At 37.1% G+C, this 57,671-nt stretch carries 57 protein-coding genes (1 of these 57 cut by a window edge); 45 read left to right on the plus strand and 12 right to left on the minus strand.

The genetic code is table 11. From position 1 onward, the window contains the following. The first annotated feature begins 377 nt into the window (after positions 1-377). From CAO17_RS00180 to CAO17_RS00210, 7 genes are all read left to right on the plus strand, one after another. Positions 378-815, plus strand: coding sequence for a VOC family protein (locus tag CAO17_RS00180; protein ID WP_085994335.1), 438 nt, complete (start codon positions 378-380; stop codon positions 813-815). A 298-nt stretch (positions 816-1,113) separates the two neighbouring features. Continuing rightward, the gene (locus CAO17_RS00185; protein ID WP_085990865.1) at positions 1,114-1,893 is read left to right on the plus strand and encodes a PhzF family phenazine biosynthesis protein; all 780 of its coding nucleotides are present in this window, start codon (positions 1,114-1,116) and stop codon (positions 1,891-1,893) included. A gap of 401 nt (positions 1,894-2,294) precedes the next feature. Continuing rightward, positions 2,295-2,669, plus strand: a complete 375-nt coding sequence (locus CAO17_RS00190) for a VOC family protein (protein ID WP_085990866.1) — start codon at positions 2,295-2,297, stop codon at positions 2,667-2,669. A gap of 96 nt (positions 2,670-2,765) precedes the next feature. Continuing rightward, positions 2,766-3,260, plus strand: coding sequence for a GyrI-like domain-containing protein (locus tag CAO17_RS00195; RefSeq protein WP_085990867.1), 495 nt, complete (start codon positions 2,766-2,768; stop codon positions 3,258-3,260). Positions 3,261-3,388: 128 nt separating this feature from the next. Then, positions 3,389-3,658: a hypothetical protein gene (locus CAO17_RS00200; protein ID WP_085990868.1), complete on the plus strand. Its 270-nt coding sequence runs from the start codon at positions 3,389-3,391 to the stop codon at positions 3,656-3,658. 195 nt (positions 3,659-3,853) lie between these two features. Next, entirely contained in the window at positions 3,854-4,177 is a 324-nt protein-coding gene (locus CAO17_RS00205; RefSeq protein WP_143833683.1) for a hypothetical protein, read from the plus strand. 1,045 nt (positions 4,178-5,222) lie between these two features. Next, the gene (locus CAO17_RS00210) at positions 5,223-6,122 is read left to right on the plus strand and encodes an endonuclease/exonuclease/phosphatase family protein (protein ID WP_085990870.1); all 900 of its coding nucleotides are present in this window, start codon (positions 5,223-5,225) and stop codon (positions 6,120-6,122) included. A gap of 37 nt (positions 6,123-6,159) precedes the next feature. Here the strand turns inward: CAO17_RS00210 and CAO17_RS00215 are convergent, their stop codons facing one another. Then, entirely contained in the window at positions 6,160-6,501 is a 342-nt protein-coding gene (locus CAO17_RS00215) for a winged helix-turn-helix transcriptional regulator (protein ID WP_085990871.1), read from the minus strand. 120 nt (positions 6,502-6,621) lie between these two features. Between CAO17_RS00215 and CAO17_RS00220 the strand changes: the two genes are divergently transcribed. Together CAO17_RS00220 and CAO17_RS00225 are read left to right on the plus strand one after the other, a co-directional pair. Then, positions 6,622-7,677 (plus strand): LLM class flavin-dependent oxidoreductase, encoded by a 1,056-nt coding sequence (locus CAO17_RS00220; RefSeq protein ID WP_085990872.1) that lies wholly within the window; start codon positions 6,622-6,624, stop codon positions 7,675-7,677. 935 nt (positions 7,678-8,612) lie between these two features. Beyond that, positions 8,613-9,512 carry an endonuclease/exonuclease/phosphatase family protein gene (locus CAO17_RS00225; RefSeq protein ID WP_085990870.1) on the plus strand — a complete coding sequence of 300 codons (900 nt, stop codon included), beginning with the start codon at positions 8,613-8,615 and terminating at the stop codon, positions 9,510-9,512. Positions 9,513-9,549: 37 nt separating this feature from the next. Here the strand turns inward: CAO17_RS00225 and CAO17_RS00230 are convergent, their stop codons facing one another. Further along, entirely contained in the window at positions 9,550-9,891 is a 342-nt protein-coding gene (locus tag CAO17_RS00230; protein ID WP_085990871.1) for a winged helix-turn-helix transcriptional regulator, read from the minus strand. A 120-nt stretch (positions 9,892-10,011) separates the two neighbouring features. Between CAO17_RS00230 and CAO17_RS00235 the strand changes: the two genes are divergently transcribed. The 5 genes from CAO17_RS00235 (at position 10,012) to CAO17_RS00250 (ending at position 13,313) form a co-directional block, all read left to right on the plus strand. Continuing rightward, on the plus strand, positions 10,012-11,067 hold the full coding sequence (locus CAO17_RS00235) for an LLM class flavin-dependent oxidoreductase (protein WP_085990872.1): 1,056 nt from the start codon (positions 10,012-10,014) through the stop codon (positions 11,065-11,067). A 29-nt stretch (positions 11,068-11,096) separates the two neighbouring features. Further along, positions 11,097-12,164 carry an LLM class flavin-dependent oxidoreductase gene (locus CAO17_RS00240; RefSeq protein WP_085994336.1) on the plus strand — a complete coding sequence of 356 codons (1,068 nt, stop codon included), beginning with the start codon at positions 11,097-11,099 and terminating at the stop codon, positions 12,162-12,164. A 2-nt stretch (positions 12,165-12,166) separates the two neighbouring features. After that, positions 12,167-12,733, plus strand: a complete 567-nt coding sequence (locus CAO17_RS00245; protein WP_085990873.1) for an NADPH-dependent FMN reductase — start codon at positions 12,167-12,169, stop codon at positions 12,731-12,733. Further along, positions 12,733-12,858, plus strand: coding sequence for a hypothetical protein (locus CAO17_RS21785; protein ID WP_281252895.1), 126 nt, complete (start codon positions 12,733-12,735; stop codon positions 12,856-12,858). The genes CAO17_RS00245 and CAO17_RS21785 overlap by 1 nt, the downstream gene beginning before the upstream one ends. Positions 12,859-12,962: 104 nt before the next feature. Continuing rightward, positions 12,963-13,313, plus strand: a complete 351-nt coding sequence (locus tag CAO17_RS00250) for a DoxX family protein (RefSeq protein ID WP_085990874.1) — start codon at positions 12,963-12,965, stop codon at positions 13,311-13,313. Here the strand turns inward: CAO17_RS00250 and CAO17_RS20625 are convergent. From CAO17_RS20625 to CAO17_RS00265, 4 genes are all read right to left on the minus strand, one after another. After that, entirely contained in the window at positions 13,310-14,236 is a 927-nt protein-coding gene (locus CAO17_RS20625; protein WP_143833684.1) for a hypothetical protein, read from the minus strand. The genes CAO17_RS00250 and CAO17_RS20625 overlap by 4 nt on opposite strands. 466 nt (positions 14,237-14,702) lie before the next feature. After that, a complete protein-coding gene (locus CAO17_RS00255) occupies positions 14,703-15,692 on the minus strand; it encodes a WxLIP family cell surface protein (RefSeq protein WP_218775510.1) in 990 nt (329 codons plus the stop codon). A gap of 62 nt (positions 15,693-15,754) precedes the next feature. Further along, positions 15,755-16,378, minus strand: a complete 624-nt coding sequence (locus tag CAO17_RS00260) for a WxL domain-containing protein (protein ID WP_085990876.1) — start codon at positions 16,376-16,378, stop codon at positions 15,755-15,757. Between the two features lie 27 nt (positions 16,379-16,405). Beyond that, positions 16,406-17,647 (minus strand): Ig-like domain-containing protein, encoded by a 1,242-nt coding sequence (locus tag CAO17_RS00265; RefSeq protein WP_085990877.1) that lies wholly within the window; start codon positions 17,645-17,647, stop codon positions 16,406-16,408. A 436-nt stretch (positions 17,648-18,083) separates the two neighbouring features. Between CAO17_RS00265 and CAO17_RS00270 the strand changes: the two genes are divergently transcribed. From CAO17_RS00270 to CAO17_RS00340, 15 genes are all read left to right on the plus strand, one after another. Next, positions 18,084-18,815 carry a YveK family protein gene (locus CAO17_RS00270; RefSeq protein ID WP_085990878.1) on the plus strand — a complete coding sequence of 244 codons (732 nt, stop codon included), beginning with the start codon at positions 18,084-18,086 and terminating at the stop codon, positions 18,813-18,815. Next, positions 18,815-19,516 carry a CpsD/CapB family tyrosine-protein kinase gene (locus CAO17_RS00275; RefSeq protein ID WP_085990879.1) on the plus strand — a complete coding sequence of 234 codons (702 nt, stop codon included), beginning with the start codon at positions 18,815-18,817 and terminating at the stop codon, positions 19,514-19,516. Before CAO17_RS00270 ends, CAO17_RS00275 begins: the two co-directional genes overlap by 1 nt. Positions 19,517-19,940: 424 nt before the next feature. Then, positions 19,941-20,708, plus strand: a complete 768-nt coding sequence (locus CAO17_RS00280; protein ID WP_085990880.1) for a tyrosine-protein phosphatase — start codon at positions 19,941-19,943, stop codon at positions 20,706-20,708. 407 nt (positions 20,709-21,115) lie between these two features. Further along, positions 21,116-22,936 carry a polysaccharide biosynthesis protein gene (locus CAO17_RS00285; RefSeq protein WP_085990881.1) on the plus strand — a complete coding sequence of 607 codons (1,821 nt, stop codon included), beginning with the start codon at positions 21,116-21,118 and terminating at the stop codon, positions 22,934-22,936. A gap of 218 nt (positions 22,937-23,154) precedes the next feature. Then, positions 23,155-23,790 (plus strand): sugar transferase, encoded by a 636-nt coding sequence (locus CAO17_RS00290; RefSeq protein WP_085990882.1) that lies wholly within the window; start codon positions 23,155-23,157, stop codon positions 23,788-23,790. Next, complete coding sequence (locus CAO17_RS00295; RefSeq protein ID WP_085990883.1) at positions 23,787-24,632, plus strand: NAD-dependent epimerase/dehydratase family protein; 846 nt, start codon at positions 23,787-23,789, stop codon at positions 24,630-24,632. The genes CAO17_RS00290 and CAO17_RS00295 overlap by 4 nt, the downstream gene beginning before the upstream one ends. A gap of 2 nt (positions 24,633-24,634) precedes the next feature. Continuing rightward, positions 24,635-25,741, plus strand: a complete 1,107-nt coding sequence (locus CAO17_RS00300; RefSeq protein ID WP_085990884.1) for a glycosyltransferase family 4 protein — start codon at positions 24,635-24,637, stop codon at positions 25,739-25,741. A 7-nt stretch (positions 25,742-25,748) separates the two neighbouring features. Beyond that, positions 25,749-27,131 carry a nucleotide sugar dehydrogenase gene (locus CAO17_RS00305; protein ID WP_085990885.1) on the plus strand — a complete coding sequence of 461 codons (1,383 nt, stop codon included), beginning with the start codon at positions 25,749-25,751 and terminating at the stop codon, positions 27,129-27,131. 2 nt (positions 27,132-27,133) lie between these two features. Then, positions 27,134-28,108, plus strand: a complete 975-nt coding sequence (locus CAO17_RS00310) for an SDR family oxidoreductase (RefSeq protein ID WP_085990886.1) — start codon at positions 27,134-27,136, stop codon at positions 28,106-28,108. A 19-nt stretch (positions 28,109-28,127) separates the two neighbouring features. Beyond that, positions 28,128-29,018, plus strand: coding sequence for a glycosyltransferase family A protein (locus CAO17_RS00315; protein ID WP_085990887.1), 891 nt, complete (start codon positions 28,128-28,130; stop codon positions 29,016-29,018). Between the two features lie 217 nt (positions 29,019-29,235). Beyond that, positions 29,236-30,651, plus strand: a complete 1,416-nt coding sequence (locus tag CAO17_RS00320; RefSeq protein ID WP_085990888.1) for an oligosaccharide repeat unit polymerase — start codon at positions 29,236-29,238, stop codon at positions 30,649-30,651. Beyond that, on the plus strand, positions 30,617-31,819 hold the full coding sequence (locus tag CAO17_RS00325) for a glycosyltransferase (RefSeq protein ID WP_085990889.1): 1,203 nt from the start codon (positions 30,617-30,619) through the stop codon (positions 31,817-31,819). The genes CAO17_RS00320 and CAO17_RS00325 overlap by 35 nt, the downstream gene beginning before the upstream one ends. Positions 31,820-31,824: 5 nt before the next feature. Beyond that, positions 31,825-33,078, plus strand: coding sequence for an oligosaccharide flippase family protein (locus CAO17_RS00330; protein WP_085990890.1), 1,254 nt, complete (start codon positions 31,825-31,827; stop codon positions 33,076-33,078). Positions 33,079-33,082: 4 nt separating this feature from the next. Next, entirely contained in the window at positions 33,083-33,502 is a 420-nt protein-coding gene (locus tag CAO17_RS21790; protein ID WP_085990891.1) for a serine O-acetyltransferase, read from the plus strand. A gap of 31 nt (positions 33,503-33,533) precedes the next feature. After that, on the plus strand, positions 33,534-35,297 hold the full coding sequence (locus CAO17_RS00340; protein ID WP_085990892.1) for an asparagine synthase-related protein: 1,764 nt from the start codon (positions 33,534-33,536) through the stop codon (positions 35,295-35,297). Positions 35,298-36,047: 750 nt separating this feature from the next. On the opposite strand, the gene CAO17_RS00350 is transcribed toward CAO17_RS00340, so the two are convergent. The 3 genes from CAO17_RS00350 to CAO17_RS21250 form a co-directional block, all read right to left on the minus strand. After that, on the minus strand, positions 36,048-36,302 hold the full coding sequence (locus CAO17_RS00350; RefSeq protein WP_085990894.1) for a hypothetical protein: 255 nt from the start codon (positions 36,300-36,302) through the stop codon (positions 36,048-36,050). A 252-nt stretch (positions 36,303-36,554) separates the two neighbouring features. Further along, positions 36,555-36,977, minus strand: coding sequence for a helix-turn-helix domain-containing protein (locus CAO17_RS00355; protein WP_085990895.1), 423 nt, complete (start codon positions 36,975-36,977; stop codon positions 36,555-36,557). 178 nt (positions 36,978-37,155) lie between these two features. Then, the gene (locus tag CAO17_RS21250) at positions 37,156-37,380 is read right to left on the minus strand and encodes a hypothetical protein (RefSeq protein WP_085990896.1); all 225 of its coding nucleotides are present in this window, start codon (positions 37,378-37,380) and stop codon (positions 37,156-37,158) included. A 231-nt stretch (positions 37,381-37,611) separates the two neighbouring features. Between CAO17_RS21250 and CAO17_RS00365 the strand changes: the two genes are divergently transcribed. The 3 genes from CAO17_RS00365 (at position 37,612) to CAO17_RS00375 (ending at position 41,288) form a co-directional block, all read left to right on the plus strand. Continuing rightward, the gene (locus CAO17_RS00365; protein WP_085990897.1) at positions 37,612-38,799 is read left to right on the plus strand and encodes a hypothetical protein; all 1,188 of its coding nucleotides are present in this window, start codon (positions 37,612-37,614) and stop codon (positions 38,797-38,799) included. Between the two features lie 86 nt (positions 38,800-38,885). Beyond that, complete coding sequence (locus CAO17_RS00370; protein WP_085990898.1) at positions 38,886-40,112, plus strand: Zn-dependent hydrolase; 1,227 nt, start codon at positions 38,886-38,888, stop codon at positions 40,110-40,112. A 3-nt stretch (positions 40,113-40,115) separates the two neighbouring features. Then, entirely contained in the window at positions 40,116-41,288 is a 1,173-nt protein-coding gene (locus CAO17_RS00375; RefSeq protein ID WP_245831890.1) for an amidohydrolase, read from the plus strand. Positions 41,289-41,683: 395 nt separating this feature from the next. Here CAO17_RS00375 and CAO17_RS00380 read toward each other — a convergent pair whose 3' ends face one another. Together CAO17_RS00380 and CAO17_RS00385 are read right to left on the minus strand one after the other, a co-directional pair. Beyond that, entirely contained in the window at positions 41,684-42,937 is a 1,254-nt protein-coding gene (locus CAO17_RS00380) for a nickel pincer cofactor-dependent isomerase, group 22 (protein WP_179151841.1), read from the minus strand. A gap of 30 nt (positions 42,938-42,967) precedes the next feature. Next, positions 42,968-44,326 carry an Nramp family divalent metal transporter gene (locus tag CAO17_RS00385; protein ID WP_085990901.1) on the minus strand — a complete coding sequence of 453 codons (1,359 nt, stop codon included), beginning with the start codon at positions 44,324-44,326 and terminating at the stop codon, positions 42,968-42,970. Between the two features lie 864 nt (positions 44,327-45,190). Between CAO17_RS00385 and CAO17_RS00390 the strand changes: the two genes are divergently transcribed. From CAO17_RS00390 to CAO17_RS21525, 9 genes are all read left to right on the plus strand, one after another. Beyond that, complete coding sequence (locus tag CAO17_RS00390) at positions 45,191-45,544, plus strand: cupin domain-containing protein (RefSeq protein WP_085990902.1); 354 nt, start codon at positions 45,191-45,193, stop codon at positions 45,542-45,544. 40 nt (positions 45,545-45,584) lie between these two features. Beyond that, positions 45,585-46,637: a TRAP transporter substrate-binding protein gene (locus CAO17_RS00395; RefSeq protein WP_085990903.1), complete on the plus strand. Its 1,053-nt coding sequence runs from the start codon at positions 45,585-45,587 to the stop codon at positions 46,635-46,637. 67 nt (positions 46,638-46,704) lie between these two features. After that, positions 46,705-47,211 carry a TRAP transporter small permease gene (locus CAO17_RS00400; protein ID WP_179151842.1) on the plus strand — a complete coding sequence of 169 codons (507 nt, stop codon included), beginning with the start codon at positions 46,705-46,707 and terminating at the stop codon, positions 47,209-47,211. Continuing rightward, positions 47,211-48,503, plus strand: a complete 1,293-nt coding sequence (locus tag CAO17_RS00405) for a TRAP transporter large permease (protein WP_085990905.1) — start codon at positions 47,211-47,213, stop codon at positions 48,501-48,503. The genes CAO17_RS00400 and CAO17_RS00405 overlap by 1 nt, the downstream gene beginning before the upstream one ends. A gap of 39 nt (positions 48,504-48,542) precedes the next feature. After that, positions 48,543-49,289 carry an IclR family transcriptional regulator gene (locus tag CAO17_RS00410; RefSeq protein WP_085990906.1) on the plus strand — a complete coding sequence of 249 codons (747 nt, stop codon included), beginning with the start codon at positions 48,543-48,545 and terminating at the stop codon, positions 49,287-49,289. A 15-nt stretch (positions 49,290-49,304) separates the two neighbouring features. Continuing rightward, a complete protein-coding gene (locus CAO17_RS00415; protein WP_085990907.1) occupies positions 49,305-50,186 on the plus strand; it encodes an HpcH/HpaI aldolase/citrate lyase family protein in 882 nt (293 codons plus the stop codon). Positions 50,187-50,207: 21 nt separating this feature from the next. Beyond that, a complete protein-coding gene (locus tag CAO17_RS00420; protein ID WP_085990908.1) occupies positions 50,208-50,684 on the plus strand; it encodes a MaoC family dehydratase in 477 nt (158 codons plus the stop codon). A 37-nt stretch (positions 50,685-50,721) separates the two neighbouring features. After that, positions 50,722-51,882: a CaiB/BaiF CoA transferase family protein gene (locus tag CAO17_RS00425; protein ID WP_085990909.1), complete on the plus strand. Its 1,161-nt coding sequence runs from the start codon at positions 50,722-50,724 to the stop codon at positions 51,880-51,882. Positions 51,883-52,262: 380 nt separating this feature from the next. After that, positions 52,263-52,367, plus strand: coding sequence for a putative holin-like toxin (locus tag CAO17_RS21525; RefSeq protein WP_245831713.1), 105 nt, complete (start codon positions 52,263-52,265; stop codon positions 52,365-52,367). A gap of 464 nt (positions 52,368-52,831) precedes the next feature. Here the strand turns inward: CAO17_RS21525 and CAO17_RS00430 are convergent, their stop codons facing one another. Next, the gene (locus tag CAO17_RS00430) at positions 52,832-53,776 is read right to left on the minus strand and encodes a ParB/RepB/Spo0J family partition protein (RefSeq protein ID WP_085990910.1); all 945 of its coding nucleotides are present in this window, start codon (positions 53,774-53,776) and stop codon (positions 52,832-52,834) included. Between the two features lie 430 nt (positions 53,777-54,206). On the opposite strand from CAO17_RS00430, the gene CAO17_RS00435 reads away from it, so the two are divergent. From CAO17_RS00435 to CAO17_RS21530, 4 genes are all read left to right on the plus strand, one after another. Beyond that, positions 54,207-56,030 carry a T7SS effector LXG polymorphic toxin gene (locus CAO17_RS00435; protein ID WP_281252955.1) on the plus strand — a complete coding sequence of 608 codons (1,824 nt, stop codon included), beginning with the start codon at positions 54,207-54,209 and terminating at the stop codon, positions 56,028-56,030. A 4-nt stretch (positions 56,031-56,034) separates the two neighbouring features. Next, entirely contained in the window at positions 56,035-56,580 is a 546-nt protein-coding gene (locus CAO17_RS00440; protein WP_085990912.1) for an SUKH-4 family immunity protein, read from the plus strand. Positions 56,581-56,742: 162 nt separating this feature from the next. Beyond that, positions 56,743-57,213, plus strand: coding sequence for an SMI1/KNR4 family protein (locus tag CAO17_RS00445; protein WP_085990913.1), 471 nt, complete (start codon positions 56,743-56,745; stop codon positions 57,211-57,213). A 199-nt stretch (positions 57,214-57,412) separates the two neighbouring features. Further along, positions 57,413-57,671 carry the 5' portion of a hypothetical protein gene (locus CAO17_RS21530; protein ID WP_245831714.1) on the plus strand. The gene runs 578 nt beyond the window's last position, so only the first 259 of its 837 coding nucleotides appear in the window; its start codon is at positions 57,413-57,415; the stop codon falls past the right edge of the window.

Consider the following 57,671-nt stretch of genomic DNA (forward strand, 5'->3'; position numbering starts at 1 on the left):
GGAGAGCCGATAAATCAAGAGGAGCGCCGATAAATCAAGAGGAGCGCCGATAAATCAAGAGGAGAGCCGATAAATTAAGAGGAGAGCCGATAAATCAAGATGAGAGCTGATAAACCAAGAGGAGAGCCGATAAATTAAGAGGAGAGTCGATAAATTAAGAGGAGAGCCGATAAATCAAGAGGAAAGCCGATAAAACAAGAGGAGTACCGATAAATCAGAGCAAAGGCTTCTAATTAAAAAAGCTGATATAATGCGTCCCCACCATACCATCGTGATCGGCGCAAGGTCGCTCTATCTCGTGGTATACTTTAATTGATTTGTTGGAGAAAATGATAAGGTACGTATACATATAAACGTTGAGAAGGAGTGTGTTTATGATAGTCGGTGTAGAATTGGATATGGTTGTGAAAGATAGCTTGAAGGCATTGGAGTTATACGAGAATATATTTGATATCAAGCGAGTGGAGGTTTCCAATCTTCCTCGTGGGGAAAATGAGGTAGTTTTTACCTTATACGATGTTCGTTTTCACATGTTAGATGAAAATCCTGAATTTCATTTGGTTGCACCAAGTCCTGAGGATCCTAAAACGAGTTGGGTGAATGTTTCTGTCCCTGACATTAAGGAGACTTATCAAAAAGCGATGGATGCCGGTTGTACAGAGGTACAAGCAGTGACGGATTTAATGGATTACGGTGTATCGAATGCGATATTCATGGATCCGTTTGGTTATGTATGGATGCTGCATCAAGTCCATAAAGAGGTTAGTCATGAAGAACGTCTACAGCTTTGGGAGGAAGAAAAGAAGAAGAAATAGTTTCTGGAGATAACAGAAAAGGGGGTGTCGGTTTGGCACCCTTATTTTTCTAGCCCAATTTCCATGCCAAAAAAATTTACATAAATAGGGGAATCAAACTTGAAAGATAACGTTTTTGAAGAGCTGAAGGAAACATTATCACAAATTGGATTGCAATCTTGGTGAACAGATTTTTATGAACCAAAACGCCTCCCTGTTTCTATCCAGAAGTACCAAGTAAATAAAGTCACGCGCCCAAGCTAAGATGGTACCTTTAATTTATTTTTACAAAAACAAAATGCCCAAGGAGATGGAGAAAATGAGAATCCCTATTTATCAGATTGATGCGTTTACCAATGAACCATTTAAAGGAAATCCAGCGGCGGTTTGTCCATTAGAGGAATGGATCGAGGATGATGTCATGCAACAGATTGCGGCAGAAAATAATTTGTCTGAAACAGCCTTCTTTGTTAAAAAAGAGGAGGCTTATGAGTTGAGGTGGTTCACGCCAAAGGGGGAAGTTGACTTATGTGGACACGCGACTTTGGCATCTGCTTATGTCATATGCACGTATGTGGATGACAAGGCGAGTCATGTAACATTCCAAACCAAGAGTGGACGCTTAGAGGTAGCTAAGGATGGTAGCCTGTTTACCATGAGCTTGCCTTCTAGAGAAGGGGAGAAATGCGAGGTTCCAGAGGCTCTTGTGAAAGGGTTAGGGAAGGTGCCGAAAGCGGTCTATCAATCTAGAGATTATTTGGCGGTATTGGAGACCGAACAGGATATTTTAGATTTGGAATTAAATATGGAAGAACTTAAGAAGCTAGACGGTTTTGGTGTTATCGTGACAGCGAAAGGGAAGGAAGTAGATTTTGTATCCAGATTTTTTGCACCAAAGGCAGGGATTGATGAGGACCCTGTAACCGGTTCCGCTCACTGCACATTGATTCCGTACTGGAAGAAGGTTTGGAAGAAAAACGAATTCGTTGCGCTCCAATTATCCGAACGTGGCGGGAAGCTTTATTGTACGGACTTGGGTGATACGGTAAACATAGCTGGGGAGGCTGTAGCTTATTTAGAAGGCTATATCCAGCTTTAGTAAAGAGAGTGCTTTTCATATGATTGTTTTCTATCGTGGGGGGACTATTTTTGAAAAAAAGTTCCTCAACATGAGAAAAATGGCGAGCGAAATATGGTACCATCGTTAATGTACAATCATCAGCTGGGGAAATAACTGAATTCTTACCGTTATCTTAATCGCAGGTGTACTGAACTGTGGAACGATGGGATATTTAGATATAAAACGGGCGGCAATGGATAAGCGTAAAAAATAATTGCTTTAATTTTGAATGTCGTCTTTTTCAACGAGAGGGTTAATCCATCAAGATTAGCACTCTTTTTTTTGTAATTCGTTCCCAATTTTAAAGGAAAATGACTTTCGTTTATAGAAAGGTGTAGTGTAAAAAAAATGTACCAACCGACGACGGAGGAGGAGATTCCATGCGTAAAAGCCCAATAAAAAACAAAGTGAACCTAGTATTTATTCCTGTTCGCAATATAGAAAAATCAAAAGAATGGTATTCCAATATCTTAGGAATAAAAGATGGGGAAGTCCATTTTGAACATTTATTTGTAGCGGAAATGGAAGGGGCGGGTATGATTCTTGACACCATGCCCCAGTGGAGAGAGGAAAATGGGGAGCTTCCTCGATTGAATTTTCCTGCTATCCAATTCGCCACTGAAGATATTCATGCATCCTACCGTTTTATGAAAGAAAATGGGGTGGAGCTTGTAACCGATGTTCAGCATGACCAATTTTTTGTGTTTAAGGATCCGGATGGAAATATGCTGATGGTGTGTGAGGATAAGGAATGAACGGTATTTTTAAGCGCAGCCTGTATATGTCATAGGGCGCGTCGTAGAACCGATAAAGGACGTAACAAAGTGAAAAAAGGAAGGTGGGGAAGTAAAATGAGCTATGAGATTGTGAAACTACCAGCCTATCGGGCCATCGGATTAAAATGGGAGGGGACATTTACAGAAATTGTACCGCATTTAAAAAATGTCATCCAACAAATGCAAGCCCGTTCAGTGGAGTTGGAAAATAAGCGGAATCCTAGTATTCAATTGGGATTATCCTATCATGTGATTGAAAATGGTTTTCGGCACTATTCTATGTTTGAGGTAAGTGACGAACAGGATATTCCTGATGGGATGATCGAAATAAATGTACCGGAATGGACGTACGTGAAGACGACACATAACAAAGGAGAAGATATAGCAAAGACGTATTCGGATTTACATCAGTGGTTATTTAAGAGTGACTATACGGCTTATAGAGAGGTAGGGGTAGATTATTATGACCCTTATATGCCAATAAAACATGAATATTATCCAGTTGATTGTAATCCAAATGACCCACATTTTGAAATTTTTATTCCGATTATAAAAAAACAAGAAAGCTGATAGTGATAGAAACGAGCACAGCCATGGGCCAGAAGTCTTCCCCATAAGAAGCATTCATGGTGAAACTTTAAATTCTTCCATTCGTAAGTAAGGTATGAGACAAAGGGAGTTTGGAGGTTTAATAGGAAATGGAATACATATTCATCATCATAGCTTTTCTCCTTATCATAAATGTATCGATTAGGATGCGTGATTTAGAAGGTCGCATCAAAAGAATGCAGTATACCGTAGACCAATTAGCGCAGCAAACGGATCTGCCTGAAAACCCAATCCATGATGAACTACATGAGCTGATAAAAGAGGGGAAAGACGTAAAAGCAGTCAAAAAAGCGAGAGTAGCTTTCGGCTTTTCCCTATTAGAAGAATATATCGATAAGCTGAAATCCGATAGCAAATAATACCTAATTTATTTATAAAATACTACACTAGCGATATAAGAGTTAATCAAGGAGTTTGTTTATAGCAATTCCATTAATAAGTTTTTAATTGTTAGACAGGGGAGGAGAGAATTGACTTACAGTTACAAAATATCAAAAACACAAAGAGTTTATTTTTTTCTTTTATTTATATGGATGGTATGGGGAATGTTTACGATGACAGATAATCCCACAGTTCTCATACCATTTCTAATAGTTAACTTTGCAATAATCTTTATCCATTTCAAGTTTCAGATAGTAGAGGGTTCCCTGATTTTCCAAGTCCATTTATTTACATTGACCATTTATAAAAAGAAAGTTGATCATCAACAAATTGATAGGATGACGGTTAAACGTGTTGGCTGGGGAAAGAAACGTAGTGTTACGGTAAAAAGCAAAAAAGGTTTTAATTTGCGAATTTCTAATTTTTATCCAGAAAAAACCCATAATGATTTGATGGACTTTGCAAGTGAGTATGGAATACCTGTTTCTAAGGTGTAGGATAAAACCAAGAGGAGTGCCGATAAACCCAGAGGAAAGCCGATAAACCAGGAGGAGTGCTGATAAAGTAAGAGGAAAGCCGATAAACCAGGAGGAGCGCCGATAAACCAGGAGGAGCGCCGATAAACCAGGAGGAGCGCCGATAAACCAGGAGGAGCGCCGATAAACCCAGAGGAGCGCCGATAAACCCAGAGGAGCGCCGATAAACCCAGAGGAGCGCCGATAAACCCAGAGGAGTGCCGATAAACCCAGAGGACAGCCGATAAACCAGGAGGAGCGCCGATAAACCAAGAGGAAAGCCGATAAACCAGGAGGACTACCGATAAAATAAAAAAGTAGCCACCCACCACTCCAATCAACGTGTGGGCTAACTACTACCTCATAAACATCATATAAGCAGCCGTTCTTCATGCGGCATGCAATGGGAAAATTAGGGTGTTGATTTTTTGTTGGAAGGGTGCTGGAACGGTTCTTTCGGTGCGGGCCGATATGTAAGCAGAAACCTGATATATCTTGGTCGACCCCTAATAAACCATCCTCCCACGACACCATGGGCCGATGTACCTGACCCTCCGTCCCACGCTCAAGTGGACAAGGAACCTGACCCCACTTCCTTGTGACCCCTTGCCCCACCCCCCGACCTTTCCTTTACCTCCCGTTTACATTTTTTACTCCCACTTAAACATTTTTAAGAAAGTTAGCTGTGTGTGTTACTTAATGACTAGATTCTAAAAATATCCTCTATTATCGGATGATTTTAATAGTTTGACGGTGAACAAATGTATATCTAACGCTGATCTGTCCGTATAGTTAGGGGAAACTTCCACAAATAGAATTTCCTATTTTTTCCTACCTTTATCCCGCATTGAAAGTCGTAATCATGAGTGGATAATAGTCCTGTTTTCTCCATATCTTGTGAGACAAATGCATTATATTTATTCGTTTATGCTAAATTTACCTTAATAAAACAGTAATTACATATTCTTTCTTTAAGATAGAGTTATACCATATGTATTAAAACAAAACAAAGAGGAGGAAATGATGAATGAAGGTTTGGGTAAAGAAGGTCATGGTATTATGGAGTCTAGTCATGGTAGTAGGACTTTCTCTAGGTGGCCCGCTTGAGGCTTCTGCCAAAAAAGCAAAAGGGGAAGCAGTAGACTTAAATGTGATGACGTTCAATTTAAGGTATCTTAACGATCATGATGCATCCCCTCATTCGTGGGAAGAAAGACGTAATACTGTACGTCAAGTGATTCGTTCCAATCAGCCGGATATCATTGGAACCCAGGAAATCGTATACCAACAGGTCAAGGACATGGAGCAGGATTTACCTAATTACGATTGGATAGGGATGGGCCGTGAAGGGGGAAGTAAAGGAGAATTCATGGCTATCTTTTATAATCAGAACCAGTTTACACCATTAGAATATGATCATTTCTGGTTATCAGACACTCCTGATGTGATTGGTTCCACTTCTTGGGGAAACACCATTCCGCGTATGGCGACATGGGTTAAGTTCCAAGATAATCATTCTGGCAAAGAATTCTATTTTGTAAATACGCATTTCGACCATCGATCCGTTGAAGCGAGAGAGAAAAGTGCGGAATTAATTTCCGAGAAAGTGAAGGAGTTTGATCCGAATTTACCTGTCATCTTAACGGGTGATTTCAATACAAGACCTGGAAGCAAGCCTTATAACACACTAATAAACGAAGGAAACTTTGTTGATACGTGGGTCGCTGCTGAAACTAGAATTAATGAAGGCATAGGAACATTCAATGGATTCGATGACCCAACTGGTGGTGGGAAAGATAACCGAATCGATTGGGTGCTTTCCAAAGGAAATGTTACTACAACGAAAAGTGAAATCATAGATTATCAAAAGAATGGTCAATTTCCTAGTGATCATTACCCAGTTATGGCGGAGGTTGTACTTCACTAATTGAAGGTGGATGGTTAAAAGAGATGAACGTAAAAGTTCATCTCTTTTCTACTTTTTCCATCTTATGCAAGCGATGCCTCGTTCCCCATTCATGCATTTCCACTAAAATTTTTTCTAAGCTCCTACCATATTCCGTAATCGAATATTCTACTTTTGGAGGAACTTGTGGAAAAACAACTCGCTGAATGATATCCTCTTCCTCTAATTCCCTCAAATGTTTGGTTAACATCTTCTGTGTAATTTTAGGGATACTACGTTTTAGTTCATTGAATCTCATGGTACCGTTCTTCATTAAATGCAATAAAATAATTGGTTTCCATTTTCCCACAATAATATCTAAAGCATCGTCCACCTGACATAATTCTGGTTCGATATTCATGTTACCTACCTCCAATAGTATCCTTTTGTATACTATACCACTTTAAAGTGCGTACTTACCTAAATGTTCATTACTAATTATAATAGCATTGACAATAGGAAATGGGAAAGAGGGGTTTCTGTGGGGAAACGTGAGAATGATAAATGTTCTGGAATGGAACTTGGTATATATACGTTGGGGGATTATTTATTACCAAAAGAAAATGAAAAACCAATAACGGAATATCAGCGGATGAAAAATATGGTTGAGATGGCCAAAATTGCTGATGATATGGGGTTAGATGTTTTTGGAGTAGGTGAAAGTCATCAAGCGCTTTTTGTTGCTTCTTCTCCACAAACAATTATGGCAAAGATAGCTGGAGTAACGAACAACATAAAATTAATTAGTGCTTCTACCGTATTAAGTGCACTGGACCCTGTAAGAGTGTATGAAGACTTTTCCACGTTAGATTTACTATCAGACGGACGAACAGAGATTGTAGCTGGAAGGGGTTCACGGTATGGTGCTTATCAGTTATTCGGATATGATTTGAATGATTATGATGAATTATTTGAGGAAAAGTTTGAGCTCCTGCTGCAATTGAATCAGGGACAACCCATAACATGGAACGGAACATTCCGTCCAGCTTTAAAAAATGTAAAAATTTACCCGAAACCATTCAATGGAAAACTTCCTATTTGGAGAGCTGTTGGACAACATTTTGCAAGCGCCATGCAAGCAGGTAAAATGGGCGTTCCCATGAACGTAGCAGCATTATATGGTGCCTCAAGTATTTTTGAAAAAAGAGTGTCTGCATATAGAAAAGCTGCAAAAGAATCAGGGCATGACCCTGAAGAGCTTCCTATTGCAGTCGCAACCATGATGTATATGGATAAAGATTCACAATCAGCATTTAAAGATTATTATCCTTATCTGAATAATACATTTAATCAGGTAAGAGGTGTAAATTTTCCAAAAGAACATTATAAAGAAGCAAATAATATAAAGAATGCAATGATGGTGGGTAGCCCGCAACAAATCATTGAGAAAATCCTATATCAGTATGAACTGTTTGAACATCAACGGTTTATTGTTCAACTTGACCATGGAAATATACCTTATAAAAAAGTGGTTGAAATGATGGAGATGTTTGCGGTTGACGTGGCTCCTGCCATACGAAAGGCAACGAAAAAGTAATAAATGAAAGAAGGATGATTAAAATGGGAATGGAAAAATATCGATTGGATAAAAGGAAAGGGCTAGAGTTCGGAATATACACATTAGGGGATCATATACAAAACCCTGCAACAGGAGAACGTATATCAGCACAGCAGNCCAGAGGACAGCCGATAAACCAGGAGGAGCGCCGATAAACCAAGAGGAAAGCCGATAAACCAGGAGGACTACCGATAAAATAAAAAAGTAGCCACCCACCACTCCAATCAACGTGTGGGCTAACTACTACCTCATAAACATCATATAAGCAGCCGTTCTTCATGCGGCATGCAATGGGAAAATTAGGGTGTTGATTTTTTGTTGGAAGGGTGCTGGAACGGTTCTTTCGGTGCGGGCCGATATGTAAGCAGAAACCTGATATATCTTGGTCGACCCCTAATAAACCATCCTCCCACGACACCATGGGCCGATGTACCTGACCCTCCGTCCCACGCTCAAGTGGACAAGGAACCTGACCCCACTTCCTTGTGACCCCTTGCCCCACCCCCCGACCTTTCCTTTACCTCCCGTTTACATTTTTTACTCCCACTTAAACATTTTTAAGAAAGTTAGCTGTGTGTGTTACTTAATGACTAGATTCTAAAAATATCCTCTATTATCGGATGATTTTAATAGTTTGACGGTGAACAAATGTATATCTAACGCTGATCTGTCCGTATAGTTAGGGGAAACTTCCACAAATAGAATTTCCTATTTTTTCCTACCTTTATCCCGCATTGAAAGTCGTAATCATGAGTGGATAATAGTCCTGTTTTCTCCATATCTTGTGAGACAAATGCATTATATTTATTCGTTTATGCTAAATTTACCTTAATAAAACAGTAATTACATATTCTTTCTTTAAGATAGAGTTATACCATATGTATTAAAACAAAACAAAGAGGAGGAAATGATGAATGAAGGTTTGGGTAAAGAAGGTCATGGTATTATGGAGTCTAGTCATGGTAGTAGGACTTTCTCTAGGTGGCCCGCTTGAGGCTTCTGCCAAAAAAGCAAAAGGGGAAGCAGTAGACTTAAATGTGATGACGTTCAATTTAAGGTATCTTAACGATCATGATGCATCCCCTCATTCGTGGGAAGAAAGACGTAATACTGTACGTCAAGTGATTCGTTCCAATCAGCCGGATATCATTGGAACCCAGGAAATCGTATACCAACAGGTCAAGGACATGGAGCAGGATTTACCTAATTACGATTGGATAGGGATGGGCCGTGAAGGGGGAAGTAAAGGAGAATTCATGGCTATCTTTTATAATCAGAACCAGTTTACACCATTAGAATATGATCATTTCTGGTTATCAGACACTCCTGATGTGATTGGTTCCACTTCTTGGGGAAACACCATTCCGCGTATGGCGACATGGGTTAAGTTCCAAGATAATCATTCTGGCAAAGAATTCTATTTTGTAAATACGCATTTCGACCATCGATCCGTTGAAGCGAGAGAGAAAAGTGCGGAATTAATTTCCGAGAAAGTGAAGGAGTTTGATCCGAATTTACCTGTCATCTTAACGGGTGATTTCAATACAAGACCTGGAAGCAAGCCTTATAACACACTAATAAACGAAGGAAACTTTGTTGATACGTGGGTCGCTGCTGAAACTAGAATTAATGAAGGCATAGGAACATTCAATGGATTCGATGACCCAACTGGTGGTGGGAAAGATAACCGAATCGATTGGGTGCTTTCCAAAGGAAATGTTACTACAACGAAAAGTGAAATCATAGATTATCAAAAGAATGGTCAATTTCCTAGTGATCATTACCCAGTTATGGCGGAGGTTGTACTTCACTAATTGAAGGTGGATGGTTAAAAGAGATGAACGTAAAAGTTCATCTCTTTTCTACTTTTTCCATCTTATGCAAGCGATGCCTCGTTCCCCATTCATGCATTTCCACTAAAATTTTTTCTAAGCTCCTACCATATTCCGTAATCGAATATTCTACTTTTGGAGGAACTTGTGGAAAAACAACTCGCTGAATGATATCCTCTTCCTCTAATTCCCTCAAATGTTTGGTTAACATCTTCTGTGTAATTTTAGGGATACTACGTTTTAGTTCATTGAATCTCATGGTACCGTTCTTCATTAAATGCAATAAAATAATTGGTTTCCATTTTCCCACAATAATATCTAAAGCATCGTCCACCTGACATAATTCTGGTTCGATATTCATGTTACCTACCTCCAATAGTATCCTTTTGTATACTATACCACTTTAAAGTGCGTACTTACCTAAATGTTCATTACTAATTATAATAGCATTGACAATAGGAAATGGGAAAGAGGGGTTTCTGTGGGGAAACGTGAGAATGATAAATGTTCTGGAATGGAACTTGGTATATATACGTTGGGGGATTATTTATTACCAAAAGAAAATGAAAAACCAATAACGGAATATCAGCGGATGAAAAATATGGTTGAGATGGCCAAAATTGCTGATGATATGGGGTTAGATGTTTTTGGAGTAGGTGAAAGTCATCAAGCGCTTTTTGTTGCTTCTTCTCCACAAACAATTATGGCAAAGATAGCTGGAGTAACGAACAACATAAAATTAATTAGTGCTTCTACCGTATTAAGTGCACTGGACCCTGTAAGAGTGTATGAAGACTTTTCCACGTTAGATTTACTATCAGACGGACGAACAGAGATTGTAGCTGGAAGGGGTTCACGGTATGGTGCTTATCAGTTATTCGGATATGATTTGAATGATTATGATGAATTATTTGAGGAAAAGTTTGAGCTCCTGCTGCAATTGAATCAGGGACAACCCATAACATGGAACGGAACATTCCGTCCAGCTTTAAAAAATGTAAAAATTTACCCGAAACCATTCAATGGAAAACTTCCTATTTGGAGAGCTGTTGGACAACATTTTGCAAGCGCCATGCAAGCAGGTAAAATGGGCGTTCCCATGAACGTAGCAGCATTATATGGTGCCTCAAGTATTTTTGAAAAAAGAGTGTCTGCATATAGAAAAGCTGCAAAAGAATCAGGGCATGACCCTGAAGAGCTTCCTATTGCAGTCGCAACCATGATGTATATGGATAAAGATTCACAATCAGCATTTAAAGATTATTATCCTTATCTGAATAATACATTTAATCAGGTAAGAGGTGTAAATTTTCCAAAAGAACATTATAAAGAAGCAAATAATATAAAGAATGCAATGATGGTGGGTAGCCCGCAACAAATCATTGAGAAAATCCTATATCAGTATGAACTGTTTGAACATCAACGGTTTATTGTTCAACTTGACCATGGAAATATACCTTATAAAAAAGTGGTTGAAATGATGGAGATGTTTGCGGTTGACGTGGCTCCTGCCATACGAAAGGCAACGAAAAAGTAATAAATGAAAGAAGGATGATTAAAATGGGAATGGAAAAATATCGATTGGATAAAAGGAAAGGGCTAGAGTTCGGAATATACACATTAGGGGATCATATACAAAACCCTGCAACAGGAGAACGTATATCAGCACAGCAGCGAATTCAAGAAATCATCGAATTAGCGAAACTAGCCGAGCAAGCAGGTATTGATTTCTTCAGTGTTGGTGAGAGCCATCAGGAATATTTTACGACTCAGGCCCACTCTGTCGTTCTTGCAGCCATTGCACAGGCTACAGATAAGATAAAAATTGGAAGTTCCTCCACTATAATTAGTACATCGGATCCTGTCCGTGTATATGAGGATTTCGCTACCATTGATTTAATTTCAAAAGGTCGTACAGAAATTATTGCTGGTCGTGCATCGAGAGTAGGTTTATTTGATCTTTTAGGTTATGATCTCCGAGACTATGAAGAATTATTTGAAGAAAAATTTGAGTTATTATTGAAGATTAATAAAGAAGAAGTTGTAAATTGGGAAGGGAAATTCCGTAAGCCATTACGAGATGCTAAAGTGATTCCACGTCCATTAGAAGGATCTATGCCAATTTGGCGTGCAGTTGGAGGCCCTCCGGCTAGTGCCATAAAGGCAGGTTTCCAGGGGGTGCCGATGTTTTTAGCTATATTAGGAGGTCCGGCATCATCTTTTAAGATTTCAGTAGATGCCTATCGTGAAGCATTGCAACGTGCTGGGCATCACCCAAATGACTTTCCAGTTTCTACAGCAGGTTTCTTCTATGCAGCTGAAACGACACAACAGGCACAAAGAGAGGTATATCCACATATTGATCTTGGAATGAAGTTAATAAATGGACGAGGTTACCCCAAACAACAATTTGCCCAAGGTGCAGATACACGTGATGTGATGAATATTGGCAGTCCGCAACAAATTATTGAAAAACTACTTTATCAACATGAAATGTTTGGACATCAACGATATATTGCACAAATAGATTTTGGTGGTGTGCCATTTGACAAATTGATGAAAAATATGGAGTTGATTGGAAATGAAATTTTACCTGCAGTAAAGAAATATACAGCAAAAAATCAGGAGGACTAAAAATGAAAATCGTCGGTTTATCCGGTTCAAAAGTAGGATCAAAAACAAGAACAGCTATGGACTACACGGTAAAAGAACTGGAAGAACAATATCCAGATATGGAAGTGACGCTAATAGATTTAGCAGAATATGAAATGCAATTTAGTGATGGTCGCAACTACAGAGAATATGAAGGTGATACAAAATACGTAGCTGAGACGATTATGGAAGCAGATGCAATCATTATTGGAACACCGATCTTTCAAGCATCGATACCGGCTACATTAAAGAACATATTTGACTTGCTTCCTGAAAAGGCATTTCGTGACAAGGTTGTCAGTATGCTTGTGACAGCGGGATCACCAAAGCATTATTTAATCGTAGAACAACAACTAAAACCGATTTTATCCTATATGAAAGCACAAGTTGTTCAGACGTATGTATTTATTGAAGAAAAAGATTTTTATCGAAAAGAAATCGTTAATGATGATATCATCTTCCGCATTCAACGTTTAGTAGAGGATACCGTAGTTTTAACCGAGACCTACACCAATATACGGAAAGCAAAAGAAGAAGAATATGGTTTTTAATGAAGAATTATAAAAAAGGTATATTTAAGATTTCGGACAATCCAACAATTGAAATAGGAGAATCCTTAAAACCTACGTATAAAGAAATGGAAGAATGGTCATATGAATGGGTTAATTTTATATAGATAGGTAGTGTAATGAAATACGATGGAGGATTTCAAGAGAGAAAACGTGAAACACCTGCTAAAAAAGAATTAACAAAATTTTTTATGCAAAGGAGGAATTACCTATGTTATTAATTATTATTCAAATACTATTGGCTCTCATGTTTCTTATCGCTGGGTTACCGAAATTCACATCAGATCAGCACAAGGAGTCTTTTAAAAATTATGGCTACCCACAATGGTTCCGTATTTTTACAGCGATTGTAGAAGTAGGAATAGCAGCCTTACTAATAATTGGTATATGGAATCAACAGTTAGCTGCGATTGGAGGATTTCTTGTCATTGCAACCATGATAGGAGCTATTTTTACACATATAAAATGTAAGGATAGTTTTAAAAATATTGTATTGCCAATTGTACTGCTTGTGTTAGGAGTAAGTGTATTTTTGCAAAAATCAAGTGCTTTTCTTGGTTAACTGCTATGAATAAGGAATGATTTTAATAAAACCAGATGGAATGGAACCATCTGGTTTATTTGTATGGTTTGTAATTGACTGGAAAGCTGATATCTTGACCGGAGAGCTGATATCTTGACCGGAAAGCTGATATCTTGAGCGGAAAGCTGATATATGAAAAGGAAAGCCGATATCTTGAGCAAAAAGCCGATATCTTGATCGGAAAGCCGATATCTTGATCGGAAAGCTGATATATGGAAAGGAAAGCTGATATCTTGATCGGAAAGCTGATATCTTGATCGGAAAGCTGATATCTTGATCGGAAAGCTGATATCTTGATCGGAAAGCTGATATCTTGATCGGAAAGCCGATATCTTGATCGGACAGCCGATATCTTGATCGGAAAGCTGATATATTGACTGGAAAGCCGATATATTGACTGGAAAGCTGATATCTTGAACGGACAGCCGATATCTTGATCGGAAAGCTGATATATTGGAAGGAAAGCCGATATATGGAACGGAAAGCTGATATCTTGACTGGAAAGCTGATATCTTGACTGTAAAGCCGATATCTTGATTGGAAAGCTGATATCTTGACTGTAAAGCCGATATCTTGAGCGGAAAGCTGATATCTTGACCGGAAAGCTGATATCTTGACCGGAAAGCTGATATATTGACTGGAAAGCTGATATCTTGAACGGAAAGCTGATATATTGACTGGAAAGCTGATATCTTGACCGGAAAGCTGATATCTTGACCGGAAAGCTGATATCTTGACCGGAAAGCTGATATCTTGACCGGAAAGCTGATATCTTGGAAGGAAAGCCGATATATTGAGCGGAAAGCTGATATATCTAGAGAAACACCGATAAACCTGTCACGAGCGCCGATAACCTGCCACGAATACTGATAACCCCTGAGAAAAGCCGATAACCAAAACAAGCTTATCACCCTACACCCTACCAAATTTCATGCTAACCAGCCCTCCACCACAAGGCCCGCTAACAAACCATAAAAAAAGCTGTTAAATGATACAAAAAAAAGTAGCTACCCACGTCTCCAATCAACGTGTGTGGTAACTACTTCTTCTATATAATAAAACATCATATAAGCAGCCGTCTTCATGCGGCATGTAATGAGAAAATGAGGGAGCTGATGTTGGAAGGGAGCTGGAACGAATCTGTCGGAGTGGGCGGATGCGTAGGCAGAAACCCGCTATTCCTTGGCTGAAGCCTAAAGATCATCCCCCCACCATACCATGGGCCGATGTACCTGACCCTCCGTCCCATTCCGTATATGCGCGATACACGCCAGAAATGCGCGATGCCCTCCGTATATGCGCGATACACGTCGGAAATGCGCGACGCCCTCCGTATATGCGCGATTCCTTCTCCACATACGCCCCACACTACCTCAACCTAGATCGTACTAAATAAACAATCACGCCAATTAAGATGAAAATAACACCTATCAGTCCTATGATAATATAGGTGGTTACATTGGAATCATCTTGGTCTATTTCTGTCTCCTTAATGGCTTTTTTGTTTATATCTTGTATTTCATCTTTCTCAATCTCGAAGGCTTCTTCCCAATTCCAGCTATGTTCACCAGTTTTTGCGTGGAGCTTTAGGGTGTATGTTCCAGGATCGAAGTCTTGATAATTCCAATCGATAGTAAAGTCCATCGTTGAGTTAGGTGCCATTCGGTAGTCCTCTACTTTCGTCTGGTTGACCTCTTTACCAGAAGCATCTAAAACCGTTGCTTCCAACATAAGATTATCAACAATAACGGGTTTACTGTTCTGTATGGTTGCAATGATGGCTGTCCGGTAGTTGACGAGACCAGGTTCAACCTTTTTTACATGAAGTTCGGGTTCTACTTCCACATCGGTTTCTGTTAGTTTCAAGCCAATGACATACGAATATTTATTTTTTATTTGGACCGCTTGCTTTTCCGCTGTTTCCTCATTTGTTACTTTTTCAAGATAAATCCCACCGAGAATCATACCGTCAAACGCTTCCTCTGGCATTTGTAGCGTGATAGGGATAACGTTGGATTCTCCAGCAGGGATACGAAATCGTTGTTCATCGATCGAAGCTATTTCGGTCATGGGATAGATTAAGGTTTCATCCCATTCCGTTTGGGTAGTATTCGTATAATCAATAATCCCATTCCGGTTTGTCTTGGCATTCGTAATGTGAATCATAAATTGGGCTTCTTCTTTGGAGCGGTTATAAACTTCCACGTGAATTTCCTGCTCTTGACCGGGTTTCATACGTAAATCAAAGTAGGTCTGATTTTTGTCCAACTGATTTTCTGGGATAATCGCCCGAACTGAATACCCAACTTCCCCTGATGCTGCGGAAACTTCTGATACAACAAATAAAAGACCAATCATAAGCAAGAGACAATATTTCCATGCTTTCAACTTTCCCACTACCCATCTCATTTAGAATCTATTTATGGTGCATCTTTAAGCGTCCACGTTAATGTGGAAGTGTATGTGCCTTGATTGGCACTCCCACCCGGAACGGATAATATCACGTTGTTATTGGTTGCAGGTGGTGTTGTTGGGTCATAACTTGCTGGGAGCCATTTTGTTTTCCAAGTCCCTTGCCCGGCACCCGCCTCCGCAGAAATGACCTCTGTCGCTACTTCATCGGTTGTTAATCTAACAGGTGTTACAGGAGTTGGTTCGGCAAAATCTTTATAGCTTGAATCAGGAATGACCCTTGCATTCTGGAATCGAAGTTCTGCACCTTCTATGATATCCTCACTCGTTGAAGTAAAAGGAGATGCTTTCACCTCCACCTTCCAACCCACTGCATTCAAACGATTATCGGTAACTTGAACGAAAGGCTCGATGGTAGTAGATTCATAGACTTCATCTTTCAACGATAGTACATTTTCCCCAAATTTGATGGAAGGTACAGCATCAAGACTCAATTGATGAACAGTCGGATCTTCTATAAATGAAACGGTTACATCTGACGTTTTGGTTGAACTTGCAAACACATGGGTTGCTAGTGCAAAAATGAGGCCTACACTAGCGACTCCGATAAGAATACTACGCATACACTTCATTTTAAACTCCCCCTCCTATTTATTTGATTATGGCGCATCTTCTAACGTCCATTCGATGGTTGTAGAATATTCCTTATTGGCTTGCGCTTCGAAAGGATTTAATTTTAATTGAATCCCTTCATTTTCCTCCCATTGGATGACTGTTTGTTCCTCTATCCCTGTCTCACCTTCGTGGATGATTACTCCGTTTATCATAGGAAAAACCTTGTTATTCTTTGAAAATAGTAATGCTTCCCGACTTAGAGTATCCCCATCTATGGTAGATAAAGGTGCAGTGGCTCTTGCTTTAATCTGCCACGTAGAGCCCTGGCCACGGGTATCCCGAACGGTAATCGCCCAGTTAGGGTCCTCGGTTGGGATGGTCACCTCGTACGGCGGTATGATGGTTTCCGGGAATTGGATGTGACTTGGGACGATGAACTCTAGGATGGTTCCAATTACAGATGTTGTTGTTGGCTCGCTCTCATTTCCTTCCTTATCTGTTAGGGTCACGATTATTTCCATTCCTGCCCGATGGAGCGGTATATCCACCCGAAAATTCCCTTCTTGGTCAAGCCTTCCGTTGTACACCCCGATTGGCGTCTGAATCCTTACAGATGTATTGGCCTCTCCTGTCCCTGTTATAACGGTGTCCTGATCGGTTACCTGATGGACGATAGGGGCTTCAGGTGGCGTTGTATCTGGCAAACTCGTTTCGATAGTAGCTTTGTAATCTTTACGTTCGAGTAGTTTCAGATTAATAAGCCCTTCTTTTGCGGCAAATCCATAGAATTCTAATACACCGTCATCCGATGGGGGTAACGAGTGGACATCTAACCTTTTTAAATCAATGATGAGCTTTGCACGTAAAGAAGAAATCCCTGTAATAAGATCGGTCATATCGAAAGCATCCTTCCCGATGATCACTCTATTAGGCTTATCGATGGTTATGCTATCCACCGGTTTCGGTGACCCTATCAATCCCAGAAGCTTTTTTTCAATCGTCATAGCTATGGCATCCGGATGGTCTACGATAAATGCTAATTCGGGTGGAAGCAGATAGATATATTGGGTTGTCCCTAAACTGACATCTAAGACGACATCCCCATATATATCCAATACGAGCTTCCCTTCCTCTGCATCATAGCGAACATCTACATGTTGCTCCTTTAATAAACTAAGATCCAAAAGGTTTGCATTCGTCATTGTTGGCATAGAGAAAAGACTAAGGACAGTAATGACTACAACCATAAACCATCTGCCCTTTTTTATGATAAAAACACACGTCATATTGCCCTCCCTTCCGTTCCTACTATTTTTTGATAGGTAATATATCCTATCTATATAATCTAATTATACTAGGTAAATGACAGAAAATATAGGAAAATTATAATAAATATGGTAATTTTTGGTGAAAGATGTAGATAATTATCTTTTATTGCATCTGGTTTATGTTCTATTTTTCAAATTTGGTACTCCTTTTATCAAAAAATCGATAAGGGGGATATTGACATCCCCCAATGCAGCTCTACCCACATCAAATGAAAAAAATAAACCTTCCCATCAACCACTAAATTTCCATTAATTCCCAAATTTTCTACAACATGACACAAAAAAAACTAAAACCTGTCTGTAATATGTGTTATAATTTCCTTTGTGTTGTTTCGTGAAATTACAATAGGTCAAAAGTATGAATACATGAATGAAAATACATGGAGGTATAAGGATGGAAGAAGAAACAATTTCCCTGAGGGAGATATTTGAAGTCATTAGAAAGCGATTAGCACTTATTATTTTATTAACGGTAGGCGCTGCGGTGATTGCCGGAGTTCTAAGCTTCTTTGTTCTAACACCCCAATATGAAAATAGCTCCCAGATTCTGGTGAACCAAAGTAACCCAGACCCACAGCAGCAATTTACCCAACAGGATGTACGGACGAATGTGGAACTTATTAATACGTATAATGTCATTATCAAAAGTCCGCGAATCCTTGATTTGGTGATTGAACGCATGAATTTGAACATGACGGCTGGACAGCTTGCTGATAAAATTGCCGTATCCAGTGCCGAGAATTCGCAGGTCGTAACAGTGACGGTGACTGATCCCGATCCGAAGCTTGCGACAGACTTAGCGAATACGATTGTGCGTGTGTTTCAGGCGGAGATTCCTCAGCTGATGAATGTCAATAATGTCAACATACTGACGGAAGCGGAATTGGCTGTGAATCCATCTCCGGTTGAACCGAATCCGATGCTAAACATTGCGATTGCGATTGTGCTTGGTATCATGGCTGGTGTCGGAATTGCTTTCTTACTAGAGTATTTAGATAACACGATAAAGAATGAAGCGGATATTGAAAATCACTTACAGGTACCTGTACTGGGTGTCATTTCCTTTGTGGGGGATGATGAACTGAAAGAAGGCGCGAATAAAAGAAGTAGAAGGGGGACGACGTAATGGCACGCCGCAAGAAACAAACGAAAAATATGAGTAAAATGCGTCAGCTGATTGCAAAATTAAGTCCGAAATCGACGGTTGCTGAGCAATATCGTACGGTGAGAACGAATCTTCAGTTTGCAGCAGTGGATGAAACCCTGCAGGCTGTCTTAGTTACGTCAGCGAGTCCGGAAGAGGGGAAATCGATGACGGCAGCGAACCTTGCCATTGTCTATGCACAGCAGGGGAAAAAGGTTCTTCTTGTCGATGCCGACATGCGAAAACCAACGATGCACTATACCTTTCAGCTGGAAAATCTCCAAGGCCTTAGCAATGTTTTGGTTGGTGATACGATGGTGGCCCAAGCGATTCAAGCCTCTGGTGAAGAAAATCTTGATGTCATTACCTGTGGACCGGTTCCCCCGAATCCATCCGAGCTATTAGCTTCGAAACGGATGCAGGAGCTTATGAATGATTTACGTCAGTCCTATGATGTTATTATCGTCGATTCCCCTCCTGTATTAGCCGTGACCGATGCACAGATCCTATCCAATGTCTGTGATGGAACTGTTCTGGTTGTCCGTAGTAAACAAACGGAAATTGAAGCAGGGCAAAAGGCGATAGAAGCATTGCGTTCGGTTAATGCGCGTGTATTAGGTACGATTCTGAATGGCCGAGATAAAAAGGATAAAAACTATTATTACTATTACTATCATAAATGATTCAAGGAAAAGCCCTTTACTGTTCGATAAGTGTAGGGCTTTTTTGCTTTGGTATAGGAAGAGGAGGCATATTTCCTTAGTAAGAAAGGCAATGATAGTTACATTTACACGAAAAAGTGACAATAATTCTGAAAATACCCTATGAATATACTAATTTTTCTGCTAAAATACCAATGTACTATCCGATTACCAAAAGTAACCCTTTTTCATAGATTGAGGATAATAGGGTAACGGAAAGCGATATACGCATTTTGACAAGGGAAGAACGTCCCTGTGATGCACGATTGATAACGGTTGCGATTGAACCGAGCTCCCAAATGTGGCAACAATTGACAGTGTTTTTGGGGCTCTTTTCTGTTACACTATTATTCGGTTACAGGTCGTAGGTAAAAAGAACGAGATAACGTTTAGGAAGTGAATTCTAATGATAGATATTCATTCGCATATTTTGCCAGGAATCGATGATGGCTCGAAGTCCTTCGAGGATAGTCTTCAATTAGCAAAAGCTGCCATTGACGAAGGAATTCAAACGATTATTGCCACGCCGCATCATCAAAATGGCAAGTATCGTAATGAGAAGCGGGATATTATCCAGCTGACGAAGGAATTAAATGAAGCATTCCAACAGCATGACATTCCCCTTAACGTCCTTCCTGGTCAAGAGACAAGGTTACATGGGGAGATGGTAGAGGAATGGAGAAGTGGAAAGCTACTTACTTTGGCAGAGCATACGAAATACATCTTTGTTGAGCTGCCACATGATCATGTACCACGTTATGCAAAGCGATTATTATTTGAGATTCAATTAGAAGGATTGATACCGATTGTGGTTCATCCCGAACGAAATGTAGAAATGATGGAGCACCCGTCAATTCTATACGATATGGTAGAGAAGGGAATACTAACCCAGATTACAGCCGCAAGTGTCGTAGGAAGGTTTGGCAAGAAAACAAAAAAACGTACCCATCAACTTATCGAGAATAACCTAACCCATTTCATAGCTTCGGATGCCCATAATACAACATCACGAGGTTTTTTTATGGAAAAAGCCTATAGCGAAGTGGAAAAAGTACATGGCATTCAAACACGATTCTTTCTGATGGAAAATGCTGCATTGCTTGTAGACGGTGATACCGTACAGCGAATGGAGCCTACTCGCATGAAAAAGAAAAAGTTTCTTGGGTTGTTTTAAATGCGGCGTAATACACTACGCTTTCCGTGGGCGCTGCTGAGCCTACTGCGAGCTAACGCTCTCCGTAGTCTCACCTAGGCTTTTCATCCCACTGGAGTCTTCGTGTATTTCCTTCGCTGGTTTTGTGGTTTTCAACATTGAATCAATTAATAATTAAATTGATTCAATGGCAAAATAAGTTTTCACTATTATGCTAGCTGGTTAGAGCGGAAATAAACTTACGCACAGATAGAGTAATAAACATTCTTTCTATTTTGTGCATCGTACAACCATTCTTAAGAAAAACAGCTGAAATATGCATGTTTCAAACATAGTTCAAAGGGTTCGTTTCTACATACTTACTGTTACTATCTTCTATGTGAAATGAACGTTTTTATAAAATAATGAGGTAAAAAGGGGTGAGGGGTTTGTCCTATTTCAAGCGATTAGCGTTGCTTGTCTTGCTAGATTCCGTGATTGTTAGTACAGCAGTATTTATTGCTTTTTGGATTGTTTATCCATTTTATGATTTTTCGATTACAGGCATTATGCTTGTTTCTGCAATTGCACTTTTAATCTTTCATCATATATTCGCGTTTGTTTATAAGCTGTACAACAAGGTATGGGCCTATGCAAGTGTTGGGGAATTAGTTGCCATTATCAAAGCAATTACGCTATCCATTATTGCGACAGCCATTGTTCAGTTTTTATTTAATGATTTTACCGTATACCAGCGTGCATTGTTGGTCACCTGGTTCCTGCATATTATTCTGATTGGTGGTTCGCGATTTGCTTGGCGTATTTACCGAGATCGGTACTTAACCCATGCAGATAACCAGAAACGAACACTTATTGTGGGAGCGGGTGCTGCAGGGGCGATGATTGCGAGACAATTAAAAAATGAGCATGATCATGCGGAATTATGTCCGATTGCGTTTGTGGATGATAGTCTACGAAAGCAAAAAATGCAATTATATGATCTACCGGTTTTAGGAACGGTGAAGGATATTCCACGGATAGTGGAGGAAAAGAATATTGAACATATTGTGATTGCCATCCCTTCGTTAAAAAGCGGAGAATTGAATAAGATTATGGCAGCCTGTCATGAGACAACGGTACAGGTGAAGATGATTCCGAAGCTCGAGGACTTGATGACAGGGAAAGTATCGGTCCAGCATTTGAAAAATGTCGAAGTCGAGGATTTACTTGGCCGGGATCCGGTGAAATTGGATATTCAATCGATATCGGAATATGTTAGTGGATCAACCGTCATGGTTACTGGTGCCGGTGGTTCGATTGGTTCCGAGATTTGCCGCCAGCTGATGAAATTTAATCCGGGAAAAATCCTTCTTGTCGGTCATGGAGAATTTAGCATTTATAGTATTGATATGGAATTAAGAGAGACTTACAAGGATACGGATATAGAAATTATCCCGGTTATCGGAGATGTCCAAGACCGTGATCGCATATTTGAGATTGTTGGACATCATCATCCACGGGTCATCTATCATGCCGCAGCACATAAGCATGTCCCATTGATGGAATACAATCCACATGAAGCGGTGAAGAACAATGTCATCGGTACGAAAAATGTAGCAGAAGCTGCCGATACCTTTGGGGTAGAAAAATTTGTGATGGTATCAACCGATAAAGCCGTGAACCCAACGAATGTAATGGGGGCAACGAAGAGGGTGGCAGAAATGGTTGTCCAAAGCATGGCGAAGAAAAGCCATACCAAATTTGTTGCCGTACGATTTGGGAATGTGCTTGGAAGCCGTGGTAGTGTGATTCCACTCTTTAAGAAACAAATTGAAAAAGGCGGACCTGTTACAGTGACCCATCCCGATATGACACGTTATTTCATGACCATCCCAGAAGCATCTAGACTTGTGATTCAGGCGGGTACACTTGCCAAGGGTGGAGAAATCTTTGTGCTTGATATGGGTGAACCGGTGAAAATTGTTGATTTAGCTCGAAACCTTATTAAATTATCCGGTTATACCGAAGAAGAAATTCCGATAGCCTTTACTGGGATTCGTCCTGGAGAGAAGATGTATGAGGAAATCTTGAATGAGAATGAGATTCTGCCTGGTGAGGTTTATGAGAAGATTTATGTTGGGCGGACCGTGGAGTTTGACTTTGGAGTGATTGAGGAATTGATTGAGCGGTTTGAGCAGATTGATTCGGTAGAGTTGAAGGAAGAATTGATGAGGATTGTTTATCGGGAGCGGGAGTTGATGAGTGGGTGAGTAAATGGTTGTAAATCAATAATAAATACTTAATATATAGGTGTTTATAGAATAAGGCTGGGTTGGGTTTAGTCTTCCACCTAGCTCAGCAATAAAAAAAGTGGCAAAAGCAGTATAACAATTTACTATCAATGGGCTTAGTTTATTAGTATTTGGTTGGAAAAGTTTCCAATTTGGTTCTAGTTTACTAAAACTATTATTCAAGGGGTGTTCTAAGCTTGTATTTAAGATTCAAAAGGTTGATAGATATTTTCCTTTCTTCACTTGGATTAATAGTACTATCACCTATTTTTTTAATTCTTATTATTACTATTAAATTAGATTCAAGAGGCCCGGTTCTTTTCAAACAAAAACGTGTAGGATTGAATAAAACACATTTTTATATATTAAAATTTCGCACTATGCTAATAGATACACCTAAGGACACTCCAACTCATTTATTAGGAGATCCAGAACAATATATTACTAGAGTTGGGAAGCTTTTAAGAAAGACATCTTTAGATGAATTGCCTCAAATTTGGAATATATTTATTGGGCAAATGAGTATAATTGGACCTCGTCCAGCTTTATGGAATCAATTTGATTTGATTGAAGAACGTGATAAATATGGTGCTAATGATGTTCCACCTGGACTGACTGGTTGGGCTCAGATTAATGGTAGGGACGAGCTTCCTGTTGAGGTTAAGGCAAAGTTGGATGGGGAGTATGTAGAGGAAATTAGTTTTTGGATGGATGTTAGGTGTTTCTTTGGGACCATTGTAAGTGTTGTGAAAAGTGATGGGGTAGTTGAAGGTGGGAGTGGGACAACTGAAGAGAAAGAAGTAGCAAGTACCGAGGAGAGCGTATCTAAATGAAAAAAATACTGATAACAGGAAAAAACAGCTATGTTGGTACTAGCTTAAAAAAATGGCTCGATAAATATCCAGATAGATTTTTAATAGATTCTATTAGTATAAGAAATGATTCATGGAAAAAAAGGAATTTTTCGGAGTATGATGTTGTGTTTCATGCAGCTGGGATTGCTCATATAAAAGAAACAAATTCTAATGCATATCTCTATTATAAGGTTAACCGAGACTTGGCTTACGAAGTTGCTCAAAAAGCAAAAAAAGAAGGAGTTAAACATTTTATATTTTTAAGTTCCATGAGTGTTTATGGAAGAGAAAACGGTGTTATTACAAAAGATTCCTCCCTTACACCCAAGAGTAATTACGGGAAGTCTAAGCTTGAGGCGGAGAAGTTAATCACCCCCTTAGGAGATGATAACTTTAAAATTGTGATAGTCCGACCGCCGATGATTTATGGTAAAGGTTGCAAAGGGAATTATAACAGGCTATCTAAGCTAGCTAACAATATCCCATTATTTCCGGATATTAAGAATAAGCGGAGTATGATTTATATAGATAACATGTGTGAATTTGTTAGGAAATTGATTGAAGGTAATTGTAGCGGAACTTACTATCCTCAGAATGAAGAATATGTGTGTACGTCGGAGTTAGTTAACTTAATTGCTAAAAGTCAAGGAAAAAAGGTGTTATTGACGAAATTATTTAATCCAATACTAAAGATATTAAAGACAGGTACTTTTAATAAGGTATTTGGTGATTTAGTTTATGAGAAATCAATGTCTGGTCATCTTGAATTAAAATATACAGTAGTAAATTTTAAGGACTCAGTTGAGGCAACGGAGGGTTAAGAGTGAAAACAGTACTGATACTGAGTAATCACCATTTATATACTTATAATCTTAGAAAAGAAGTTATTCAAAGTTTAATAGAAGAAAATTACAGAGTGGTAATAGCACTTCCATATGGTGAAAAAGTAGAATTGTTAAAAGAAATGGGGTGCGAGTTCATTGATGTTCCACTAGACCGGCGTGGAACTAATCCCATAACAGATTTGAGACTATTTTTAGAATATAACAAGATTCTAAAAGAAGTAAAACCTGATGTAGTATTAACATACACATTAAAACCCAATATGTATGGGGGATTAGCGTGTAGGGTTAATAAAACAAATGTAATTCATACAGTAACGGGTTTAGGATCAGTATTTGTTAGAAATGTAAGTTACAAAAAAATAATTGTTTTCTTAAATAGAATCGCATTTAGAGCTGCAAATATGATTGCTTTTATGAATTCTGATAATGAATATTTGTACAGAGATTTGAAAATCATCTCAGGAGACCAAAAAACCATGGTAGTTGCTGGTTCGGGAGTAAATTTAGACCTTTTTAGGTATAGTACTCCTCATAAAACTAGTAAAATTAAATTTACTTTTATAGCGCGTGTATTAAAGGATAAAGGGATTGAAGAGTATCTATACGCTGCAAAAGAAATAAAAAAAATATATAACAATGTGGAGTTTGAAGTAGTAGGTTTTGTTGATGAGGAAAAATATAAAAAAATGCTCGACGAATATGAGAAGATGAGATTAATTACTTATCTTGGGAAACGGGATGATATTCCAAGTATAATGGCAAATTCGAGTTGTATTGTCTTGCCATCCTACGGCGAAGGTAGAGGTACTGTTCTACAAGAAGGAGCTGCTATTGGAAGGCCATTAATCACCTGCAACACATATGGATGTAAAGATAATGTAGATGATGGTTATAATGGTTTTCTGTGTGAAGTAGCTGATCCTAAATCGCTTGTAGATGTTATGGAGAAATTTATCAACTTATCAACAGAAGAAAAAAATTTAATGGGTAAAAGAAGTCGAGAAAAGGCTGAAAAAGAATTTGATAGGAATATTGTAGTGAATTCGTACTTGAATGAAATTAATAAGATAGTTGAAAGTGGGTAATTTATAAATGGGATTATATGAAAACATTATAAATAAAATGGAAAAAATATCATTAATTGGATTAGGTTACGTCGGTATGCCAATCGCGGTTGCTTTTGCTAAGAAAGTTGATGTAATTGGTTTTGATGTTAATAAAGAAAAAATTAATTTATATAAAGGCGGATTAGATCCCACAAAGGAAGTGGGAAACGATGTAATTAAAAATACGACGGTTGATTTTACGTCAGATGAAGCTAGACTGAGAGAAGCAAAGTTTCATATTGTCGCGGTACCAACTCCTGTAAGGGAAGACCATACGCCGGATTTAACACCAATAGAATCTGCAAGTAGAACATTAGGTAGGAACTTAACAAAAGGTTCAATAGTTGTTTTCGAATCCACTGTATTTCCAGGAGTAACGGAAGATGTTTGTGTCCCAATATTAGAAAAGGAATCTGGACTAACATGTGGAGTAGATTTTAAAGTTGGATATTCACCAGAAAGAATTAACCCTGGTGATAAGGTGCATAGATTAGAAACGATAATAAAAGTTGTAGCTGGCCAAGATAAGGAAACTTTAGATACTGTTGCAAAAGTATATGAATTAGTTGTTGAAGCGGGAGTTCATAAAGCAGAAAGTATTAAAGTGGCTGAGGCTGCAAAGGTCATAGAAAACTCACAACGTGATATTAATATTGCTTTTATGAACGAGTTATCTATTATATTTAATAAAATGGGAATTGATACGAAAGCAGTACTTGAAGCAGCCGGAACAAAGTGGAACTTCCTTAACTTCTCTCCCGGGCTAGTCGGTGGTCACTGTATAGGTGTTGATCCATATTACCTGACATATAAAGCAGAGCAAATGGGTTACCATTCTCAAATTATTCTTTCAGGTAGAAAAATTAATGATGATATGGGCAAGTATATAGCTGAAAGTACAGTTAAGAAAATGATTAAGGCAAATAAACAAATAAACGGTTCCAAGGTGGCTATCTTTGGTGTTACTTTCAAGGAGAATACACCTGATGTACGAAATACAAAAGTAGTGGATGTAGTAAAAGAATTAGAGGAATACGGAGTAGATGTTAAAGTTGTGGATCCTGTTGCGGATAAAGAAGATCTGTGGCGTGAATATAGAATTAATCTATGTGAAGTAGAAGATATAAAAGAAATGGATGCAGTAATATTTGCAGTTCCACACGAAGAATTTAAAACCATTAAATTGGAAGAGATAAAAATGATGTTTGGTCCAACCGGTTATGTTAATTCGGAAGTTATGAACGAAGTAGCTGCAACATCTGAATTTGATTTAGTTAATGATAATAAAGAATATGTATTAATGGATCTTAAGGGAATGTTTAATAGAAAAGAAGCAGAGGATACAGGATTTGTATATTGGAGGCTATAAACATGGGATATGAAGATATAAAATTTCCAAAGGGCAGTATATTCTTAGTTACTGGCTCAGCGGGTTTTATTGGTTCTAATTTAGTAGAAGCAATACTTGAATTAGGTTATCAAGTAAGAGGTCTTGATAATTTTTCCACTGGTAAAAAGGAGAATGTAGAGGAGCTTTTAGATAATCCCAACTACGAATTTATTGAAGGGGATATTCGTGATTTTGAAACGTGTATGAAGGCTTGTAAAGGAATAGATTATGTTTTAAATCAAGCTGCATGGGGGAGTGTACCGAGAAGTATTGAGATGCCTTTGTTTTATGAAGAGGTTAATATAAAGGGAACATTAAATATGATGGAAGCTGCTAGACAAAATGAGGTCAAAAAGTTTGTTTATGCTTCGAGTTCATCTGTTTACGGAGACGAGCCTAACCTTCCAAAAAAAGAAGGAAGAGAAGGAAATATACTGTCACCGTATGCTCTTACTAAAAAGGTAAATGAGGAATATGGAAAGCTTTATACTAAATTATATGGGCTTGATACCTATGGTATGCGCTATTTTAATGTGTTTGGTAGAAGACAGGATCCTAATGGTTCCTATGCGGCAGTAATTCCCAAATTCATTAAACAGTTACTTAATGATGAGCAACCAACTATTAATGGTGATGGAAAGCAGAGTAGAGATTTTACTTATATTGAGAATGTAATTGAGGCTAATTTAAAGGCCTGTAATGCTTCTCATGAAGCGGCAGGACAAGCATTTAATATTGCTTATGGTGGAAGAGAGTTTTTAATTGATATCTATAATCATTTATTAAATGCGTTAGGAAAAGATATTCAGCCTATTTTTGGACCTGATCGAAAAGGTGATATTAAGCATAGTAATGCTGATATAACTAAAGCAAAACAAATGTTGAGATATGAACCTGAGTGGAGTTTTGATAGAGGAATTTTTGAAGCTGTTGAATGGTATAGGGAGACACTATAGTTAATTAAGGAGCGCTAAAATGAATGATATAGTAATATTAACCCCAACATATAATAGGGCTAATACGCTTCCTAGACTTTATGAAAGTTTAAAAGTCCAAATAGATAACAATTTTAAATGGTTGATTATTGATGATGGAAGTACTGATAAAACAAGTACAATAGTTGCAGGGATGCTAAAAGAAAAAAAGATTAATATAGATTATATTTATCAGGAGAATGGGGGGAAGGCTCGAGCATTAAACAAGGGTTTTTCACTATGTGAAAGTGCTTTGGTCTTTGCGATAGTTGATAGTGATGATTATTTAAACCCAAGTGCGGTCAGTACAATTAAAAAATATTTGACCAGATATGCTGGGAATAAAAAAATAGGAGCTTTCTTCTTTCATTATAATACAACTGATGGTAATGTACTAAAACCTAAGGGTCAGCCGATTAAAGTTGATCATGAAATGACACCATATGAATATTATCGAAATTTCGGAAAACATGATGGATGTATATGTTATCTTAACAAGGTAACAAATAAGTATAAGTATCCAGAATTTGAAGGGGAAAAGTATGTCGGACCGACAGTATTGCAACTTAAAATGTCAGACGAATATAAAATTGTTTATTCTCCTGAAGTAATAGGAGTTGCTGAGTATCAAGAAGGTGGTTTAACACAAAATGGGCGGCAACTTAGATTAAGAAACCCTATGGGTATGATGTATTATGCAAAATTAATGATGAGCCCAAAGGCAAATATATCAACGCAATTTAAATATGCAATTTCTATTTGGCCTTATGCAAAAATAGCTAACAAGTCATTTTTTGATGTTATAAGGTTGGCAAAAAGACCATTTTTACTTGGAATATCCTATTTTCCAGGACAATTATTATACTTAAAGTGGAGGAAAATACTAGAATAATTTCTTTTTTATCAAACCAATTTATACATTATAATAAATCTAACTTTTTCACCTGAATTCAAAGGTAGTATATTTTAGTTGAACTGTTTTCAGTGTAGTGCTTAATAGAATTGAAATGTTATAACAATGGAATAATTTCGAATGATTATGGTTTTATATAGTGTATTTCTTTATAGAGTTAAAATGTTAAATAGCGGGAATGTATGGTGGTGGAAAGTTGAAAAAAGAAATGTTAGGCCAAGCTTCATTTATTTCTTTTGCATTTATATTATTATCATTATCATTAGTTTTATTTAGTAATGGTGAAGAGAAGGTATTGTTAATTTTTTTACCTCTTATTTATGGTGTTTTTTTTATTTCATTGGCGAGAATTCATAAGTATTTCAATTACCCAGGGATGTTTGTACTGAATGTAATTTCAGCAATTCGTTATGTTTTAATCCCAACTTTAATTATTATCTATCCAGATTATAACGATCAATATGGATCACTAACTGCGGGGATTTTATTTATGATTTTCGAGGCAATGTGCTTAGGGATATTTTTGATATTCATCACAAAGAAATACTACAGTGGTAGAAAAATTGAAAAGCATGTAGAAGTTAATTCAGAAAAGAATATCCTGTTAAAATTGGTTGTAATATTATCAATATTTATCGTTATGCTGAATCCATCCATTCTTTTACAGTACAACTTTGTTTTCATGGATTCCCATAACATTGAACTAATTAAAAGCGGTGCACTTGTTTCGGGTTTGAGTGGAATTTTCGTGGATTGGGGAAAGCTCTTTTTACCTATTCTAATCACAATTCCATTAATAAGGAAATATAGAAAAAACAATAACGATATATACTATTATTTGGTAATCATAATAATAATGGTTTTCAATGTGTTGGTATTTAGTGGTACAAGCCGTAATTCTGTAATTATGCCTGCGGTAGCTAGTATGTTCTTTTTATTAAAGGCCTTTCCTAAGAAAAGAAGAAAAATATTTTTGTTTATGTCAGTGTCAATAGTTATAGTAGCGTTACAGTTGACAATACTCAAAACAGAGTATTTAGGAACTCGAATTCAAGCCTCATTAGGTGATGTTATTGATTACTTAGAATTATATTTTGGTGGGCCGAAGAACATGAGTATTGCAATCATTGCCAAGGAAACATATTCAAATATGTTTACGATAAATACAGTGATTAATGATATTTTAGGGAATTTTCCAGGGTTAAGTCATTTATTTAATATGGAAAATAGGACAACTACTTTCTTTAATTTATCATTCTATGGTGGTGGTGCTGCAAGGGATCAAATTATCCCATCGATGGGTCAGGGATTATTTTATTTTGGTTATTTATTTTCCTTTATTCCGCAAGCGATAATTGTATATGGTATGGCTAAGTTTGACTCAATATATAGAAATACGAAAGATTTATCAGGAATTTATTTTATTTCTTATTTCGCAGTTCGATTTGGATTTACCTACAGTCAAAATGTATCTATAATATTGAATTTTATATATGTTATGACTATACCAATTATGATTATATTGTTAATAGATCGAATGATTAACAAAAGATTTAAGTTTAGGAGGTCCTATTTTTATGAAAAAAATAAAACTGCTATTTATAATAAGTAATATTAATATTGGGGGACCTCAGAAAAGTTTATTAGCACTTCTAGATAAATTAGATTATAACTTGTTTGATGTTTCTATATACGTGTTAAAACCGGGAGGTCGTCTAAAAAAATATTATAATAAAAAAGTAAAATTTTTGGAAACTGATGAATTAGTGACTGCTGCTACACTCCCAAGTGAAAATACAATTAGCTATCTGAAAACCTTCATAAAAAAACGAAAGTTTAAAATGTTCATTGGTGCCTTGAGGGCGTTATTAAATCATATATTATTAAGAAAAAATATGAATCAGGAACGACAGAAATTTTGGGAAAAGAATGCGGATGCCATACCTAGATTAAATGACTACTATGATTTAGCATTTGGAATATTAGGATTGTCTACTTATTTTATGCTTGATGCAGTCGAAGCGAATCAAAAGTTTCACTGGATTAGAAGTGATACAAGAATTCTTAATAGAGATACTAAAATTGATGCTAGTTATTATAAAAAGTTAGATGGTGCTTTGTCTGTTTCGAAGGAGTGTGCAGAGATATTTATAGAAATGTATCCTTTTATGAAGGAAAGGATAGAGGTGTTCTATAATTACATTCCTGAATCATTTTATAAAAGATTAGATTATGATGAGACTCTTATGAAGACGGAGGATAATTATATTAAACTTGTCACAGTTACAAGATTAGACCCATTAAAAGGAATAGAAATGGCAATTGAATCATGTAAATACTTGGTCGATAGAGGTTTTAAGATAAAATGGTTTATTCTTGGGGATGGGAAATTCAGAGCGGAGATTGAGAAAATGATCGTAGAGAAGGGAATAAAGGATTCTTTTATTCTTCTTGGATTTCAGTTAAATACACTTTCATTCATTAAGGATGCAGATATTTTTGTTCATCCTTCAAGAACTGAGGGTAAATCAAATGCTGTTGATGAAGCTAAATTTGTTGGAAAACCAATTGTTGTTACAAATTACGATACCGTTGCTGAACAAATTGAGCATGGAGTAACTGGGTTAATATGCAGTATGAGCGGAGAAGAAATCGCTAATTCTATCGAAAAAATAATTAATAACAATGATTTAAGGGAAAATCTAATGAAGAACTGTAAATATCATAGGGATGGTACTACGGATGCTTCAAAATTTTTAGTTGATTTGAGGAGAACTTAACCAATATGATTTCTAAATTATTGAGTAATGATTACTCATTAAGTTTAATAAACAAAATATACTCAATGCTATTAGGATTGTTGTCATCGATTTTCCTAACACGGTATCTAGGTGTTGTATATAAAGGTGACTATGCATATATAACACAGCTTGTTGCAGTGTTAACAATTGTATTTGGCTTAGGGTTGAATCAATCTTATTCTTTTTTTAGAAGAAAAAAACCAAATGGAACTTTTGAGAAATATGTAAATTTTTATTTTTCCCAATTAATAATTCATACATTACTTGCTATTATCTTAGGTTTTTTGTTGAGCAATTCTCTATTATTCATTTATGTATGTATATTACTACCTTTTAGTGTATTAAAGCAGCAAATGGCTAGCACTGTTACTATAGAGAATATACGACTTGGAATTAAACTTCAAATGTTTAATGCGTCAGTAAGAATGTTTTCGTTTTTAATCTTATTTTTGTTTGCAGAAAGTAGTTTACTTTTACCTGTTTTGATAACAGTTGGGATTAATATAATTTCAGTATTTATTTATATTTATTTCTTAAGAGTAATTCCAAGACCATTAAATACTAACTTTACTTTTATGAAGGAAGTTATTAAGTTTAGTTGGCTACCAATGTTAACCTCTCTACTTATAACATTCAATTATAGTATTGATATCTTTTTTCTTAAGAGTATGGGTACGCAGATTGAGCTTGGTTTATATGCAACAGCTGCTGGTATAATAAATTATTTTTGGTTAATACCCGATTCATTTAAAGAGGTTTTGGCATCTAGAGTTGCTCGTAAATATTCAACTAAATCTACGATATTGACAATAAAGATTTCCGTATTTTCTGTATTCATGGTGATTCTTGCGTTTATATTTTTTGGAAAGTTTGCTATAGAATTAATGTATGGATCAGAGTTTGTTAATTCCTATAAAGTTACAATAATCTTGTCGTTTGGAGCTATTAGTATGGTTTTTTATAAAATGATAGGTGTTGTTCTTTTAGCAGAAGGGAAACGCTGGATTTATTTCATAGTACTCTTAATTAGTGTAATATTAAATATCATCGCAAATATCCTCACTATTCCAACATTAGGTATGTATGGTGCTGCAATATCATCCGTTGCTTCTTATTCAATTTGTGGGATTTCTTTTTTAGCTTACTATATGTGGGATAAAAAAATTAAAATTAAAGAGTTAATTAGTATAACAGTATCTGATATTAAACTTATAGGTAATGCTTTAAAGAGGAGGTAAACGGATGTCTAATATAATTACGCATAATATTGCAAGATTGTTTTATTTAAAAAAAATACCATTTATCCCGAAAGTTTTTAATAGATTAACAAGAATAATCTATTCGTGTGAAATACCATACACTGCAAATATTCATCCAAGTGTAACGTTTGGACATAAAGGTCTTGGTGTAGTTATTGGTCATGATACAGTTATTGAAGAAAACACAAAGGTATTACAAAATGTGACAATTGGGGGAAAAAGTGGTATTAGAGCAAATCCGGTAATTGGAAAAAATGTTCTTATAGGTACAGGTGCTTGTATTCTTGGAGGTGTAACAATTGGTGATAATGCTTCAATAGGTGCCAATGCAGTAGTATTAACAGATATACCTTCTAATAGTGTTGCTGTTGGTATACCAGCAAGGGTAATTAAAACAAAATAGTTCTGAGTCTCGAAGGGAGAAATAAATAATAATGAGAAACAAGGGAATAATCGGAACTGTTACATTCGGGACCGCTTATGAATATTTAGCTGATTGGTTAAAAAAACTTAATTACAATAATATTGTAAGATTAGAAGCTATGGATTCTGAAAATGCTAATTTCTTAATTTCATCTGGTCAATGTAACTATGAAAACTTTGCAGATGATATACACATTTTTTTCACAGGATATCTTTGTGACGATTTAACGGAAGGATACAGTTCGTACACTAAAGCATTATACTCACTATATAAAAATAATGATATTCAAAAAATGCTCAATTTAATCGATGGAAGTTATTCATTATTAATTTTTGATAAAAGTAAGCAAGTAGCATATATAGCTTGTGACCGTTTTGCATCTCAACCGATATATTATAATATTTTTGATCGAACGATTACATTTTCATCTCATTTAAAAGATTTCTTTAAATTACAGACATTAGATAAAAGAGTTAATTTAGCTGCAGTTGCATCTATGATAGGTAGTGGATGGGTGCATAATAACCATACTTATTATGAAGATGTTAAATTCTTAATGAGTGGTCACTATATAAAGGTATCTGACGGAGGGGTCCAAGTATTAAAATATTGGGATTATAAAATAGAAAATAACCATAGTCCGATTGATAAAATAGAGTATAAGAAAAAGTTGAAGGATCTACTAATTAATGCTGTTGAAAAAAGGACTCGTAACAATAATCCATCACTACTGTTAAGTGGCGGTACAGATTCTAGATTACTTTTAGGAGTAATGCTTGAACTAGGTAGACCTGTAGATACATATTCTTATGCTTATAAGGAAATGAATGGTGATGATTGTTATGTGGCTGAGCAAACAGCTAAAAAGGCTGGAGTAAGCTTTAATAAGCTTATAATTGATGAAATTAATCCTTATAAAGGTATTCTTATGAGTGCAAGCAATTGGGCTGGCATGAGAAATTGGGTTTATGAGTATGACCCTTTATCGGATTTATCGAATTACTCTGATAATTGGATGGGTGGTGACGAGAGTTTTGGTTGGAATAAAGGGAGTTATATAAATGAATATGATGCATTTAATCATATTGGTATTAGTTTTATGTCACAACAAAAAGAGTTGAGGGATATTATTAATAACAATGATTTATATAATGATCTATTACAAAGAGATAGCTTAATTCATAGTGAATTATTAAAAAGAAAGAGTGATTACGATTTACCTAATGCTGTCGACTATTTATATACAACCGAAAGGTTACCTAGAAATATACTCCCTTGTAGATATATTGTTACGCAGCAGGGTTGTAACTTTATTAATCCTTGGTTAGACAAAGATATATTAGAGTTTATGAGACAATTACCTTATCAATATAGAACGGACAAAAATTTACTCAAGGAACTAGCAATGGAAATGTATCCTAAGCTATTTTCTATTTCCCCAGCAAAATATGGAGGGGCATCCAGATTTATAAAGGATAAATATGGAAAAAAAGAAAATGTGAGAAAGCTCTTCGAATACAGTTCTGAATTCTATAGCAGCAAAATTGACTTTGAACAATTTACTAATAAGATATTGAATATGGAAAATGATTTCAAATCAAAAGTTTCAAAGGCAAAGTACAAACTAATAAGACAAGTTAATAATAAACTAGGTTGGTTACCCAACAAGATTCGTGATGGGGAGTTGCCAATTACCATTTCAAATCAACAGTTTGTTGATAGGATTATTGTTATGGGAATCATTTGTAATAAAGATTTAGGGTTAAGACTATAGGAAGAACGCAGCCGATGGGTCAGCGTATAATGGTGAATAATTCAAGTACGGTTTTAAGATAAAAAAGGCAAACCTTAACTAAAACTTACATTGTGATATATTAGAGGTTTATGATATACGAGCAGTTAAAGGAACTTTTATGCTATTTATTTCACAAATATCAAGTATCTTCTGTGATGATGGTACTATCGACTTTTCAAAAATTAAGTCAATATACTTTAAAATAGAAATTATTGAATGGTTAATGAGAATGTGAACTTTAAATTTCAGCCCTAAAATAATTGTTGCAAAAGATACTAGAGCATAAAAGGTGGATTTTGGGTTCACACCAGGTTGAGGGGATTGAGCTTCGAAATACCAAAATCAGAAGGGCTGATGCGTTGGTCTTTGCAGAAATCAATATTATTATTCTCGTAAAATGGCATGAGGATACTAACTTTCACAGAGTCGATGACCTTAGGCTCTCAGGGTCAGCCTCCCACTGCGTTAATGTGCCAAGAGTCCACAAACTAACCAAACAACAAATAGTCTAGAAGAATTGGCACATTAAAATGGAGTATTGCGGACAGATTGAGTCAGTAATTGCGGATAAGAGAGCCACTAGAACAGAAGTCAGTTCTAATGGCTGTTTTATCTTATCTGAATCTTTTATTCTCTAGTTGTCTACCAATAATCTCAGGTTGCCCAGCTAACAAGCTCATCATAATCTAAATCCTTCTCAGCGGGTCCGTATGCAGAAAGTGATATATATCAAGATTTGATAACGTTATCAATTGCTGCTATAGCATCCGTAATAGTCTGGCATCCTTTCATACATATAAGGGTACTCTTCATTTGCTCTTGCAGGATATACCGCGTAACCCCCATCCGAAGCTGCGTTCGATTTTTGAAAATAGTATTTTGATTAGATACCGTACTAGTACGACCCTTTTTACTGTATAAAATATGCTCGGCAGGGAGTAGAGCCATCGTCTTTTGATTGTAACGATTTAAAATCTCAGTCATGTGCATGCTCTCCTTATATATAATTTAATTAAAATAAAAACAAACAATTGACTACATGTAATGGGTACAGATTCAAATAGAACAGCCTAATTATTGTTTCTTTATTAAAATGATTATCTGAAGTTGGTCTATCTGAGATGATTTATGTAATAAAAGACTAGGCTTATCTAAGGAGTATGGAAGTTCGAATAAATGTCAATCAGCATTTATTCGAACCTGTCTATAGTGTTTCCCTACTCTTAAAGCAGTACATCAATCACTTGGAAACATTTGTACTGTTTCAATCATTTGATTTCGTTTCATAACGACATAATTAAAGTAATTTGTCAGGTCCATTAAATCCTCATTTGTCAGCGCTTTCCACTTTTCTGATTCCAAGATACAAGGAGTGGCGATCCCTGCTTTTTTGAATTGCTCTAGGAGTTCATTAAATGTATTTAGCTTTGCAGTATAGGATTCATCATGTTGGAATTCCTTCCCACGAATGAGATAGTCTAAGGAAACATTACATAGATCCGCAAACTTTGAAATGGTTGTTACACTAGGCGTTCTGTGTCCGTTTACATAATTACTAAAGGTACTATCCGAAAAATTGAGTATTCTACTTACTTCGTTTTTAAATAGGTTATTTTTCTCACAAAGTTTTTCTAAGCGTAAATAGAATTCTTTTTCCATATGATCACATCCTGTTGTTTAGGTATATATAACTATATGTACATCTGTATTATAGGCAAAAAAAATCATAATGGAAATATAAAGTTAAGAAAATACACAAAACGTTTGCAACTTTGGTAGATAGGTATGTCGATACACGATTTGTGTGTCGAAGTTTTAGTGTCAGACCCCCATCCCGTTAAATTGCTAAAGTACACATTAAGTAGGCGGAGAATAAGGATTTCGGGTACAGACCTCCACCACCGGATAAAAGTGGAAATGGACCGGTGAAACTGTCTCCTCCTTTCGTAACGCTAACAACTTTTTTTACATAAGCGTTCTCCGCCTCTAAAAAAGCAATACGTTCTTGGGCATCTTTTGGATGATCTAGAAGTACTTCTGTATTTTTTTTTCCTTCTACCATTTGGCTTTGATTGATTTATCCTGGGCAAAAAGGCTTGATCCCCTCTGCCTCTTTCGTTTTAACCCAGCGTCGAACTGATTCATCTCTATAAGGGGGGAATATTACCCCAAACCAGTCCCATATATTACCGTTTATATATTAAATTGTCATTGAATTCTGTGATAAACCTGTTATAATAATTTTATAAATTTGTAGAAAAATGTTATAATTTGTCGAAAGAAGGTGTGTTAGATGTCGCAAATGTTAGCTTTGGTAATATTGATTACCATTTTATTTATAGGGGAAGCAATATCCATTCGTACAAGAGCTTGGATTCCGTCGGTTTTTATTTATGCAATCCTTTTTATCATTGGGTACTGGACATTTTTCCCAAAAGATATTGTTGAAATGGCTGGTGTTCCGTCTGTCGTAGTGACGATGATGATTTATTTGCTCATTACCAATATGGGTACATTGCTTTCATTAAAAGAATTAAAGAACCAATGGAAAACGATTTTAATTGCACTTGCAGGTATTTCTGGTGCGGCTATGTTGTTACTTACGATTGGAACGGTGATTTTTGGTAGGGAAGCAATGATTGTAGGTGTTCCTCCTTTGGTTGGTGGTGTCGTATCGTCACTTATTATGTCCGAGGGAGCACAGGCAGCGGGACTTACTAGTTTATCTGTTTTTGCTATCGTTATTTATGTGGTTCAAGGGTTTGTTGGTTACCCGTTAACCTCCATTATGTTAAAAAGAGAGGGAAGAAACTATCTACAAAAATATCGTAATGGCAGCGTGAAAGTGGAAGCCCCTAGTGGGGTGGAAGCAACGGTTGAGGAACCTAAACTGAAATTATTTAAGAAATTACCCGAAAAATATAACACGAATTTCTTTAAATTTTTTAGACTAGCTATCGTTTCCTATTTGGCTTATCTCACTTCCGTATTAGTGGAACCCATTGTCACGATTCACCCATACGTGCTTTGTTTACTATTTGGTGTCATTGCTACAAGTATTGGATTTTTGGAACCGCACGTTCTTGAAAAAGCAAATGGATTTGGCTTTGCGATGTTAGTTTTATTATTGTTTATCTTTGATGGGTTAAAAAATGCTACCCCAACAATGTTGCTGGACATTCTAGGTTTATTGATTGGTACGATTGTGATAGGTATGGTAGGTATGTATATTTTCTCTTGGGTGATGGGGAAAGTGTTAAAAGTTAGTAAAGAAATGGCATTTGCGGTATCTTTAACGGCATTATATGGATTCCCAGCAGATTATGTTATAACGAATGAAGTGGTACAATCGATGACAACGGATGAAAAAGAGAAAGAGGCACTCTTAAGTCATATGTTACCGCCAATGTTAGTGGGTGGATTTATTACTGTAACCATTGTATCTGTTGTCCTTGCCGGTGTCTTTGTTACATGGTTATAGATGTTTTAAAAATACAATGAACAATCAGGTAAGTTCACTTACTCGATTTTTTCCATTTTAATATTATTTTTGGAGGAGTGCTTAAGTTGGCAAATGAAGAAAGAATCAACCATCATATAGAAACATTTAGTCAGTTCACCGCAACACCGAACGAAGGAATGACGAGATATTCCTATAGTCCTGAAGACGTAAAAACACGTACGTATATTAAAGAAAAAATGGAAGAATACGGTTTAACCGTTAGAGAAGATGGCCTTGGTACTATTTATGGAAAGTTGGAAGGCACATTGGAAAATGCTCCTAGCGTACTCGTTGGTTCCCATTTTGATAGCGTCCCTCATGGTGGTAATTTTGACGGGACTGCAGGTGTGATTGCTGGACTTGAAGTGGCAGCTTTATTTCAGGAACGAAAAATCCAACCAACCTATCCACTAGAAGTGATTGCAATGGTTGAGGAGGAAGGTTCCCGTTTTGGTGGAGGTTTGATGGGTTCCCGTGGAATCAATGGATTAATCGATGAGGAAGATTTCCATCTGATTCGTGATAAAGACGGCATTTCTGTTGTAGAAGCAATGCAAGAGGCAGGACTCGATTCAACACTTCCTAAACATCGTAACGCCAAAACGATGAAAGCATTTTTAGAATTGCACATTGAACAGGGACCCATTTTAGAAGAAGAAAATATTTCTATTGGGGTTGTTGACGCTATTGTTGGCTTGACACAATTGGAAGTGACTGTGGAAGGGAAAGCAGGACATGCGGGTACAACACCGATGGATCGCCGGTCAGATGCGTTGATTACAGCAGCAACGATTGTTACCGAATTGCCAAAAATCGTACAAGATGAAAAGAATGGCACCGTCATTACAACGGGTCAGTTTCATGTATATCCAAATGGTGCGAATGTCATTCCGGATAAAGTCACCTTTACGATTGATCTTCGTTCGGGGGAAGAAGCATCGATTCAGCGTGTGATGGAAAAAGTAGAAGCTCTTATTGCGTCCCATCAAAAGGGTGGAATGAAAACATCCGTTGAACAGCAATTATATATCCAACCAAAAGAATTAAGTCAAGAGGTCCGTTCCTCCTTAAAGGAATCCACTGAAAAATTAGGAATTTCTCATATTCCGATGCAAAGTGGGGCTGGTCATGATGCGATGGTCTTTTCTGATTTTACAAAGGCGGGACTTATCTTTATTCCAAGTAAGGATGGGCTAAGCCATTGTCCAGAGGAGTGGTCGGATATTGAACATTTGGCCCAAGGAGTAGACGTATTATTTGAAACAGCGAAGAAATTAACGGAGGCAGAGTAAATGATTGATGAAGCAATTAAAGCGTATATTAGGGAACATGAAGAAGAGTTAATCGCTACACGTAGAAAATTACACAGTGAACCAGAGCTATCTTGGGAAGAAGAAAATACGACGGTGTTTCTATGTGAACAGTTGGAGCAGCTCGGTATTCCGTATCGTCGAACAAAGCCTACCGGCGTAATTGCTGAAATCAAGGGTGGTAAACCAGGAAAAACGGTTGCCCTTCGTGGGGATATGGACGCCTTAACCGTACAAGAAATGAATCAGGATTTAGCCTATAAATCTAAATTTAATGGAAAAATGCATGCATGTGGTCATGATGCACACACATCGATGCTACTGTTTGCGGCAAAAGCATTACTTCAAGTGAAGGATGAAATCGCTGGGTCCGTTCGACTTTTATTCCAACCGGCTGAAGAAGTTGCACAAGGAGCCAAAGAAATGATGAAACAAGGCGCGATGGACGGAGTGGATAATGTATTTGGTATTCATATATGGTCCCAAACTCCAACAAAAAAGATCGTTTGTAATCCTGGTCCAGCTTTCGCTGCGGCAGATATTTTTAAAGTAGAGTTTACTGGAAGAGGAGGCCATGGTGCCATCCCTCAAGATACCATTGATGCAGCTGTTGTTGCTTCTTCCTTCGTCATGAATGTACAAACGGTTGTATCTAGAACCATCGATCCGCTTCATCCAGCCGTTTTGACCATTGGAAAAATGGACGTTGGGACAAGATTTAATGTCATTGCAGAAAATGCCGTTATTGAAGGAACCGTTCGTACCTTCGATAGTGAAACGAGAGATCATATAGAAAGGGAATTGGAGCACTATGCGAATACCGTTGCAAGTCTTTATGGAGCAACGGCTAAAGTAACCTACAATCGAGGAACGGATCCCGTTATTAATGGGGAAGATAGTGCACTTCTTGTTCAAAAGGTTGCCAAAGAAGCTTTCGGCGAAGATGTCGTTCACGATCAAAAGCCAACGATGGGAGGAGAAGATTTTGGGTTCTTCCTAGATCAAGCACCTGGAAGCTTCGCCTTAGTCGGCTGTGGAAACGCAGAAAAAGATACACAATGGGCACACCATCATGGAAGATTCAATATTGACGAAGATGCACTGAAAACTGGAGCGGAATTATACGCACAATATGCATGGGCTTATTTAAATCAATGAGGTGTGGCGGAACAAAGGGACAGGTGGAGACCATTGAAGAGGTTGCTCTCAAAACTCTGACTTATATATATAATAACCCCCCAAGATTTTGGTTTAATAAGTTTACTAAGAAATTAGTACCAAAATTGGGGGTATTCCTCTTGTGGGATTTCAGGGGCTTCTAAAAATTAAGGTGTCTAGCGTATTTACATGGGAGTTTGGACAAGACTAGTACAATCCTCAATAATTGTTTACCATTCAATTGGTTAATAGGCAGTAATTAACTTTCTTTCAGAGAAGGAGAGACAGGTTCATTGTATAATGGGCCAATGGATCAGATTTCCACCACGGATAAAACAGAAGAATGGACCGGGAAAACTGTTCCCGGTCCATTTAGCGATTATATTATTCAATATTCATAATGAAATAATCCTACCACCCTCATCAAATTCTAAGTCTCTTGCTGGGCGTAGCTGTTCAAAATGAGAGATATCCTTAATTTTCTTCCATAATGACTCGGACACCTCAATATCATGTAAATCCAACGTATTTTTCACCCTAACAATGGTAACGTCGCTTGCCTTTTTTGGTTTCATAAATTGCAGGGCAACATCCACAACCTCTTTATCGGAGGAAAGCGTTATAGGTATTTTTGCGAGATGAGGGAAAACAGCTGTGATTAAGTTCATGTACGTATCATGGTAATTAATTTTATCTACTAATCGTTTCGTGGTTAAATCAGCATAACCGATTCCACAGGCATTCCCATGTGACTCCATGGTTAAGTCAAACACCCCAATATAGTTGATGTCTGGCTTTTTTGGTTCTTCTTGTCCACGCACATAGATACGTCCAATGATATTTGGATCCATCCCTGTTCCACTGATATTTTTACCCATTTCTTCTACTAAGAGTATATCTAAATCATCTGTTGGAAGGCTGGGCATGAGTTGTTTGGCTTTTACGAGTAAGTCCTTCTCCGTTTCGATGAGATTCTCTGGCTCTATCACTTGACAAATAGCCGTCCTGTCATAAGCATTTTCAACCAGTGCAATAGAATAGGAGATTGGCATTTTTTCTAAAATGACCTCTGCCATTTTTGGGATGAGCGTTTTTAAGCCGTAAATCCCATGACTATGGATCGTACTTGCTCCTTTTTGTTTCCCTAGTCCCACTGTCATCATTTTCAGAATGCCACTTTCTATGTCACTTTTAAAGTTAGTGTGTGGCTTCACGCGATTGACAACAATAATAGCATCTGCCTCCGAGGCCGATTTGTCAAAATAGACCGGGATGTCCTTTTCCACCGTTCCAAGTTGCGTGACTTCCATGGAAGAATAGATCGGAGCACCAATTACTTCTGGTATCAATCCATAGTCACGAAGAATTTGTTCTTGTCCTTTATCCGTAGCCCCACCGTGACTTCCCATTGCAGGAACGAGAAAGGGAAAAGCACCCCTTTCTTTCACATGCTTGATAACAGTTGTAACAACGTCTACTAGGTTATCTATGCCTCTGCTACCAACTGCAATTGCCACTTTATCACCTTGGTGAAGTCGATGTCGAATATGATCCTGACTTAATTGACTACTTAATTCTGCCTTTACATCGTCAATCTTCCTGTTATCAAAGTGTTGACGAATTTTTACCATTTTCGGATATCTATCCATGACCATCTTCCCTTTCTGATCCTTAAAATGTTAAAATAACTCTCCAACAAACCATAATGCTGAGAATAAAATAAAACAGATAACCAGGATAACCTTCACACCAGTATGCATTTGATAACCTTTAGGAACTTGACTATTTAAGTAAAGTAAAGCCACCCCATATAAAGGGAATAATAGGCTTAATGCTGCACCACCAACTGTAATGAGTAACGTTGGGGCACTTACAAAGTTGTAAAAAATAATCCAAGAGAAGACGATGATGATAGCTGAGATGGAATAGGTTTTCTTAAATTGTGCTTTGGAAGTGGTTTCTCTTGTTGAAAATTCCCTTTTTAAATCAACCACCATTCTAGCAGCACCATCGGCAATAGCTAATGCTGTGGAGAACAGTCCGGCAAATGCCCCTGCCATAAATAAATAATAGTAGTGCGGACCCAATACTTCGGTGAAAATAACAGAGATTTGTTCCACAACATGAACCCCGTCTGGGACTGTGTTGGCACTTTTTAAGATAATGGCACCGGTAATAAAGAAGGCAAGCGTAATAACGAAAGTAAGTAAAACCCCAAGCCAGGTATCTAGCTTCAGAACACTGAGCCATGCCTTTAATCTCTCTTTTTTCTGTGTGGCACTATCACCATCAACATATGCATGTTTTACGTATCCCTTACTGATGATCCAAGTAGAATAAAAGATTAATTCGACACCCGCTCCAATCGTTCCTAAAACAGCCAAAGACATGAGAACGGATCCCTCTGGTAATTGAAACGTCATTCCACTAAACAAGTCTGCCATGGAATAGGAATATTGATCACTTTGAGGCAATGCAATGAATGCAATGTAAAGCATAATGAGTGTTAATCCTGCAATAACCAACATCATAAGCTTTTCAATGAGGCTATAAATATTCCATTTAGGTACATAGATTCCAATTAATAAAATACCCAAAATTACTAGATTGGTCAGAATACTCCAAGTCGAAGCAGATATGGATGGAAATAGGGATTGTAAAAGCCCGCCTACCGTTCCACCAACCCCTGCAATAATAACTAGTACGACCACAGCCAATAGAGCTAGGAAAATATATAAAAACCAGGACTTTCCAAATAGTTTGGGCCCAGGTATGTCAGCAAATCCTTCTGTGATAGACTTCTTTGTCATGAGGGAGTACCTTCCGATTTCTTGCTGAATAAATCCCTTCAGAAAGACGCCCCAGAAAATTACCCATAGAACCACTAACCCTGCGATGGCACCAAGTCTTGTAGCGTTGATAATTTCTCCACTTCCAACCGCAGCTGCGGCAACAATAAAACTCGGACCAATCCAACGCAATTTTTGTGAAAGTTTCTTAGGTATTCCTTGTCCATTTTTCCCTTCATCTACACTCACTTCTCATTCCCCCTTACCCCTTTTCACTACAAATGATTATGTTTGGATAAACTCTGAAGTTATGTAGTATTAAATTTACTATTATGTAAAGTTTATAGAGTTAACGGGGGATATATGACAAGTTGTTTTGGATGGGGGGATATTAAGTGATATGGAAGGTATCGTAAAGGGCTCTTGAAGGGGGAATCAATTGTGAGTTGGCTGAATCTAGTAGATAGACACTGTTCACATGAAATAAACAAGAGGAAGGGAGAAAAGATACAATAAAAATTACGTTGTTATTGAGTTCGAACTAAAAGGTTTCGGCACAGCAGGCCTTTATGTTACTGGAATTCTAATGGAATGGGAGAGTGTACTCGGATAGGAATTAGTTATAGAAGCAATGAAGCAAGTGTAGGAGGAATAAATCAACCGGCTACACCCCCCAGCGCGTTAAAGTGATTGATTTAAGTAGTCTTGTGGGAAAATTTCAGCAAGGCTTTTTTGTTCTATTTAATTTAATAATGTAGATATAAGGGGCTAAGGAAATTGTCTGATCTCCAAAGAAACTGAAACAAAAAATATAGACTAAAATGTTAGGAGCCATGGATGGGTTGAACCTCAAGGTAAGTTCATACAAAAAAAGAACTTCGTCCAAATATAAATAAATCACAATAACTATACTTAATATTGTGTATAAAGTGAATTTTCTTAAAAATCATTGATAAAGATTAAATTATGTGTTAAGTTCTTTATAGAGCGGAATACTATTCCGAATAGTGGGATGATTTAAATGGTATTAATCTAACGGGTTAATGTAAGCGCAATCAATTGGAGTGGTATTTCTTTGTATGGGAAACAAGAAAAGAAAGGGGTTATGCAAAGATGGTGTATTGGAAAAACGTTAAAGAGGTAGGAACTTATTCGCCACCTGGTCATGAGGGGACATATAATCGTCGACTGGTAGGGCCACAGGAGGGCATTGAAAATGCTGAAGTTATTATTGGAGAAATGGAACCCAACGGCTTGGCTGATCCGCATTTTCATGACGAAATTGAACAAATTATGTACATTTTAAATGGTAATGCGCGCGTTATCATTGAGGGGGAAGAAGCAATACTATCAGTTGGAGATGTTATTTGGATTCCCAAAAGAGCTATGCATGAAGTAATAAATGTTGGGGATACAAACTTGCGATTTGTACTTATCTATTCTCCGCAAAAAGTTAAATCATCTTAATGCAATAATATAAGGATTTTTAATACGAGGAGGGAGCTATATGAAAAAAGCTTGGTTATTTTTTCTAACATTAATTACATTAGTTATTACCTCTGCTTGCGGAAATGAAACAAGCGGAACGGAAAACTCAGGAAATGATGGTAATGAGGATGGGGAAACTATAAAACTTAAAATTGCAGATTCTTTTCCAACTTCGAACTATCTTTCTTCGGAAGGTACCGTGTTTTTTATGAATAGAGTAAATGAGTTGACTAATGGAGAGGTTGAATTTGAGCATTATCCAGCAGAACAGATTGGAAAAGCAGATAGTTATCTTGATTTGACTTTGTCTAAGACAATAGATATTGGTTACACCTCATATGCAACTGACCGCCTACCTTTGACAGAGGTAGCAACATTACCTGGCGCTTATAGTACTTCAGTAGAAGGATCCTCAATCATATGGCAATTAGTAAAAGATTATTTGTTAGAAGAGGAATACTTAAAAAATGATGTTCGTCCATTATTTGCAGTTGCTTTACCTCAATATCAATATGTTACAGCTGAGAAGCCAATTAATTCGCTAGATGATATAAAAGGAACAAAAGCTCGTGTGACTGGAACAATGGAGCTAGCTTTTGATGAACTTGGAGCATCACCCGTTTTCATGCCTGCTTCAGAAGCCTATACTGCTTTGGAACGTAATACAGTAGATGGGGTTACTTTTCCTTTTACGAGCCTTGAACCTTACCAAATTGATTCTATTGCAAACTATTCTACAAAAGGAGCAAATTTGGGTAGCTTTACAGTAGTCTATTCTATTAACGAAGAGGTATATCAATCTCTTCCAGATGATGTAAAAGAGGCGTTTGCTCAGGCTGGGGACGAAACAGTTGAGCACCTCTCTCAATTTCTTGATCAGAAGAATGAAGAATTAGCGGAGGAGTTTTCTTCAGATATTGAATTTTATGAACTAAGTGAAGAAGAATCTGCCGAATGGGATGAAGCGCTTGAACCTGTTTGGGATCGTTGGGCGGAGGATTTAGAAAAACGAGGATTCAATGCTAATGAGACGATAGAAAAATATCGAGAAATACAAGAAAGTTTAAACTAATTTTAAACGGGGCTATCAATATGATTTTATATTGATAGTCTCCGAACTTAAAGGGTGGTGAATGAAAATGGGCATCATCAATAAAGGATTTACAAAACTAGAAAACTTTTTTTTAAGGTTTTCACAATTAGCTCTTGTAATAATGATGATATTAACAAGTTTAGATGCGCTAAGTCGTTATATTTTTAGTCAATCCATTATAGGAGCATATGAAATAACAGAGATGTACTTAATGGTAATACTTGTTTTTTTAAGTATGAGTTATGTTCAAAAAATTGATGGACATATTCGTCTCGATATTTTGTTTGAACGCTTACCAAGTCGATTACAGGATACTTTAAATATTGTATATTATCTTTTAGGAGCTTTATTAATGGGGTTTATAGGTTATCAGGGATTACTCATGAGCTTGAACGCTTGGCAAAATAATTTAGTTATGTCGGGACTTATTAACTTTCCGCTATGGCTATCCTATATTTGGGTTCCTATAGGTTCTTTTCTTATTATGATTCGGCAGATTATACTATCCATAATGCTTATATTGGGAATTCCGAAGGAAGAGGTGGATAATTAATGGCTGTTATTTTACCACTAATTTGTTTAATTGTGTTTCTTGCCTTCGGTATGCCGATAGCTTTTGCGTTAGGGCTTTCAGGTTCTATTGGATTGATTCTGTTTAGTGGTTGGGATTCTTTTTTGGGAATTCTGCAAACCACACCATATGACAGTGTTAAAAGTTTTTTGATGAGTGCTATTCCGATGTTTATTCTTATGGCATCGTTTATGACGGTAAGTGGTATTATGAAAGACCTATTTGAAGCTGCTTATAAATGGCTCGGCAAATTACCAGGCGGCCTTGGAATTACCACTGTTTTCGCAGGGGCGATGATGGGTGCGGTTTCAGGTTCGAGTCAGGCTGCAGCAGCTGCAATGGCAAAAGCAGTTACTCCTGAAATGGAAAAATATAAATATAATACAGCATTTACAATGGGAGTCATAAGTATTGCTGGTACCCTCTCCGTTATGATTCCCCCAAGTATCATTCTTATTCTCTATGGTATTTTAACTGAAACAGGAGTTGGTTCACTCCTTATTGCTGGGATTATACCAGGAATTCTTACAGCATTTGGTTACATTATTGTCATTATAACTTGGGTTAAAATGAAGCCAGAGATTGCCCCTAAAATCGATATTGAGCTTACTATAAAAGAAAAAATTAAGTCGTTAAAAAATATTTGGCCTATGCTTCTAATAATTATTGCAGTTATTGGGGGGATTTACAGTGGGATTGTCACAGCAACTGAAGCGGGAGCGCTGGGTGCTTTTATTACTTTAGCAGTTGTTTTTCTAATGCGACGGATAAATTTTAAACAATTTGGCTTAGCATTAAATGATACGATTAAGTCGACTACAATGATTATGACCATTATTATTGGTGCTCATATTTTTAGTTATTATTTAACAATGACTCAGGTAACACAAAATATTGTCATGATGATAGAGGGGTTAGAAGTATCGAGGTACTTCGTTTTAGCTATCATCATTGTTATTTATTTAATCCTCGGTTTCTTCATGGATCAAATAGCAATACTTATTTTAACCTTGCCGCTAACCTTTCCTATTATTATGACCCTTGGGTTTAATCCAGTTTGGTTTGGAATTGTAGTTGCCAAAACGGTAGAAATTGGTCTTGTAACTCCCCCGGTAGGAATGAATATCTTTGTTGCTACAGGTGCAGCAGGAGTGAGGACGGCCGAGGGTTTTAAAGGAGTAAAATGGTTTGTTCTAATGGATCTATTAATTCTTATAATATTACTTCTTATGCCATTTATTAGTTTGTGGCTTCCTGGATTAATGATGAAATGAAATATTGTAACGGACTTCACTTAGATAGGATGATGAGAATTGAAACAAGGTGTTATTTCTAAGACTTTTAAAATACTTCGTTCATTCACCGACAAGAAAAATGAATGGGGAGTAAATGAACTATCAAGGTATCTTGATATGCCGGTTAGTACCGTTCATCGGATACTTTCTACCTTAAAAAACGAACATATCGTGGAGTATTCTGAGTTAACAGGTAAATATAAGCTTGGACCTGAAATGATTCGTATGGCATCCATCATCTCAGCAAAGGTAGATATTAAGAGAATTGCATACTCCCATTTATTTGAGCTTTCCATAGACCTAGACCATTCTGTATATTTTGCTCAATACTATTCTCATTATCGTAAACTTGCTTTTGTTGATTGTGTTAAGAGTAAAAACGCCCTCCAGTACGTGTTGGAAATCGGAGTTTTGCAACCCATTCACGTTGCTGCAAGTGGCAAAAACATCCTTGCTTATTTGGAAGAATCAGAAATAAATGAGATTCTCGAGGGAGAAGTAGAGTTAGAGTCTGATAGAAATAAAGTCAGGGATGAGTTAAAGCAGATTAAAAATCAAGGTTATGCTATTACATCGAATGAGCGGAAAATGGGTGCCCTTAGTGTAGGTGCCCCAGTATTTGATGTGAGTGGAGAAATTATTGGAAGTGTTATATGTGTGTTCCCTATTAGTGATTACGAAAAGGAAAAAGAATCAAAATATATCCAACGTGTAAAGAAGGCTGCAAAGGATATTTCCCATTCAATGGGATATGTGAAGAACTGATAAAGGAGAGGTGTTATGAAAAGATATCGTACACTTTTATTTGTTCCTGGTATTAAAAAGAAATGGTTTGAAAATATACCCTCTTATAATGCAGATGGTATTATATTGGACCTAGAGGATAGTGTACCCGCTAATTTAAAGGAAGAGGCAAGACAATATGTTTCCGAGGCAATTCCAAATCTTTCATCAAAAGGTGTAGACGTATTTGTTCGTATAAATAAAGGAGCAGAAGAATTCGATAAGGAAGATATACATTCTATTGTAATGGATGGTCTTCAAGGGATTGTTCTTCCAAAGATAGATGGGCCTGATGAAATTGAGCAATTATCAAAACATATAAAAGAACTTGAGGAAAAACAAGGCTTAGCTATAGGTGGTATTGGTTTACTCCCAATCTTAGAAACTGCAAAGTCTATGCAACTATCTTATGAAATTGCGAGTTGTGAACGGGTTTTGGGAATTGCGGGGCTTAGTGCTAAGAATGGAGATGTAGCAAGAAGTCTTGGATATCAATGGACTTCTGAAGGATTGGAAACTTTATATATGCGCTCCAAAGTGGTTATGTCTGCACGTGCTGCTGGTGTTTCACCAATAGGAGGGCTTTGGCAAGACGTGCATAATTTGGAAGGACTGCGGAAGAGCAGTGAATTTAATCGTCAGTTGGGATTTGTAGGTGAACTTGTGCTACATCCATCAAATGTTTCTATTGTGAATGATATCTACTCACCATCAAAAGAGGAAATTGATTATTATGAAGGGTTGGTTGAAGCATTTAAGAATGCTGAACGCAATGGAGAGACCGCTATTATGTATAAGGGAGAACATATTGATTATGCGCATGTAAAGACAGCGAAAAAAGTATTAGAGACTGTAAAGAACATGAATATCATTCAATAAAAGTCTAAGAGGGGGATTTCTATGGCTGAAGGGAAATACTTTGAAGAATTCACTGTTGGGGATATTTATAAACATCGGCCTGGTCGAACTGTAACTGAAACTGACAATCTATTATTTACAACATTAACCCACAATACACAATCTCTGCATCTAGATGAAGAGTATTCAAAAGGAACTATACATGGAGGACGTATCGTTAACAGTTTGTTTACTTTATCATTTGTAGTAGGTGTAAGTGTTGGGGATATGACAGAAGGGACTACAATTGGAAATCTTGGTTTCGATGAAACTAAATTTCCTGCGCCTGTTCGTATAGGTGATACACTTAAAGCGGAAACAGAAATCATTGGAAAACGTGAATCCAAATCCCGACCTAATGCAGGTATTGTTTGGTTTGAACATAGAGGTTATAACCAAAAAGGAGAATTGGTAGTAAGAGCAAAAAGGTCAGGAATGATACTTAAAATGAATGAACATTCATTTACAAATACTCAATAGGATGTTTTATTATTTGTTAAAAGGGGAGGTAGAAAAAATGAGTGGACCATTGGAAGGTATTCGAGTTCTTGATTTGACTTCTGTTGTAATGGGACCTTATTGCACATTAATGTTAGGGGATATGGGTGCAGATGTTATAAAAATAGAAAATCCCTCTGGAGACACAACTCGTTATTTAGGGCCATCAAAAAATGAGGGGATGGGAAGTCTTTACCTTCATTTAAATAGGAATAAACGAAGCATAACGCTAGATTTAAAAAGTGAAGAGGGACATCAAGCTTTACTTAAGCTTGTAGAGGAAGCAGATGTTTTAGTCCATACTCTTCGGCCAGAATCAATGGAAAGACTTCAATTATCATATAATGACCTAAAAAAAATAAATCATCGTCTTATCTATTGTGGGATGTATGGATTTAGTAAGGAAGGACCGTATGGAGGAAGGCCGGCATATGATGATATTATACAGGCAGAATCAGGAGTGGCTGCGGCACAAGGAGAAATAACTGGAACTCCACAATACCTTGCTACTGTATTAGCAGATAAGACAACAGGGCTTGTTGGCCTAAGTTCCATCATAGCAGCAATATATTATCGAGAGAAAAGCGGAGAAGGTCAAGAGATTGAAGTACCAATGTTTGAAACAATGGTATCATATACGATGTTGGAGCACATGTATGGAAAAACCTTTTCACCTCCGATAGGGTCTAGCTACTATTCTAGAGTTACCTCATCTTATCGTAAGCCATATAAAACAAAAAATGGTTACATTGGAGTAATGATATATAATGATAAACAGTGGCAATCCTTTTTTAAAGTATCTGGTCATAGTGAACTACAAAAAGATGAAAGATTTAAGGATATTTCTTCTCGATCAAAACATATTGATTTTGTTTATAAAACAGTTGAGAAAATTATGGCTACAAAAACTACTGAGGAATGGCTAGGTATACTTCAACAGGCAGATATTCCATGCACTAAAGTTAATTCACCAGAAGATCTTTTTGAAGATCCACACTTGAATGATATAGGATTTTTCCGCAATGTTAATCATCCTACTGAGGGAGAAATTTGGGATATGAAATTTCCGGTGAGTTTCGAAAAATCACCTGCTTCGGTTCAATATTACGCCCCAAATCTTGGACAACATAATGAAGAAATATTAGGCGGGGTTAGTGTAAGGAATGGGGAGGAAAAATAATCAAGAGACGTAAGGATTGGAATGTTCCAATCAGGGTGGCTGACTAGGGATGGTTCTAATGGTGTGGCCTTATTTGTGGGGAAGTGTACTTTTTAAGTGTACTTCTCTTTTTGTTTTCAAGTAAAGAATTCGGCAAATGTATCAGTCCCCATCGCTTTAAAGTGTTAAAATGCATTAATTTAGATAGTCTATTGAAGAAAACTCTTGCAAGACTTCTTTTGTTCTTTTGTCTATTTAACATAATGATGCTAGGGATTTTCAATAATATAAGATTCTTTGCACCTACAATCTATTTTTTTAATGCTAGCCAAGGTACTTTGACAATTGTAAAGCGGATGGGCGGTTGACCATCTCCCGAGAGGAGGGAGGTGGTATATATAATGACGCCATACGAAGCAATCATTGTGGCATTGACAACAAGTATGGTAATTGTAAATGTACTGGCATTAATAGTACAAATCGTCAAGGAAACAAGAAAAAAGTAACCGTCCTACGCTCGGCTAAAGTTTAGGAGAGGTTACGTTACTTTAAGTAAAAAATACGGCAATACTTTAGGTCAGCCACTCTTCATGCGGCGTGTGGTTGCATGGGCTGAGTGTAAATAGCGCTCAGCCTTTTTGATTATTATAATTATTTATATTATACATCAATTATTATTATATTCCATTTACTACTCAAGTTGGTGTAACTGCTAAACTTGATAGAAATATGCTGACCAATGTTAGAACTTCATGGTAAAATAGAAACTAACATAAATAGAATAGGGGAAGTTTAATTGCTTAGTAAGATTAGATGGGAAAAACTATTAAATGAAACTAGACCTAAATATAAAGATAATAAAAGATAATAATTTTATTCATCTTTGTGGCAGTGAGTGAAGGCTAGTATGTTTACCATTTCGATTAAATAGAGTTTAGTACAAATTTATATAATGGTAATTAACTCCAACTTATTGTTGCAAAAAATCATTATCATCCCTGTCTTGCCTATTAGTGGTATTAGGGAATTCTGACCACTTAATAGGCATTCCTAGTATTTCTATAATCTGAACAGCTTTCTCATAAATTGCATTTTTTTGTTCGATTGACAAATGCGTAGTAAAATTTTTTGACAGAAGGCTAAGTGAATGGTCTAATGACTTTATAATTAGATTAAATATATAACCATGGGATTTATCATTGTGTTTTTCTTTTAGGCTATTCTCATAAATAATATCTTTAAAGCTTATTGAATTGTTGTCTTTAATTGAATGAACCATATCATCCAGTGTTTTCTTTTGACTAATAGTGGTTAATTCATTAAATGGAGCATTAGTGATTGATCTTTTTATCTCTTTAATTTGCTCACCAGTAATTTTCTTGTCTATATATAAATTTTTTAAGTACTCTTTGTTATCTCCCTTTAATTGGTCTAAATTATAGATATCAATTAAACCTTGTATCCCAACGCCGGCTACCTGACCATCACTAAGCCATTCCTTTGGAACTTTAGATGCCTTTATATATTTTTTTACTGTTCTAAGTGTGACATTACAATTTCTTGCTATCTCTTTTTCATCGAAGTTTTGTTCCATTAAATCAGTAATCATCCCAAGCATTTCATATCCTGTACGTTTCTTATTATGAAATTCATTTTTTAGCCTCTTGATAATACGATTTTGTTTTGAGGTTTCTTTTTCCACGATACACCAAGCAGAATTGGCTTCTATGTGTCGTAGAGCAACATACCTTCTATACCCATCTACAAGTATATATTTTCCATTTTGCTTTTCAACTATCATAGGGACAGACAGTCCATGTTTAGCAATATCTAATGCTAACTTTGAATCAAAATTAACTTTCCTATATGACTTTTCAAGAACAATATCTGATAAAAAAACAAAATGCAAAGTCATGGTGTATCATCCTTCCGACGTTTTTTATAAACATATTCGATAGGATGATTGTCTTATTACAAAAGTCTATATAGAGTTTAAATGTCAATGATATAATGTACATTTCTGCTTAGGAAAAATCTAAATTCTAATAGGTACCTCCCTGGTCAATGGGTCAACTCCCCAGTGCGTTAATGTGCTAAAAGTGCACACGTTTATCAGTGAGATTTCTTCCTCTACTCATTCAACAGCCTACTGCATCCCTCCGAACATTAATCAGTAAACTAACTAGGCAAAAAGTGTCACCTTATCCATCCATAATCCTCTAAACGAATAGTAATATCGATTCATTTTTGAGAAAACCCATGTTCCACTATTTTCCATACTTTATAATAATTTCAGTGAAATAATTAGAAAAGTTGCCCAATTAGGTAATGAGGGGGGATTAGCGATAAAGGTTTTAGATGCCAAAAGCTTGAATCAAGGGGCATCCGAGATAAAACAAGGACTAGATACACTAAACGCACAAATCAAGCAGATCCAACACGCAGTAGATAACCTGGTGAACTTGAATGACTCATTTAAAGGGCAGGGAGCACAAGCCATTCGTTCCTTTTATCAAGAATGTCATGCGCCACTTTTGTTATTCATGGAAGGTTTCATGCTAGACTACCAGGAAACACTGAAGCTAATCCAGGATTCCTTACAATCCATGGAACCGGATGGGAATGCGATAATTCGCCAGGACTTCATACAAAACGACGTCGATGAAGGAATTCGTCATGCAGAAAATGTTACAATGGGACTAACAGACGAGACAAACACCACGATTCAATCTGTGAATGACATCGTAGCCCTGCCAACGATTCAAGATGAGGAATTTCTCCAGCAGGCCAATCAATCCAGAAAAAACGCTTATGATACATTAGAAAAATTACATACATTTGATGCAGCGAGCACAGCTAAACTTGGAAACGTGGAAAACGATATACAGCTAATGAATACTTACATTTCCGAGATTAGTAGAATGTTTCGAAGTGGCGACCTAAGTATTGGCGATTATTCTGTTCGCAGATTAAGAGGGTACCAGTTTCATCAGGAATTAATTGACGCAGTAAAGAGTAAAGCCTGGAATAACACGCTATCCCTAGAGGTACTACTCGGGACAGCTGGAATGCATATTCTATCCCAATTTGTGTCATCTGACGTTCTGATTCATTATCTTCAGGAAAAATATGAAATGCGAACGATGGATTACACCGTTCGCTCTCTTAAGGCCATTTCGGCGGCAAGTGGTGATTCGATTACCCATCAGGAATTTGCGACGATCCGCGGCCAAGTCGTTAACAGTGTGGAAGTGACAGATTACAAAAATGAATGGCAAGGTAAGTATTTCACCTTGCTCGATGGTAGGAAGGCTAGAGAGTTTACCGATGCAGATGGCACTGTCAGTTACGAGTTTGTAAGTGAGATTCCAGAGGACCGGTTTCAGCCAGAGGAGAAGAGCTTCCTAGAAAAAACATGGGATGGCGTGAAGGATGTTGGTTCAACCGTAGCCAGCGGAGCCAAAGAAGTAGCCGACTTTATGCTTTTAGACGATGTAAATACGCTTACCAGTTCAGATGCTTCTCTTGTTGATAAAGGCATCGCCGCAGCTTCGATAATTCCGGTTGGGAAGGTATTAAAGCTAAGGAAAGTGGATGATATACTTAAGGTAGATGCGGATGGAGTAAAGGCGAAGAAGGTAGATAAGGTTGAGGGTACGGGAAATGATTATGAGACTTCTAAATTCCAAAAATGGAGTAACGATGGTAAATATGATAAAGTTAGAGCATACAGAGGAAGAGACCTTACGGCATACAATAGTGAATATTTAGTTGATCCCCGGCTTGTAGTTGAAATGAATTTTAAAGGGAAGGATCGTTCTGGAACTAATGCTGCTGGTTGGGAAAGAAATGCTAAAAAATTCTTTAATTCACTCCTGAAAAGTAATCCAGAGTTTTGGAGTGTAGAAAATACGGATCTGATAAAGAGGGGGCGTGTTCCCAAAGCTGATGATCAGTTTTTAGAACACTTCCCTCAATACAGGGAGTATATACAAGAACCAATGCGGCATCATCATATTGGAGAAGGTGGGCAAGCCGTTGCCCTTCCAAAAAGTCTGCATCCTGGATATGGTGGAATCCATAATGTGGAGAAGGACTGGGGTATTACTGGAGTAGATGATGAAATTGCAAGAAGATTAGATACCTTTATAAAAGATTCAGGAAGGTGAGAGAATGATAACGCCAGAGGAATTTATTGATAGGTGGGATGTTAATAAGTATGGCCCACTAAATAAATTTAATAGACAAGATTTAATGGTAACGGAATTTTCAGATGATGTTAAAGGCTTTTTGTCTATAGGAGGTCTACCAGAGACACCACCGCCGTATTTGGAATTTTCCTCGCCACAAATTAGACCTATTACCAATGTATTTGATATGCCACAACATTTTAAAAGGTATTGGTTTTTGGGTTCAACTGGTTCTGGTGATCCAATATGTATAACAGAGAAGGAAGAAAATATAGTGTTTCTTAATAATGGAGATAATTATAAAGAAATATTCGTTAATTCTTCAATAAATCAGTTTGCAGAGTGTATATTAGCTTATGTATCCATGATTGATAAAGCAATAGAGGTTAATGGGGAGGATGCCTTTATTGATAACGATATACCTAAATCAGTAGTAGACTGGTTAAAAGAGGAACTAGAGAGAATTGATAGTAAGTGTATGCAAGCTGGGTTCTTTTGGTCTACTGAGTACGAAAATCTATTCGAATAATCTCTGAAACGTGTTGAAAATAAAATAAAATGAATGAAGAACACCTACGTGACGAATAAAGGGTATTGAATCGTAGGTTTTTTTCTATTGATGACAAGTATGTGTCTACTTGTAGAGGGTAGATACACCAAGATAGCATAGTGTAAAGAAAGGGGTAAAACAATGAAATTGATACAGAACACTATAGTAAGGCCATTGCCTTCAGAGGAATTAATAAAAAATCACGAAAAGTTTTGGAGACTTTCATTACCAGAAGCTTTCTTAGGATTTATAAAAGAAAATAATGGTGTAGAGGTTGAGGAGGCAACATTTGAGTGTAACAACCGTGGTTATGCGATAGAAAGGTTTTTATGTATATTAGATGATATTGAGAATCATCCAAAAGGAATTTATGACATAGATGTTGTATTTTCACAAATAGGTGAAAGGTTAACCGATAATGAAGACTTATTAGGGGCAGAGGTATTGCCAATAGCTAGTGTATTTACGGGAGACTTTGTATGCTTAGATTTTAGAACAGATAAAAATAATCCATCTGTTTGTATATGGTCGCATGAAGAATCCGGTGAGTTTGAGCCCGTTACTTATAATGTGGCAGATAACTTTACAGAATTTTTAAAGATACTTGAATAGGAACAAAGAGAGTAAAAGCTGAAAATATATGGAAGAAAGCACCTGATTGCCTTTTGAGCAACAGGTGTTTTTATTAAAGTTTTAGATTTTGGTCAACAAAGATGATGCATTAATGAAATTCATAACTCATAAAGGTTGTATCATCAAGGCATTCTGTTTTAATAAACAATCCGCAAGCAAATCGTAAACAGTGTCGAGGGTGACAGATTACAAAAATGAATGGCAAGGTAAGTATTTCACCTTGCTCGATGGTAGGAAGGCTAGAGAGTTCACCGATGCAGATGGCACTGTGAGTTACGAGTTTGTAAGTGAGATTCCTGAGGATCAGTTTCAGCCAGAGGAGAAGAGCTTCTTAGAGAAAACATGGGATGGCGTGAAGGATGTAGGTTCAACCGTAGCCAGCGGAGCCAAAGAAGTAGCCGACTTCATGCTATTAGCCGATGTAAATACGCTAACTA

This window comes from Oceanobacillus senegalensis (assembly GCF_900176885.1).
Lineage (GTDB): Bacteria > Bacillota > Bacilli > Bacillales > Amphibacillaceae > Oceanobacillus > Oceanobacillus senegalensis.

What these genes read in the sequence shown, in the direction of transcription:
- CAO17_RS00425 (WP_085990909.1), top strand. Translation starts at nt 50,722, where the DNA reads ATGAGTGGACCATTGGAAGGTATTCGAGTTCTTGATTTGACTTCTGTT.
- CAO17_RS00315 (WP_085990887.1), top strand. Translation starts at nt 28,128, where the DNA reads ATGAATGATATAGTAATATTAACCCCAACATATAATAGGGCTAATACG.
- CAO17_RS00260 (WP_085990876.1), bottom strand. Translation starts at nt 16,378, where the DNA reads ATGAAGTGTATGCGTAGTATTCTTATCGGAGTCGCTAGTGTAGGCCTC.
- CAO17_RS21250 (WP_085990896.1), bottom strand. Translation starts at nt 37,380, where the DNA reads ATGGTAGAAGGAAAAAAAAATACAGAAGTACTTCTAGATCATCCAAAA.
- CAO17_RS00365 (WP_085990897.1), top strand. Translation starts at nt 37,612, where the DNA reads ATGTCGCAAATGTTAGCTTTGGTAATATTGATTACCATTTTATTTATA.
- CAO17_RS00350 (WP_085990894.1), bottom strand. Translation starts at nt 36,302, where the DNA reads ATGACTGAGATTTTAAATCGTTACAATCAAAAGACGATGGCTCTACTC.
- CAO17_RS00250 (WP_085990874.1), top strand. Translation starts at nt 12,963, where the DNA reads ATGTTATTAATTATTATTCAAATACTATTGGCTCTCATGTTTCTTATC.
- CAO17_RS00415 (WP_085990907.1), top strand. Translation starts at nt 49,305, where the DNA reads ATGAAAAGATATCGTACACTTTTATTTGTTCCTGGTATTAAAAAGAAA.
- CAO17_RS00305 (WP_085990885.1), top strand. Translation starts at nt 25,749, where the DNA reads ATGGGATTATATGAAAACATTATAAATAAAATGGAAAAAATATCATTA.
- CAO17_RS00245 (WP_085990873.1), top strand. Translation starts at nt 12,167, where the DNA reads ATGAAAATCGTCGGTTTATCCGGTTCAAAAGTAGGATCAAAAACAAGA.
- CAO17_RS00195 (WP_085990867.1), top strand. Translation starts at nt 2,766, where the DNA reads ATGAGCTATGAGATTGTGAAACTACCAGCCTATCGGGCCATCGGATTA.
- CAO17_RS00255 (WP_218775510.1), bottom strand. Translation starts at nt 15,692, where the DNA reads ATGATTGGTCTTTTATTTGTTGTATCAGAAGTTTCCGCAGCATCAGGG.
- CAO17_RS00185 (WP_085990865.1), top strand. Translation starts at nt 1,114, where the DNA reads ATGAGAATCCCTATTTATCAGATTGATGCGTTTACCAATGAACCATTT.
- CAO17_RS00240 (WP_085994336.1), top strand. Translation starts at nt 11,097, where the DNA reads ATGGAAAAATATCGATTGGATAAAAGGAAAGGGCTAGAGTTCGGAATA.
- CAO17_RS00420 (WP_085990908.1), top strand. Translation starts at nt 50,208, where the DNA reads ATGGCTGAAGGGAAATACTTTGAAGAATTCACTGTTGGGGATATTTAT.
- CAO17_RS00380 (WP_179151841.1), bottom strand. Translation starts at nt 42,937, where the DNA reads ATGGATAGATATCCGAAAATGGTAAAAATTCGTCAACACTTTGATAAC.
- CAO17_RS00225 (WP_085990870.1), top strand. Translation starts at nt 8,613, where the DNA reads ATGAAGGTTTGGGTAAAGAAGGTCATGGTATTATGGAGTCTAGTCATG.
- CAO17_RS00325 (WP_085990889.1), top strand. Translation starts at nt 30,617, where the DNA reads ATGAAAAAAATAAAACTGCTATTTATAATAAGTAATATTAATATTGGG.
- CAO17_RS21785 (WP_281252895.1), top strand. Translation starts at nt 12,733, where the DNA reads ATGAAGAATTATAAAAAAGGTATATTTAAGATTTCGGACAATCCAACA.
- CAO17_RS00355 (WP_085990895.1), bottom strand. Translation starts at nt 36,977, where the DNA reads ATGGAAAAAGAATTCTATTTACGCTTAGAAAAACTTTGTGAGAAAAAT.
- CAO17_RS00200 (WP_085990868.1), top strand. Translation starts at nt 3,389, where the DNA reads ATGGAATACATATTCATCATCATAGCTTTTCTCCTTATCATAAATGTA.
- CAO17_RS00405 (WP_085990905.1), top strand. Translation starts at nt 47,211, where the DNA reads ATGGCTGTTATTTTACCACTAATTTGTTTAATTGTGTTTCTTGCCTTC.
- CAO17_RS00430 (WP_085990910.1), bottom strand. Translation starts at nt 53,776, where the DNA reads ATGACTTTGCATTTTGTTTTTTTATCAGATATTGTTCTTGAAAAGTCA.
- CAO17_RS00215 (WP_085990871.1), bottom strand. Translation starts at nt 6,501, where the DNA reads ATGAATATCGAACCAGAATTATGTCAGGTGGACGATGCTTTAGATATT.
- CAO17_RS00390 (WP_085990902.1), top strand. Translation starts at nt 45,191, where the DNA reads ATGGTGTATTGGAAAAACGTTAAAGAGGTAGGAACTTATTCGCCACCT.
- CAO17_RS00340 (WP_085990892.1), top strand. Translation starts at nt 33,534, where the DNA reads ATGAGAAACAAGGGAATAATCGGAACTGTTACATTCGGGACCGCTTAT.
- CAO17_RS00270 (WP_085990878.1), top strand. Translation starts at nt 18,084, where the DNA reads ATGGAAGAAGAAACAATTTCCCTGAGGGAGATATTTGAAGTCATTAGA.
- CAO17_RS00330 (WP_085990890.1), top strand. Translation starts at nt 31,825, where the DNA reads ATGATTTCTAAATTATTGAGTAATGATTACTCATTAAGTTTAATAAAC.
- CAO17_RS00395 (WP_085990903.1), top strand. Translation starts at nt 45,585, where the DNA reads ATGAAAAAAGCTTGGTTATTTTTTCTAACATTAATTACATTAGTTATT.
- CAO17_RS21790 (WP_085990891.1), top strand. Translation starts at nt 33,083, where the DNA reads ATGTCTAATATAATTACGCATAATATTGCAAGATTGTTTTATTTAAAA.
- CAO17_RS00445 (WP_085990913.1), top strand. Translation starts at nt 56,743, where the DNA reads ATGAAATTGATACAGAACACTATAGTAAGGCCATTGCCTTCAGAGGAA.
- CAO17_RS00210 (WP_085990870.1), top strand. Translation starts at nt 5,223, where the DNA reads ATGAAGGTTTGGGTAAAGAAGGTCATGGTATTATGGAGTCTAGTCATG.
- CAO17_RS00190 (WP_085990866.1), top strand. Translation starts at nt 2,295, where the DNA reads ATGCGTAAAAGCCCAATAAAAAACAAAGTGAACCTAGTATTTATTCCT.
- CAO17_RS00275 (WP_085990879.1), top strand. Translation starts at nt 18,815, where the DNA reads ATGGCACGCCGCAAGAAACAAACGAAAAATATGAGTAAAATGCGTCAG.
- CAO17_RS00280 (WP_085990880.1), top strand. Translation starts at nt 19,941, where the DNA reads ATGATAGATATTCATTCGCATATTTTGCCAGGAATCGATGATGGCTCG.
- CAO17_RS00295 (WP_085990883.1), top strand. Translation starts at nt 23,787, where the DNA reads ATGAAAAAAATACTGATAACAGGAAAAAACAGCTATGTTGGTACTAGC.
- CAO17_RS00440 (WP_085990912.1), top strand. Translation starts at nt 56,035, where the DNA reads ATGATAACGCCAGAGGAATTTATTGATAGGTGGGATGTTAATAAGTAT.
- CAO17_RS00310 (WP_085990886.1), top strand. Translation starts at nt 27,134, where the DNA reads ATGGGATATGAAGATATAAAATTTCCAAAGGGCAGTATATTCTTAGTT.
- CAO17_RS00400 (WP_179151842.1), top strand. Translation starts at nt 46,705, where the DNA reads ATGGGCATCATCAATAAAGGATTTACAAAACTAGAAAACTTTTTTTTA.
- CAO17_RS00265 (WP_085990877.1), bottom strand. Translation starts at nt 17,647, where the DNA reads ATGACGTGTGTTTTTATCATAAAAAAGGGCAGATGGTTTATGGTTGTA.
- CAO17_RS00230 (WP_085990871.1), bottom strand. Translation starts at nt 9,891, where the DNA reads ATGAATATCGAACCAGAATTATGTCAGGTGGACGATGCTTTAGATATT.
- CAO17_RS00205 (WP_143833683.1), top strand. Translation starts at nt 3,854, where the DNA reads ATGACAGATAATCCCACAGTTCTCATACCATTTCTAATAGTTAACTTT.
- CAO17_RS21525 (WP_245831713.1), top strand. Translation starts at nt 52,263, where the DNA reads ATGACGCCATACGAAGCAATCATTGTGGCATTGACAACAAGTATGGTA.